A 55536-nucleotide genomic window follows, 5' to 3' on the forward strand; every position below is an offset into this window, starting at 1 on the left:
GCGCAGCGCGCGCCAGGCAATCGCCGCGTGCGGCTCAGAGATGTAGCCGATGGCCTTCAGCTCGCGCATTGCCGCTTTGGTGGTCTCATCATCGACCGCGGCATAGCCCAGCTCGCTGAGACGCCAGATTTTACGGCGGAACAGCTCTTCGACACGCGGCCAGTTGTTCGGCTGGCTGACGTCCATGGCGTTGGACAGCGTCGCCTGGGTGGCTTTTGGCGCCCACTCGCCGCCCTGCAGATAGCGCGGAACAGTGTCGTTGGCGTTGGTGGCAGCGATAAAGCGTTTGATCGGCAGACCCAGCGACTTCGCCAGCAGACCGGCGGTCAGATCGCCGAAGTTGCCGCTCGGCACAGAAATCACCAGCTGATTGCGGGCTTCCTGCGGCAGCTGCGCCGCCGCTTCGAAGTAGTAGCAGATCTGCGCCAGCAGGCGGCTGATGTTAATGGAGTTAGCCGAGTTCAGCCCCAGCGTCGCCTTCAGTTCTTCATCGTCAAACGCCTGCTTCACCAGCGCCTGGCAGGCGTCGAAGTCGCCGTCAATCGCCACGGTTTCAATGTTGCCGCCGAGAGTACAGAACAGCTTCTCCTGCAGCGGGCTGATCTTGCCGCGCGGATAGAGGATCACCACCTTAACGTTCGGCAGACCATAGAAAGCATGCGCCACCGCCGCCCCGGTATCGCCAGAGGTCGCCGTGAGGATGGTGACCGGCTTGTCGCCCGCAATGTGGGTCAGCATCTGCGCCATAAAGCGGCCGCCGAAATCCTTGAACGCCAGCGTGGGGCCATGGAACAGTTCCAGACAGCCGACATCCTCCTGAACCTTGCTCACCGGCGCCGGAAACGCAAACGCCGCGCGGACCCGCTGCTGCAGGACATCCTGCGGGATCTCATCGCCGATAAAGGCGGATAAAATTTTGGCGCTGCGGGTGACAAAGTCCTGCGCCAGCATATCGTCGATTTCAGTCAGGCTGAATTCCGGCAGATCGTGCGGAAAGAACAGGCCCTGATGCTTGCCAAGTCCCTGGGTAACGGCCTGCGCAAAGCTGACCTGCTCATTGTGATCTTTTAAGTTATACAGTTTCATTGGTTATCCCACTACGCGTGCGCCCGCCGTATCCAGCCGGCAAATATGAACAAAGCCTTCCTGATTCTGTAGATAGTGCGCGCCAAGCCAGTCGGCGACGCGCTGTGCGGTGTCCGGCTTATCGCACAACGCGAATAGCGTTGGGCCAGAGCCGGAGATGCCGCAAGCCTGGGCGCCCATCTCCATGGCCGCCTGACGCGCTTCGCTAAAGCCCGGCAGCAGTTTGGTTCGGTACGGTTCGGCAATCACATCTTTCATCAATTTTGCCGCCAGCTGCGGCTGGCGGGTGTAGCAGGCATGAATAAAGCCCGCGAGGTGGCGACCATGGGCGATACAATCCTGACGGCGGTACTGCGCCGGCAGAATCGCCCGCGCTTCAGCGGTGGAGACTTTAATCCCCGGATAGGCCAGCACCCACAGCCACTCATCAAACCCGGGCACCTGCTGGCTGATAATCCCATTCTCTTCGATCATCAACTGCATGCCGCCAAGATAGCACGGCGCCACGTTGTCGTAGTGAATGCTGCCGGAGATACGCCCTTCCATCTCCCCCATCAGCGCCAGCATGCGCGTCTCGTTCAGCGGCTTACCGCAAAACTCGTTCATCGCCACCAGCGCGGCGACCACCGAGCAGGCGCTGGAACCCAGCCCGGAACCAATCGGCATGTTTTTTTCCAGCGTCATCGCCACCGGCACCGTCTTACCGATCTCCCGGCAAAAGCTTTCCCAGCACTGGTAAACAATGTTCTCCTGCGGCGCCGTCGGCAGTTTGCTGGCGAAGCGTCCCAGATTCTGCAGGCTGAATTGCTCCGCCGCTTCGACAGTGACGTTGTCGCCAAGCAGCGTGCCATCGACCGGCGTGACCGCCGCGCCCAACACATCAAACCCGACGCTCATATTGGCACTGGAAGCCGGGGCATATACTTTGACCATCTTAAACTCCTAACTTCCAGGAAAGGGTGCGCAGCAGGTCGGCGAATACGCCGGCCGCCGTGACGTCGTTCCCGGCACCATAGCCGCGCAGCACCAGCGGCAATGGCTGATAATAGTGGCTGTAAAAGGCCAGCGCGTTCTCGCCATTTTTGACTTTGTACAGCGGATCGTTGCCGTCAACGGCGGCAATTTTCACCCGGCAGGTACCATCCTCTTCGATGTTACCGACATAGCGCAAGACTTTACCTTCATCGCGCGCCTTAGCAATCCGCGAGGCGAACTCATCATCCAGCGACGGCAGGCGAGCCATAAAGGTCTCGACATCACCGCTGGCGTCGAAGTCCGCCGGCAGCGCCGACTCGACGATAATGTCCGACAGCTCCAGTTCACGTCCGGTCTCACGGGCCAGAATCAGCAGCTTACGCGCGACGTCCACCCCGGATAAATCGTCGCGCGGATCCGGCTCGGTATACCCCATCTCACGGGCCATTGCCGTCGCCGCCGAGAAACTCACCCCCTCATCCAGCTTGCCGAAGATAAACGACAGGGAGCCGGAAAGGATCCCGGAGAAATGGCGCAGTTCATCGCCGGCGTTGAGCAGGTTCTGCAGGTTCTCAATCACCGGCAGGCCAGCGCCAACGTTCGTGTCATAGAGGAACTTGCGGCGCGAGCTGCTCGCCGCGTGGCGCAGCTGATGATAGTAATCCAGTGAAGAGGTATTGGCCTTTTTATTCGGCGTGACCACATGGAAACCTTCGCGCAGGAAGTCGGCGTACTGATCGGCGACCGCCTGGCTGGAGGTACAGTCGACGATCACCGGATTCAGCAGGTGGTACTCTTTTACCAGGCGGATCAGGCGACCGAGATTAAAGGGTTCTTTCGCCTCCGCCAGCGCTTCACTCCAGTTTTCCAGATTCAGACCATGCACGCTGGTCAGCAGCGCCTGAGAGTTGGCCACGCCGCAAACGCGCAGATCGATATGTTTGCTCTTCAGCCAACCCTGCTGGCGTTTGATCTGCTCCAGCAGCGCGCCGCCGACGCCGCCGACGCCGATGACGAACACTTCGATCACCTGATCGGTGTTGAACAGCATCTGATGGGTCACGCGCACGCCGGTGGTAGCATCGTCATTGCTAACCACCACCGAAATGGAGCGCTCGGAGGAGCCCTGAGCAATCGCCACGATATTGATATTGGCGCGAGCCAGCGCGGCAAAAAACTTTGCCGAGATACCGCGCAGGGTGCGCATCCCGTCGCCCACCACCGAGATAATAGCCAGACGCTCCATAATGGCCAGCGGCTCCAGCAGTCCCTCTTTCAGCTCGAGGTAAAACTCATCTTCCATCGCCCGTTTGGCTCGCGCGCAGTCGCTCTGCGGCACGCAGAAACTGATGCTGTACTCGGAGGAGGATTGGGTGATCAGCACTACCGAGATGCCGGCGCGGGACATGGTGGCGAAGACGCGGGCGGCCATGCCGACCATGCCTTTCATCCCCGGCCCGGAAACGTTGAACATCGCCATGTTGTTGAGGTTAGAGATGCCTTTAACCGGCAGATCGTCCTCGTCGCGGCTGGCGCCGATGAGCGTTCCCGGCGCCTGCGGGTTGCCAGTATTTTTAATCAGACATGGGATTTGGAATTGGGCGATAGGGGCGATGGTGCGCGGGTGCAGCACTTTCGCGCCAAAGTAGGAGAGCTCCATCGCCTCCTGATAAGACATCGATTTCAGCAGACGCGCATCCGGCACCTGGCGCGGGTCGCAAGTGTACACTCCGTCGACATCGGTCCAGATTTCGCAGCAATCGGCGCGCAGGCAGGCGGCCAGCACCGCAGCCGAATAGTCGGAGCCGTTGCGCCCCAGCACCACCAGCTCCCCCTTCTCATTGCCAGCGGTAAACCCGGCCATCAGGATCATATGGTCTGCCGGGATCTGGCTGGCGGCGATGCGGCGGGTGGATTCGGCGATATCGACCGTGGACTCCATGTAGTGACCAACGGCAAGCAGTTTTTCCACCGGGTTAATGACACTGACTTTATGACCACGGGCTTCCAGCAGACCCGCCATGATGGCGATGGAGAGCTTTTCGCCTCGGCAGATCAGCGCGGCATTGACGCTATCCGGGCACTGACCCAGCAGGCTAATACCGTGCAGGACATGCTTAATCTGAGCAAACTCCTGCTCAACAAAGGCTTTCAACTGGGCGAGCGGGAAAGCGGGCTGGGCGTCGGCAAGGCCCTGAAGAAGTTCGGCAAAAATGCGTTCAGCGTCGGCAATATTGGGGAGGGCATCCTGGCCGCCAATGGTCTTTTCAATCATCGCTACCAGATGGTTAGTGATCTTCGCCGGGGCAGACAGGACGGTCGCTACCTGCCCCTGCCTGGCATTACTCTCCAGAATATCGGCAACCCGCAGAAACCGTTCCGCATTTGCCACTGATGTACCGCCGAACTTCAACACTCGCATGGTTCTTACCCCTTGATCTCTTGTCAAAAAAAAAGCCCGCACTGTTCAGGTGCGGGCTTTTTTCTGTGTTTCCTGTACGCGTCAGCCCGCACCGTTACCTGTGGTAATGGTGGTGGTGATAATGGTGGTAATCATGCCGATGCGATTCATGGATGTTGTGTACTCTGTATTTTTATCTGTCTGTGTGTCCTGCCTATATTGGTTAAAGTATCTGCCGTCTTAAGTCAATGAATTTCTAAATTAACCCCATTTCAGCCGGCTTACGTATTGCGCCACCCCGACAAGAAAAAACACCCAGATTGGCGGAACACCTCCCGCAAAAACAGTACATGCAACCATAAATAAAAAATATGACAGAACTTTATTCTGGTAGGTTTTTTTCAATATCATGCAGCAAACGATGCAACATTGCCGTGTCTCGCTGCTGCAGCAGCCCCAATCGTTGCGACAGCCAGTCGGCCAGTTTGGCATCGTCCTCCACGCCCAGACGCGAAAGCAAGGCCATGGTGCGGAGGCGCAACGCCTGCAGCTGATGATGGTCTGCCGCGGCAGCGGCGGGAGCCGATTGTTGCATAAGCGATGCTAATTGATAGCAGTAAACCATCACCGACTGACCGAGGTTCAGCGACGGATAATCCGCGACCATCGGCACGCCGGTCAGCACATCGGCCAGGGCCAGCTCCTCATTGGTCAATCCGGCGTCTTCACGGCCAAATACCAGCGCGGTATGGGTCATCCAGTTCGCCTTCTCCTCCAGCAGCGGCAACAACTGCTGCGGCGTGGCGTAATAGTGAAACCGCGCGCGACTGCGGGCAGTGGTGGCGACGGTAAAATCGACGTCGTGCAGCGCCTCAGCAAGGGTGGAATAGGTGGTGATGCCATCGAGGATGTCGCCTGAGCCGTGCGCCACCCAGCGTGCCGCCGGCGCCAGATGGGCTTCACTGTCCACGATCCGCAGATCGTGAAATCCCATGGTTTTCATCGCCCTGGCGGCGGCACCGACGTTCTCGGCCCGGGCAGGACCGACCAAAATAATCGTTAAACGCATTGCGGTTTCATTCTCTCTCTCAGGCGTTGTCTGAGGCGCGGAGCCCCCCATTTTACGCGGTGAAAATTTACAAATTTGCAACAAAAATCACTAAAATTGCGTTTTCTTACCCATAAAAAAATCTAAACTGTTCTCAGGAGGCCATGACAAGGAGTATGTTAACAGAACCCATTTATCCATATGATGGGCAATGAAATTTCATCTGACGCATCGTTCCAGACATTGGATTCACTGTATTTATTAATTTATCCACGCAACTAGTTGAGCCGGGTAAAGATTGTGACTATAAAGAGCATGGCGATGCAATGATTTCACAAGACTGTTAACGTGCTACAATTGAACTTGATATATGTCAACGAAGCGTAGTTTTATTGGGTGTTCGGCCTCTCTTAGCCTGTTATGTTGCTGTTAAAATGGTTAGGATGTCAGCCGTTTTTGACACCGTCGGGTCCAGAGGGAAAGTACCCACGACCAAGCTAATGATGTTGTTGACGTTGATGGAAAGTGCATCAAGAACGCAATTACGTACTTTAGTCATGTTACGCCGCGCATGTTAATTTGCGACATGCACCAGGCAGGTCAGGGACTTTGGTACTTCCTGTTTCGATTTAGTTGGCAATTTAGGTAGCAAACATGCAGACCCCGCACATTCTTATCGTTGAAGACGAGTTGGTAACACGCAACACGTTAAAAAGTATTTTCGAAGCAGAAGGTTACGATGTATTCGAAGCGACCGATGGCGCGGAAATGCATCAGATCCTGTCTGAAAATGATATCAACCTGGTGATCATGGATATCAACCTGCCGGGTAAAAATGGTCTTCTGCTGGCGCGCGAGCTGCGCGAGCAGGCCGACGTCGCGCTGATGTTCTTAACCGGCCGCGACAACGAAGTGGATAAGATCCTTGGCCTCGAAATCGGCGCTGACGACTATATCACTAAACCGTTTAACCCGCGTGAACTGACTATCCGCGCGCGCAACCTGCTCTCCCGTACCATGAACCTCGGTACCGTGAGCGAAGAGCGTCGCAGCGTGGAAAGCTACAAGTTCAACGGCTGGGAACTCGATATCAACAGCCGTTCCCTGGTTAGCCCGAACGGCGAACAGTACAAGCTGCCGCGCAGTGAATTCCGCGCGATGCTGCACTTCTGCGAAAACCCGGGCAAAATTCAGTCTCGTGCCGAGCTGCTGAAGAAAATGACCGGTCGCGAGCTGAAGCCGCATGACCGTACCGTTGACGTGACCATTCGTCGGATTCGTAAACACTTCGAATCCACTCCGGATACTCCGGAAATCATCGCTACCATCCACGGTGAAGGTTACCGTTTCTGTGGCGATCTGCAGGAATAATGCGAGTTATTCCGCAGCTATGATGTGAAAACGGCGCCCCGAGGGCGCCGTTTTTTTATGCCGTCACTCTTTCCACAGGCGCAGTTTGTCGTCATCGGCAGACGGCGGCGCACTGCCTTTCGGTAACGATAACGCATACCAGTCCACTCGCCGGGTCAAAAACATCAGAATGCTCAGCGCCAGCGCCAGCACACCGGTCCCCAACAGCAGCGCGCTGTCCTCGGAGTGCAGCAGAAACCACATCACCCCATCCAGCAGCAGCAGCGCGGCGACAAACAGCAGGCTGTTGCGCCATCCCCTGAGCACCGCCTGGAGGTAGATCCCATTCATCACCGCGCCGCACAGACTGGCGGCCAGCCAGGCGGCGGTAAAGCCAATGTGCTCCGAAAGCGCCAGCAGCACCAGGTAAAACAGCACCAGCGATAAGCCCACCAGCAAATATTGCATCGGATGCAGGGGTCGATGGGTCAGGCTCTCGAAAGCGAAAAAGGCCATAAACGTCAGCCCGATTAACAGGATGGCATATTTTGTCGCCCGATCGGTTAGCTGGTACTGGTCGGCAAGCGACATGACATCGGCACTGAACGCCGGTAAGCGCGACCACGGGATCTCCATATCATCCTTGAAATAGCTGCCCATATCATTGGCGAACCAGCTGCTTTGCCAGTGGGCGCGATAGCCGGCAGCATTCACTTCGCGTTTCGTTGGCAGGAAGCTGCCGAGAAAGCCGGGATGCGGCCAGTTACTGGTCAGCTGCAGCTCGCTGTTGCGCCCGAGCGGCGCCAGTGAAAATGCGCCCGTCCCGTTCAGATCGAGCGAAAAAGCAATCTCAAGCGGCTTGTTGTCCTCCGCCAGCGCAGGCATCCGCATATGGATGCCCGCCCCATCGCCGCTGATCCCCAGCCCTGGTTCCACGCTTAATACGCTGCCGTTAACCTTCGGGGCGTGGATGGCGCCAATGCCGCGGGCATCGCCGACGCTCACCACCAGCCGCGGCAGGCCCAGGGTGATATGCGTTTTTCGCAGCGACGCCAGACGCAGCGGATCGAAGGTGGCCTTAATCTGCAGGGCGTTATGCCATACCTGCCCGCTGTAGATGCCCACCCTTCTCGACTCCACGGTCTGTTTGCCGGTGACCGCCAGCGACTCCGGCAGCCAGTAGTACACCCAGCTACGCTGATAGGCGACCTCTTTTTGGTTTTCCCTGCGGGTCAGCGTCTCGGTTACCGGAATAGCGATCAGCGGCCCGGCGAGTTTTTGCGAACCGCTGGTGCTCTGCTCAATGGCGTCCACTACCTCGCTGCGATAATCAGCCCGCTCATTGATGAGCTCCCTGACCATCATTAAAGGTAGAGATAACAGCACAATACAGCCTATTAGCGTGGTGATTTTCCAGAATAACGGTGATTTCAACATAGCTTTCTCCCTATCGTGATGGCCTCACCATAGGGCGGCTGTGTGGGGAGAATTTGAAGCTATGTGAAGGGACGGTGAAGTCTCAGCGTAGCGACCACGCCGCCTTCGGGCCGATTGCGCAGACGGATATCGCCATGATGCAGGCGCGCCACTTCACGAACGAAGGCCAGCCCAAGGCCGCTGCTCTTGTGGCCGTCTTCACGCGGTAGCGAGTAGAACCGCTCAAAGATCCGCGTCAGGGCATAGTCCGGAATACCGCATCCGTTATCCGTTACGCTCAGTTGCACCTCTGCATTTCGTTTCTCTACCCCCAGGGCGATCTCGCCGCCCTGGGGGGTAAAATCAATCGCGTTGTCGAGCAGATTACCCAGCGCCTGGGCCAGCAGTTCGCCATCGCCATTGACCAGCATCCCACTCGCCTGCCAGCGCAGAGTAATGGCTTTCGCCGCCAGGGCGATGTCGCGCTCCTCCGCCAGGCGTTGGTATAGCGCATCTATCGACACCGGCTGTAGCTTTATCTCCAGCCGGCTTTCCAGTCGCGCCTGCTGGAGTAACCGCTCCACCAGCAGCTGCATGCGGGTGTTCTGCGCAAGGATATTCTCAGTAAACCGCGCCGCCACCGCAGGCGGCGGCCCTTCGCGCAGAATCTCCGCCGCACCGCGAATAGCCGCCAGCGGACTTTTCAGCTCGTGCGTCAGGTCATAGACATAGTTTTCGATGGCGTTTTTGCCTTCGAGCTTCACCCGCATGCTCTCCAGCGCCTGGGCCAGCTTACGCAGTTCGCTGCTGCCGACCTCCGGCAACGGCAGCGGGCGGTCAGCGGTCACGGAGTCCGCATAGCGCACCAGCTTACCGATAGAGAAATTGATCCACCAGACGACGCCGCAGCCGATCAACAGCGCAATGCCCAGCAGGGCACCGCCGGCCCAGAGGATCCGCCGCTCGCTGCGCTTAATGACCGGCGTCATCGCCAGGTTGGGTTTACCGACGCTCAGCACGCCGATAATCCGCCCCTGATCCATCACCGGCGCGGCGATATACATCACCGAGCTGGCTTCATCATGTGGATCGCTGCGCGAACTGCGCGCGCCGTACTGCCCGCGCAGGGTGAGCAAGACGTCGTTCCAGCGTGAATAGTCCTGCCCTGTCGCCTCTCCACTGGAGTCAAACACGACCTTGCCCCGGGCATCGGTCAGATAGACGCGGTACTCATTACGCACCTTTTTAATTCCGCCAATGTTGGCGTTTAGCCGCTGCTGGTGGAGCTGTTGAAAGGCCTGCGCCAGCCTGCCCTGCTGCGGGTTTGCCGCCAGCAGGTCCTCACGCGCCAGCGCCGCCAGCAGGGTGGCGGTATCGTTGAGGGTCCCCTCCGTCGCCCGGCGCACGCCCGGCTTCACTTCCTGGACAAAGATCGACAGTACAAACCACGCGGCGATCGCGACGATAAGAAAATAGCCCAGCAGCAGGCGCATGCCGATGCGCATCAGCTGCGCCCCAGGCTGTAGCCCATCCCGCGATGGGTATTGATTGGCGACAAATCAGGATTCACGGCCCGCAGTTTAGCGCGCAGGGTTTTGATGTGGGTGTCGACGGTGCGGTCGAGGCTTTCCCAGGCATCGCTCCATACCCGCTCCATCAGCTGCTGACGGGAGAAAACGCGACCGGGCGCGTGAAGCAAAGTTTTCAACAGCAGAAATTCATAGCGCGTCAGGTTCAGGGGCTGGCCGAACCAGCTTATCGACGCCGCCTGCTCGTCAAGCACAAACTCGCCGACGCGAACTACCGACGAAGGCGCGGCAAATTTTTGCAGCCGTCGCAGCACGCTGCGCACCCGCGCGCAAACTTCGCGCGGCGAAAACGGCTTGGCGATGTAATCGTCAGCGCCGATTTCCAGCCCCAGCAGCTTATCGACCTCATCGCTCCGCGCCGTGAGAAACAGCACCGGCAGCGCCGGAAAGCGCGTCAGCAGGCGCCGACAGAGCTCGAAGCCGCTGATATCCGGCAAGCCAACGTCGAGGATGGCGACATCGGGTGCCTGATACGCCGCAGCCTCCAGCGCGGGCAACCCGCGGTCGAAGACGGTGACCTGGAAGCCCTCCTGCTGGAGCATATAAACCAGGGTATCGGCGATACTCTGTTCATCCTCAACTAACCAAATCCATGGCTGCTGCATGCGCGCTCCCGTTTATTTATTCCAGGGCATAATCGGCACGGCGCTGATGGCGTTCTTCGGCGAACCATCAACTACTTTATCCGAATAGGTCAGGTAGACCAGCGCATTGCGCTTCGCATCATAGAAGCGAACGACCTGTAGCTTTTTAAATACTAACGAGGTGCGCTTCTGGAACACCACGTCGCCCTGGCTTTTGCCATTTTTGATTTTGTCCGTCAGCTCAATCGGCCCGACCTGCTGGCAGGAGATGGCCGCGTCGGAGGTATCCTCCGCCAGCCCCAGGCCGCCTTTGATCCCGCCGGTTTTCGCCCGGCTGATGTAGCAGGTCACGTTCTGTACATCCGGATCGTCAAAGGCTTCGACGACAATTTTGTGATCTGGTCCTAACCATTTGAAGACCGTATCCACGGAACCAATCTGCTCCGCCTGAGCAATCTGACAGCCGGCCATCAACAGCAGGCCCATCGCAAACTTCTTGTATTTCATATTGTTACCATTATTAAAAAATATAGCCAAGTGATTATCACGGACTTAGCAGAAAAGGTTTATAGATCACAGCTTTACAAAATTATCGTTCAGATCCACTGACCTACCGCATTTAAAAGCAAAAAAAACACTGAATGCTAAAACATCAAAAAATGCTATTATCCGCTACTTTAATATCAGGCACCTGTGTTTAAGGATGGGGACATTTTATGGATCAAGCAGGGATTATTCGCGATCTCCTTAGCTGGCTGGAAGGTCACCTGGATCAGCCGCTTTCTCTGGACAATGTGGCGGCGAAGGCAGGTTATTCCAAGTGGCATCTGCAGCGAATGTTTAAGGATGTCACCGGCCACGCTATTGGTGCCTATATTCGCGCGCGCCGGTTGTCGAAATCAGCTGTCGCATTACGCCTTACCGCCCGTCCAATCCTTGATATTGCGCTGCAGTACCGTTTCGACTCCCAGCAGACCTTCACCCGGGCGTTCAAGAAGCAATTCTCGCTGACGCCGGCTCTCTACCGCCGCTCGCCGGACTGGAGCTCGTTCGGTATGCGTCCGCCGCTACGTCTTGGCGAGTTTACCCTGCCGAAACATGAATTTGTCGCCCTACCCACGACTCAACTGCTCGGTGTGACTCAGAGCTATACCTGTAAGCTGGAGGAAATCTCCGACTTCCGCAACCAGATGCGGGTCCAGTTCTGGCGAGATTTCCTCGGCAACTCGCCGTCGATCCCCCCGGTGCTCTACGGGCTGCATGAACCGCGTCCGAGCCTGGAGAAAGACGATGAGCAGGAAGTGTTCTATACCACCGCGCTGACGCCGGAGATGGCTAACGGCCACCTGCAGAACGCCCATCCGGTGACGCTGGAGGGCGGCGAGTATGTCATGTTTACGTATGAAGGGCTGGGTACCGGCCTGCAGGAATTCATCCTGACGGTCTACGGCACCTGCATGCCGATGCTGAACCTGACGCGCCGCAAGGGGCTGGATATTGAACGCTTCTATCCTGAAGATGAAAGCCGGGATCAGACCACGCCGATTCAGTTGCGCTGCGAGTATCTGATCCCGATCCGCCGTTAACGCTGCAGCTCGTCCATCGCGGGGGCGTCAAGATGCGAGACGTCGCCCGCCGTTTCCACCACCCAGCCGGAAGCCAGCCACGGGCTTTGCTGATAATCGACGCGCGAGATCGAGCAGTTGCGCAGGCGCAGACGACGCTCTGCGTATGCCGGCAGCCCTAAAATCGTACTCACCAGGCAGCCCAGCGCGATACCATGACTCACCAGCAGCGGTCGACTACCGGCCGGTAATTCCAGACAGGCGGCCAGCGCCGCATGCATACGTTCGCTAAGCTCCTGCATCGATTCGCCCTGCGGAATGCGACCATCCGGCGTGCCGTTGACCAACTGGCGGCGCCAGCCCTCTTCTTCTTCGCTGAGCGAGTCAATATGGCGCTTCTCCAGCACTCCCATATCCAGCTCGCGCAGGCGCGCATCAGCGATCACGCTGCAGCCGCAGGCTTCGGCGATAATCTCTGCTGTGCGACGGGTTCGCCCCAGATCGCTGGTAATGATATGGGTGATCCCCAGCGTTCTGGCGCGCTCGCCAACCTGCCAGGCCTGGCGCTCACCGTGTGCGGTCAGCGGGCTGTCGGACTGACCCTGAATACGTCGCTCGGCGTTCCACTGCGTTTCACCGTGGCGAACAAGGTATACCTGTAACATGCTTTTTTTCCGTTCTGAACTCGTTATCGACCGCTTGCGGGCATTACCGACTGCCCTGGGGGTGATTTAGAGTATACTGCGATGACGTTAGTTTATTCTGAGTTGTTTTGATTATGCACCATGTTGTCTCAGCGACCACTAATCCCGCCAAAATTCAGGCAATTCTGCAGGCTTTTGACGAGATTTTCGGCGAAGGATCCTGCCACATTGAGTCCGTCTCCGTCGAGAGCGGCGTGCCGGAACAGCCCTTCGGCAGCGAGGAAACGCGCGCTGGCGCACGAAATCGCGTCGCCAATGCGCGCCTCGCCCAGCCCCATGCCGATTTCTGGGTCGCCATCGAAGCCGGAATTGACGATGACAGTACCTTTAGCTGGGTGGTCATCGAAAGCGCCAGCCAGCGCGGAGAAGCGCGCTCAGCCACGCTGCCGTTGCCTGACGTTATTCTTGAGCAGGTTCGCGCTGGCGAAGCCCTCGGGCCGGTCATGTCGCAGTATACCGGCATCGATCAGATCGGTCGTAAAGAGGGAGCGATTGGGGTTTTCACCGGCGGCAAATTAACCCGCAGCAGCGTTTACCATCAGGCGGTCGTGCTGGCGTTAAGCCCGTTCCACAACGCTATTTATCGCTAGCCAACAGCGTCTGCTCCAGCCACTGGCGCAGCTCAACCGGCGCCGACTTCAGGCTGTTGGACCCGCGGGTAATGGTCGCAATGCCGGCACCGAGCTCATTTTTCAGCTCGCGCTGGCTCATCTCACCGCGCAGCAGCTCTTCGATAATGCGCACCCGAGTCCCCAGCGCTTCACGCTCATCAGGGGTCAGCATGAGCTGCAGCAACGGTAGATGCAGATCCTGCGCATAGGCCTGCTGTAGCAGCGCCACAAAGCGCAGCCACTCCTGATGACGTTGTTCGGCAACGGCCGCGGAATAGGGAGATTGTTGGGTCATATCGCGCCACCATATTGAGACGGGCAGCTTACGCTGCCCGTCGAATGTACTCTTCAACGAGTACAAAGCATAACATACTTCCCGGCGATCAGTAACGCTGCCGCCACTCCGCATCGCTGAAGAGCTTATCCTGCTGACCCATAAAGTAGCGATAGTAGGCGTCATAGGAGAGGACATTCTTCACGTAGCCGCGTGTTTCCGAGAACGGAATACTCTCGACAAACGCCACGGCGTCGATCCGTCCGGCGCTGTTCCCCTGCCAGGTGCGTACCCGACCCGGCCCGGCGTTATAGGCCGCCGAGGCGTAGATGCGGTTATTACCGAACTGCTGGTAAACGTACTGCAGATAGCTGGTGCCGATGTTGATGTTGGTTTCCGGATCCAACAGCTGCGACGGGCCGCTGTAGCCGGGAATGCTGAACATGCTGACGGTATGCGTCGCGGTGCCCGGCATAATCTGCATCAGCCCGCTGGCGCCGACCGGCGAGCGCACTTTCGGGTTCCAGGCGCTCTCCTGGCGGGCAATCGCCATCGCGTAGCTCTGCGGAATATCTTTACCGCTGATATAGCGGGCAAACAGATCGTTATAGGCCAGCGGGAAGCGCTCCTCCAGCTGATCCCACAGTTTTCCGGCGATCGTCGCCTGCACGCTCAGATCCCACCAGTGTTGATCAAAAGCGTAACGCGCGAGCTGCGCCTGCTGGGATTTACTACGGCTGGTGACCAGGTTCGCCCATTCAGTGCGCGCGGTGTTATCCATATTCCAGTACATCAGCTCGCGCACCCGGGCCATCTCCGGACCGGAGGCCAGCGCCGGATCGAGCGTGCCAATCGCTTTATCAATGCGGAAGGTATACTCCTCGCCGAGACGCTGCGCAGCGACCATCGGGTAGAAACCCCGCTGCTGCATCAACGACCGGAGGATCGCCTGCGCTTCCTCGTCCCTGCCGCGCTCCAGCAACAGATCCGCCTGCCAGTAGCGCCATTCGTCTTTCTCTTTCGCCTCCATCGGCAGGCGCGCCAGCCAGGTATTCAGACCATAGCGATCGCCCGTCCCCAGCGCCATCCGTACCCGCCGCTCCACCAGCAGCGTGGACTGCGAGCGCATAATCGCATCGTCGCGCCAGATGGCCTGCTCTTCGGTCACATCGTTCCCCATCAGGCGCCAGGCGACAATATCGCGTAGTTCCTGGGTCTGATCCTCATTGAGCTGCTGGGCCTGCACCAGCGAAGGGATCATCAAACGGGCATTTTCCACATCCTGACGGGCGACGCTGGCGAAAGCGACGGCGGCCATCTGGCGGGTAAAGTCCGTCGCCCCGGTGGTGCGGGCAAAGGTCAGAACGCTGTTAGGATCGTTAGCCAGGGCGACCACGGCGCTGGCGATGCTCTGGTAGTTGGCAGGCATCTGCTGGGCCAGCGATTTCACCAACCCAATATTGCCGGCCTTCATCGCCAGGCGGATCCGTTCGAGATAGGCCAGCGGATCCTGTTGGCCGGAGTCGCGCCAGGCGCTGAACAGCGGTTCACAGGCGCCGGGCTGGTTCTTGCCCGTCAGCCAGAGCGCTTTCGCTCCGCTCCAGGCCTCCTGCGACTGACCCACGCTCAGTTTGGCGTAGTAGTAGTTGCACTGCGCCTCGGTGCTGGTCGGCTTATCGGGGCTAAACGCCAGCAAGCCGCGCCAGTCGCTGCGCCGGGCCAGTTCATTCACGAAACGCGAACGTAATGAACGCGCCGGGGGCAGCGTCGGGTTGGCGTCAATAAAGTTTTTCACCACCAGCGCCGGCTGGTTCATCAGATCGTCGGTAATCTGCCGGTACTGCAAATAGGGATACAGGGGATAGGTGCTTAACGTGGGCATCAGCTGGTCAACCACATCCATCTGCCGGTTATCCCACGCCTGCTTAATTTGTGCGTAGCGGCTGCGCTGTTCATCCAGTGAATCCGCATGCGCCAGCTGACTCAACGCCAACAGACCAACGCTGGCAGCCAAAAGATGCAACGCCATTTTTTTGGCTTTTTCCACAAGCTCTTCCTCTTTCAGGTGCATTTTCGCAGCATCGTGCCGCTTAAAAGCCCCTGCCGGTTCGGCAGGCGGCTTTACTTATGCTAATCAGACAACGCTAAACGCGCCATGTCCTGAACATTTTTTTACGCTTCTGTGAATCCTGTCGCCTCGCTGGGATTAGCGCGCGAAAAAGGCTACACTTCGGCTTTGAACTATCTATCAAAATAGAAAGAGGCGAAGTCCACCGTGGCTCAATTCGTTTATACCATGCATCGTGTCGGCAAAGTGGTTCCGCCGAAACGTCATATTTTGAAAAATATCTCCCTCAGCTTTTTCCCTGGCGCGAAAATCGGTGTGCTCGGTCTGAACGGCGCCGGTAAATCTACCCTGCTGCGCATCATGGCCGGTATCGACACCGAGATCGAAGGTGAAGCGCGTCCGCAGCCCGGCATTAAAATCGGCTACCTGCCGCAGGAGCCGCAGCTCAACCCGGAGCACACCGTGCGCGAGTCCGTTGAAGAAGCGGTCGCCGAAGTGGTTAACGCGCTGAAGGGTCTGGACGAAGTCTATGCCAAATACGCCGAGCCGGATGCGGACTTCGATAAGCTTGCCGCACAGCAAGGCAAGTTCGAAGAGATTATCCAGGCGCACGACGGCCACAACCTGAACGTGCAACTGGAGCGCGCGGCCGACGCCCTGCGCCTGCCGGACTGGGATGCGAAAATCGCTAATCTTTCCGGTGGTGAACGCCGCCGCGTCGCGCTGTGCCGCCTGCTGCTGGAAAAACCGGATATGCTGCTGCTCGACGAACCGACTAACCACCTCGACGCCGAGTCCGTCGCCTGGCTGGAACGCTTCCTGCACGACTTCGAAGGCACCGTGGTGGCGATTACCCACGACCGTTACTTCCTCGATAACGTCGCCGGCTGGATCCTGGAACTTGACCGCGGCGAAGGTATTCCGTGGGAAGGCAACTACTCCTCCTGGCTGGAGCAGAAAGATCAGCGTCTGGCGCAGGAAGCTTCTCAGGAAGCCGCACGTCGCAAATCCATCGAGAAAGAGCTTGAGTGGGTACGCCAGGGCGCAAAAGGCCGTCAGTCTAAGGGCAAAGCCCGTCTGGCGCGCTTTGAAGAGCTTAACAACGTTGAATACCAGAAACGTAACGAGACCAACGAACTGTTCATTCCGCCAGGCCCGCGTCTGGGCGATAAAGTTCTGGAAGTCAGCCATCTGCGCAAATCCTACGGCGACCGCGTGCTGATCGACGATCTGAGCTTCTCGGTACCGAAAGGCGCTATCGTCGGCATCATCGGTCCGAACGGCGCGGGTAAATCCACCCTCTTCCGCATGATGTCTGGCCAGGAACAGCCAGATTCCGGCACCATCACCCTGGGTGAAACCGTTAAGCTGGCTTCCGTCGATCAGTTCCGCGACGCGATGGACAACAGCAAAACCGTGTGGGAAGAAGTGTCCGGCGGCCTGGATATCATGAAGATCGGCAACACCGAAATGCCGAGCCGCGCCTACGTGGGCCGCTTTAACTTCAAAGGCGTCGACCAGGGCAAACGCGTTGGCGAGCTGTCCGGCGGTGAACGCGGTCGTCTGCACCTGGCGAAGCTGCTGCAGGTCGGCGGTAACGTCCTGCTGCTCGATGAACCGACCAACGACCTGGATATCGAAACCCTGCGCGCGCTGGAAAACGCCCTGCTGGAGTTCCCGGGCTGCGCGATGGTTATCTCGCACGACCGCTGGTTCCTTGACCGTATTGCCACCCACATTCTGGATTACCAGGATGAAGGTAAGGTGGAGTTCTTCGAAGGTAACTTTACCGAGTACGAAGAGTACAAGAAACGCACTCTCGGCGCCGACGCGCTGGAGCCGAAGCGAATCAAGTACAAACGTATCTCAAAATAAAATGCATAAAGGCAACGCAAGTTGCCTTTTTTAATGTTTGCTCCCTCTCCCTGTGGGAGAGGGCCGGGGTGAGGGCAAGGTAAAAGTAAAAAGGCAACGCAAGTTGCCTTTTTTAGGGTTTGCTCCCTCTCCCACCGGGAGAGGGCCGGGGTGAGGGCAAGGTAAAAGTAAAAAGGCAACGCAAGTTGCCTTTTTTAGGGTTTGCTCCCTCTCCCACCGGGAGAGGGCCGGGGTGAGGGCAACAGCCCGCAGAGGATCTACCCCTGCTCCCCCATCAGCTGCTTCACCAGCTCGACGCAGCGCAGGAAGCGCGTATCGTAGTCCGACTCCTTCACATGGACGAACTCGATCTCGTTCTCTTTCAGCAGCGACACCAGCAGCGACTGAAACTCTTTACGATCCACCGAACTCCCAAGACTGCGTAACCCATCAGCCACCCACGGGGTGTTGTTCTCCAGCAGGATCACCAGGTCAAAGCGGTATTCATCAATCAGCGCCTGCACGAACGGGTGCTCACGCCCCTCGTACTTCAGACAGAACGCCTGAGTACTGACGAAGTCGGTATCGATAAATGCCACCTTGTTGGCATATTTCACTGCGAAATCAATATACTGGGCATGCCCGAGGGCAATTTTATCGTAATCAGAATACTGGAGCGCCATCTCATCGCCGCCGAGATGCGAAAAGACATAATCCCGGCCATATTCCCAGGCGCTGGTAGTATTGAAGATATTGGCGAGCTTATTGACCAGCGTTGATTTACCGCTCGACTCGCCGCCGAGGATCGCCACCGTCCGCACAAAGAACGGTTTCACTTCCGTCGGAATATATTCCCAGTAGCGGAACGGGTTCTCGCGGATCTGGCCGCCGCTAATATTCATAAAGGTCCGCTTAGGATCGATAAGCACCGTCTCGATCCCCAGATGCTCAAGGTACTGCGGCGCATCGGCCTCTTCCGAGGTATAGATCCGGTTCGGCTCGATCCCTTTTTCGCTCATAAAAGCGCGGATCCCATGACTCCACACATCCCAGCCGTGCGGATAGGGCTCCATCCCCTCTTCATTGAACGCATGGATGCGAATATTCTTCTGATATTTAAAGGTCTGCAGCAGCCAGCGCAGGCGGTCAGGCACCGTTGGCTGCTGCGACATGGCGCTCTCTTCAAACAGCTCGCGGTCGCGGGTATCGTCATAACCCATGATGATATGCAGCTCATCGACCTGGCTACAGGCGCGTTGAATCAAATAGATGTGCCCGGTATGCAGCGGGTAAAATTTACCAAACACCACGCCGACGCTTTTCTGTCGGCGGGGAAACTCCAGCCCGAGGAAGCGATGCAGCGCTTCAAGCTTCTGCGCGCTCGGGCTTTTGATTTTGGCGTTCAACAGCTGGCTGAGATACCCCTTGGTCATCCCGCTGGCTTCCGCCACCTGCTGCAGGGTACAGCCTTTCTGCTTTATGGCGCTTTTTAAATAGTCAAATGACGACATCGCTAATCTCCTTTTAACTTATTATAAGTCGTCAAAAACGCTTAGCGCGTCTGAAAGCTTTTTCACACCAAAGATTTGCATGCCTTCCGGCACTTTTTTCGGCACATTGGCCGCCGGGACGATGGCGCGGCGGAAGCCATGCTTCGCCGCTTCGGAGATACGCTCCTGACCGCTCGGCACCGGGCGAATTTCGCCGGCCAGCCCCACTTCGCCAAAGACCACCAGATCCTGCGGCAGCGGGCGATCGCGCAGGCTGGAGACCATCGCCAGCAGCAGCGCCAGATCGGCGCTGGTTTCCGTGACCTTCACCCCGCCGACCACGTTGACGAAGACATCCTGATCGGCCATCTGCAGGCCGCCGTGGCGATGCAGCACCGCCAGCAGGATCGCCAGACGGTTCTGTTCCAGCCCCACCGCCACACGGCGCGGGTTGGACATCATCGAGTGATCCACCAGCGCCTGGATCTCCACCAGCAGCGGGCGGGTCCCTTCCCAGACCACCATCACCGAGCTGCCGGAGGTGATTTCATCTCCCCGGCTGAGGAAGATAGCGGACGGGTTGCTGACTTCGCGCAGCCCCTGCTCGGTCATGGCGAAAACGCCCAGCTCATTCACCGCGCCAAAGCGGTTTTTGTGGCTGCGCAGAGTGCGGAAACGGGAGTCGGCATCACCGTCCAGCAGCACCGAGCAGTCAATACAGTGCTCCAGCACCTTCGGGCCGGCCAGCGAACCGTCTTTGGTGACGTGGCCGACCATAACGATCGCCACGCCGCGAGTTTTGGCAAAGCGCGTCAGATAGGCCGCCGTTTCACGTACCTGGGCGACGCTGCCCGGCGACGACTGAACGTCGGCCATATGCATCACCTGGATTGAGTCGATCACCATCAGCTGCGGTTTTTCTTCATCGGCAATCTGACAGATCTGCTCAATGCTGGTTTCCGAGAGCATGTTCAGGTTCGCCGTCGGCAGCCCAAGGCGATGGGCGCGCATCGCCACCTGCTGAAGGGACTCCTCCCCGGTGACGTACAGCGTTTTCATCCCTTCCGCCAGCTTGCACAAAGTCTGCAGCAGCAGGGTCGATTTCCCCGCGCCGGGGTTGCCGCCAATCAGGATCGCGCTGCCCGGCACCACGCCGCCGCCGAGTACGCGATCGAACTCTTTAAACCCGGTGGAGAAACGCGGCAGCGCTTCCAGGCTGATGTCTGACAGCTTCTGCACCTTCGAGACGCCGGCGTTACCGGCGTAGCCTGACAAACGCTCGTTTCTCGCCACCTGCGGCGACGCGGCGATGCGCATCTCGGTGATGGTATTCCAGGCATGGCAGGCGCTGCATTGCCCCTGCCACCGCGGATAATCCGCACCACATTCATTACAGACAAATGCGCGTTTTGGAGCTTTCGCCACGTTTACCTCTTACTTTTGGTTCATGCTGCCCGAGAGAATACAGAATACCCCCATCAGGTCAGCGTGGCGGATAGTCACTTCCGCCTGTTCATTCACTTTAGGCTTCGCATGATATGCGATGCCAAGCCCGGCAGCTTTAATCATCGGCAGGTCGTTGGCGCCATCGCCGATGGCCACGGTCTGCGCCGTTGGGATCTCATACTTTTCCGCCAGCTTGCGCAGCGTATTGGCTTTGTATTTGGCATCGACGATATCGCCGAGCACGTTGCCGGTAAGCTTACCGTCGCGGATCTCCAGTTCGTTGGCGAACACCGCGTCGAGATGCAGTTTGTCGCGCAGATACTCCGCAAAGAAGGTAAAGCCGCCGGAGGCGATCGCCACCTTCCAGCCCAGCGTTTCCAGCTTGAGCACCAGCTGCGCCAGGCCCGGCATCAGCGGCAGCGCGTCGCGAACCTGCAGCAGAATGTTGGCATCGGCGTCTTTTAGCGTCGCCACGCGCTGGCGCAGGCTGGCGGTGAAGTCCAGCTCGCCACGCATCGCCCGCTCGGTCACTTCCGACACCAGCTCGCCGGTGCCGGCCAGTTTCGCGATCTCATCGATGCATTCAATTTGGATCGCCGTGGAGTCCATATCCATCACCAGCAGCCCTGGGGTGCGCAGATGGGGAATTTTACCCAATGGCGCGACGTCCAGCCCCGCCTCATGCGCCAGTCGCGTCGCTCGCGGGGTAAGCGAGCCCGCCAGGCGGATCACCTGGTAATCCTCGACCACCCAGGAGGCGACGATCACTAACGCGGCGCCCAGCTCGCGCTGCCACGCCGTCAGACGGCGTTTATCCAGCCCACGTCCGTACAGCAGCCAACCGCTGCGCCCGGCGTGATAATCCAGCGGCATGACCTCGTCACCGCTCAGGGAAAGCGGCAACCCAGGCCACAGGGAAACGTCTTCAGGCAGGTCGCACCAGGTCAAACTGTTAGGCATTACGGCTCCACATCTCTTCATTCAGGCGAGGAAAATAACGCATGAGGCTACCTTGTAACCAGCGCTTCTGGCAACATTAAGCTGCAAATTTTCAAAGGTGGAATATGGTTCGCGCAAAACTGAAATTCCGGCTGCATCGTGCGGTCATTGTCCTTATCTGTCTCGCCCTGCTCGTCGCGCTGATGCAGGGCGCCTCGTGGTTCAGTCAGAACAGTCAGAAACAACGCAATCCGCAGCTGGAAGAGCTGGCCCGCACGCTGGCGCAGCAGGTGGTGCTGAATCTCGCGCCGCTGATGCGCAGCGAGACGCCGGACGAGAAGCGCATCCATCAGCTGTTGACGCAGCTCACCCACAACAGCCGCGTACTTGACGCCGGGGTATATGACGAACAGGGCGACCTGGTGGCGCGCTCTGGCGAAAGCGTCGAGGTTCGCGACCGGCTGGCGCTGGATGGTAAGAAAGCCGGCGGCTACTTCAACCAGCAGATTGTCGAACCGGTGCCGGGAAAAAATGGCCCGCTGGGCTATCTGCGTCTGACCCTCGATACCCATACTCTGGCGACCGAGGCGAAGCAGGTGGATAATACCACCAATATCTTACGCCTGATGCTGTTGCTGTCCCTGGCCATCGGCGTGGTACTGACCCGCACGCTGCTGCAGGGCAAACGCACCCGCTGGCAGCAATCGCCCTTCCTGCTCACCGCCAACAAGCCGGTTGAGGATGAAGACGATGAAAAGAAAGGAAATCTATAATGTCCACACTGCGCCTCCTGCTTTCTGACTCTTACGACCCGTGGTTCAACCTGGCGGTCGAGGAGTGCATTTTCCGCCAGATGCCCGCCACCCAGCGGGTGCTGTTCCTGTGGCGCAATGCCGATACCGTGGTCATCGGCCGCGCGCAGAACCCGTGGAAGGAGTGTAATACCCGCCGAATGGAAGAAGATCATGTGCGGCTGGCCCGTCGCAGCAGCGGCGGCGGCGCGGTGTTCCACGACCTCGGCAATACCTGCTTTACCTTTATGGCTGGCAAACCGGAGTACGACAAAACCGTCTCCACCGCTATTGTGCTGGCGGCGCTCAATTCACTCGGCGTAACCGCCGAAGCCTCCGGGCGCAACGATCTGGTGGTCAAAACCGACAGCGGCGACCGCAAAGTCTCCGGCTCCGCCTATCGTGAAACCATGGACCGCGGTTTTCACCACGGCACCCTGCTGCTCAACGCCGATTTAAGCCGTCTCGCCAACTACCTCAACCCGGACCAGAAAAAGCTGCAGGCTAAAGGCATTACCTCGGTGCGCGGGCGAGTGGCGAATCTGGTTGAGCTACTGCCGGGCATTACCCATCAGCAAGTTTGCGAGGCGATCCAGGAGGCGTTCTTCAGCCATTACGGCGAACGGGTAGACGCCGAGGTGATCTCCCCGGACAACACGCCGGACCTGCCGAACTTTGCCGACACTTTCGCTCGCCAGAGCAGCTGGGAGTGGAACTTCGGCCAGGCGCCCGCCTTTTCCCACCTGCTGGACGAGCGCTTCCCCTGGGGCGGCGTCGAGCTGCATTTTGACGTTGAGAAAGGCCATATCACCCGCGCGCAGGCCTTTACCGATAGCCTGAATCCGGCGCCGCTGGAGGCGCTGGCGGCACGCTTAGTCGGCTGTCAGTATCGGGCTGAGGTTTTGCAGCAGCAGTGTGAGGCGCTGGTCGGCGATTTCCCGGAGCAGAAAGCGGAACTGAAAGAACTGTCGGCATGGATTGCCGGCGCGGTGCGCTGATAAAAAAAGCCGGATGGCGGCTACGCCTTATCCGGCCTACAGATTTGACTCAAGCCCGGTAAACAAAGCGCTACGGGGCTATACCACGCTTACTCCTGGTCGCCCAGCAGTACCGATTCCAGCGCGATTTTAATCATGTCGTTGAACGTGGTCTGACGCTCCGCGGCAGTGGTCTGCTCGTGGGTACGAATATGGTCAGACACGGTGCAGATGGTCAGCGCTTTCGCCCCGAACTCCGCCGCCACGCCGTAGATACCCGCCGCTTCCATTTCCACGCCCAGGATGCCGTATTTTTCCATCACGTCGAACATGGACGGGTCCGGGGTATAGAACAGGTCTGCGGAGAAGATGTTGCCGACGCGCGCGTCAACGCCCAACGCTTTCGCCGCGTCTACCGCGTTACGCACCATGCCGAAATCGGCAATCGCCGCGAAGTCATGGTCTTTAAAACGCAGACGGTTCACTTTGGAGTCGGTGCAAGCGCCCATGCCGATCACCACGTCGCGCAGTTTGACGTCTTCGCGCACTGCGCCGCAGGAGCCAACGCGGATGATTTTCTTAACGCCGAAATCGGTGATCAGCTCTTTGGTGTAGATAGAGCAGGACGGGATACCCATCCCGTGGCCCATTACGGAGATTTTGCGGCCTTTATAGGTGCCGGTGAAGCCCAGCATGCCGCGCACGTTATTCACTTCACGCACGTCTTCGAGGAAGGTTTCGGCAATGTGCTTGGCGCGCAGCGGGTCGCCCGGCATCAAAACTACGTCAGCGAAATCGCCCATTTCTGCGTTAATGTGAGGAGTTGCCATCTTCAGTTCCTTTTATATTGTTGTTTTTGCCGGGTGGCGGCTACGCCTTACCCGGCCTACAAAATAGTAGGCCCGGATCGCTGTGCGCCACCGGGCAATGACCTCAGAACATGGCTTTGCCATATTCCATGTCAGACGTACCAAAGTATTTCGCGATAGTCTGGCCGATATCCGCGAAGGTTTCACGGTGACCGAGCGAACCTGGTTTCACTTTCGGGCCGTACACCAGCACCGGAATATGCTCGCGGGTGTGGTCGGTACCGGTCCAGGTCGGGTCGCAGCCGTGGTCGGCGGTGAGGATCAGAATGTCGTCTTCCCCTACCAGCTCCATCAGCTCCGGCAGACGACGGTCGAACAGTTCCAGACCCGCCGCGTAGCCGGCGACATCGCGACGGTGGCCCCAGGAGGAGTCAAAGTCGACGAAGTTGGTGAAGACGATAGTCTCGTCGCCAGCTTCCTTCATCTCTTTAATGGTTGCGTCGAACAGCGCGTCCAGCCCGGTGGCTTTCACTTTTTTGGTGATGCCGCAGTTGGCGTAGATATCCGCTATCTTACCGACAGACACCACGTGGCCGTTCTTCTCGTCAACCAGCTTCTGCAGCACGGTCGGCGCCGGCGGTTCGACCGCCAGATCGTGACGGTTGCCAGTACGCTGGAAGTTGCCGGCTTTATCGCCGATAAACGGACGGGCGATGACGCGGCCAATGTTGTAGCCGCCTTCGGTCAGCTCTTCACGAGCGATTTCGCACAGCTCATACAGTTTGTCGAGGCCAAAGGTCTCTTCATGACAGGCGATCTGGAATACGGAGTCAGCGGAGGTATAGAAAATCGGTTTCCCGGTTTTCATATGCTCTTCGCCGAGCTGATCGAGGATCACCGTCCCCGAAGAGTGGCAATTGCCGAGGTAGCCCGGCAGGTTGGCGCGTTTCACCAGCTTATCCAGCAGCTCCTGCGGGAAGCTGTTTTCGTGATCGCTGAAGTAGCCCCAGTCAAACAGTACCGGCACGCCAGCGATTTCCCAGTGGCCGGACGGCGTATCTTTACCAGAAGAGAGTTCATGCGCCCAGGCATAGGCGCCAATCACTTCGGCATTGCCATCCATTCCGGCGGCAATTTTACCGGTGGAGCCTTCATGCGCTTTCACCAGCCCCAGACGGGTCAGGTTCGGTAAATTCAGCGGGCCTTTGCGGCCGTGGTCAGCTTCGCCTTTGGCGCAGGCTTCCGCAATGTGGCCCAGCGTATCGGCGCCGACGTCGCCAAAGCGGTCTGCGTCTTCCGTTGCGCCAATCCCAAAGGAGTCCAGCACCATGATAAATGCACGTTTCATCTTGTTCTCCATACATCTTGCGCTGCAAAAAAGCGATCAGATCAGTATATCGCTATTCAGTGATACGGCGATAGACTGTCGGTGTAATTTCCGGAGCTTTATCGTCCAGTTTAATGGCCGCTTTGACCGCTTTCGCGGCCTCCTGCCAGCTGTTCTCGTCTTTGGCATGGATCACCGCCAGCGGACGCTGTCCGTCCACGCGGTCACCCAGACGCGCCATCTCGGTAAAGCCAACGCTATAGTCAATGGTGTCTGATGCCTGACGGCGGCCGCCGCCCATAGAAACCACTGCCATGCCCAGCGCGCGAGTGTCCATCGCGCTGATAAAACCTTCGGTATCAGCATAGACTGCTTTGCTCAGCATCGCCGTCGGCAGATAATGATCATAATTCTCGACAAAGTCGCTCGGTCCTTTCTGCGCCGCGACCATGCGACCAAAGACTTCCGCTGCTTTACCGTTATCCAGCACCGCCTGCAGTTTCGCCCGGGCTTCGGCGTCATCTTTCGCCAGATTGCCGGAAATCAGCATCTCCACACACAGCGCCATCGTCACGTCGAACAGGCGTGGGTTGCGGTATTCGCCGGTCAGGAACTGAACCGCTTCGCGAACTTCAACGGCGTTCCCGGCGCTGGAGGCCAGCACCTGGTTCATATCGGTCAGCAGCGCGGTGGTGCGCACGCCGGCGCCGTTGGCGACCCCGACGATCGCTTCCGCCAGCGCGGCGGAAAGCTCATAAGTCGGCATAAACGCGCCGCTGCCGACTTTAACGTCCATCACCAGCGCATCCAGCCCTTCCGCCAGCTTTTTGGCAAGGATCGAGGCGGTGATCAGCGGGATGGAGTCCACCGTCGCGGTAATATCGCGGGTGGCATAGAAACGTTTGTCCGCCGGAGCGAGGGAGCTGGTCTGCCCGATAATCGCCACGCCGACATCTTTAATAATCTCGCGGAAGCGGTTGTCGTCCGGGAAGATATCGAAGCCCGGGATGGCTTCCAGTTTATCCAGGGTACCGCCGGTATGGCCGAGGCCGCGGCCGGAAATCATCGGCACATAGCCGCCGCAGGCGGCCACCATCGGCCCCAGCATCAGCGAAGTGACATCCCCGACGCCGCCGGTGGAGTGTTTATCGACGATGGGGCCGTTAAGGTTGAGGCTTTTCCAGTCCAGAACGGTACCGGAATCCCGCATCGCCATGGTCAGCGAAACGCGCTCCGGCATAGACATATCATGGAAGAAGATGGTCATCGCCAGCGCGGCGATCTGCCCTTCTGAGATAGTATTGTCGCGGATGCCGTTGATGAAAAAGCGGATCTCTTCATCGCTTAATGCCTGACCATCACGTTTTTTACGAATAATTTCTTGTGCGAGAAACACGGTAACCCCCATGAGGAATCGGGTGAATGGTGGCGGGTGGCGCTACGCTTACCCGCCCTACGATCCTGTAGGCCGGATAAGTGAAGCCTCATCCGGCAATGTCTGACAATCAGTAGCTGCTGGCGCTCTTGCCGTCGCCGTGACCCAGGGCTTTCAACAGGCTGGCCAGCAGGCTGGAGGCGCCAAAGCGGTAGTGACGAGCATCGGCCCAGTCGGCGCCAAACAGCTCATCGGCGATCGCCAGGAACTGCTGCGCATCTTCCGCGCTGCGCACGCCGCCCGCCGGTTTGAAGCCAACGGTTTTCTCAACGCCCATATCACGAATGACTTCCATCATGATGCGCGCGCTTTCCGGCGTGGCATTCACCGGCACTTTACCGGTCGAGGTTTTGATGAAATCGGCCCCGGCTTTGATAGAGATTTCAGACGCTTTACGGATCAGCGCTTCTTCTTTCAGCTCACCGGTTTCGATGATCACTTTCAGCAGCACGTTGGCCGCCGCGCAGGCCTCTTTACAGGCTTTCACCAGCTCGAAGCCGACCTGTTCGTTACCGGCAATCAGCGCGCGGTACGGGAAAACCACGTCCACTTCATCAGCACCGTAAGCGATCGCCGCGCGGGTTTCCGCCAGAGCAATGTCGATATCGTCATTACCGTGCGGGAAGTTGGTGACCGTGGCGATGCGGATATCCGGCGTTCCCTGCTCGTTCAGCGTCTTACGGGCAATCGGGATGAAGCGCGGATAGATACAGACCGCCGCGGTGTTACCCACCGGGGTTTTCGCCTGATGACACAGGGCAATCACCTTCTCATTGGTGTCGTCGTCGTTCAGGGTGGTCAGGTCCATCAGTTTTAACGCGCGCAGGCTGCTTGCTTTTAAATCAGTCATTTCATACTCCGCCGGCGCAGTGCCGGTTCAATAGTTTGTTCACCTTGCGAGTCTGTTACTATTGTAACATTCACTCGCTGTTACACTTCGACATTCATCACAGTTAATGAAAACTACTTACTAATTTGCATTACTGTAATGTGATTTTAATCACGAAACATCGGTGCATACCGCGACAATTATCATCACGCCCCTCTTAAGCATAATCAAAACTCTGCAACCAATGGGGATGTGACAATTCTAACACATAATAACAGCGCCACTCGACAACGTGGCGCACATTTTGTCCGCACTGCCGGTAATAAAATGATTATCATTTGAAATGTAAATGGTTTTTCTGAAAACCAGAAATGATGGAATTTTCACAAACTCAATAAAACCAGCGACGCGACGGCCGCTGGTTCAGGTAACAGGTTTAGAGGGCGAGGAAAACCCCGGCGATGGTGGCGCTCATCAGGTTAGACAGCGTCCCCGCCGCCACCGCACGCAGCCCAAGCTGGGCGATATCCTGACGCCGGTTGGGTGCCATCCCCCCGAGGCCGCCAATCAGGATGGCGATCGATGACAGATTGGCGAATCCGCATAGCGCGAAAGAGATAATGGCTTTGGTGTGATCTGAAATGACCTGCAGCCCGGCCGCCGCCACCTCAGCGTCCGCCTTCAGATACTCGCCAAAGTTCATATAGGCCACGAACTCGTTAATGATCAGCTTCTGGCCGATAAACGACCCCGCTACCGTCGCTTCGTGCCACGGCACGCCGATCACCCACGCCAGCGGTGAGAAGACCCAGCCGAGGATCATCTGCAGCGACAGCTCCGGATGGTTAAACCAGCCGCCGACGCCGGACAGAATGCCGTTCAGCAGAGCGATCAGCGCAATAAACGCCAGCAGCATTGCGCCGACGTTGAGCGCCAGCTGCATACCAGACGCGGCGCCGGAGGCGGCGGCGTCCAGCACGTTGGCCGGTTTATCCGCATCCGCGCTCTGGCGGTCATGAGCTGGGTTATCGTCCGGTTTCTCCGTTTCCGGTACGATAATTTTGGCAAACAGCAGTCCACCCGGCGCCGCCATAAACGACGCGGCAATCAGGTACTCCAGCGGAACGCCCATCTGCGCATAGCCCGCCAGCACGGAACCCGCCACCGAGGCCAGGCCGCCGCACATGACCGCAAACAGCTCCGAGCGGGTCATGGTGGCGATATAAGGACGCACCACCAGCGGCGCTTCGGTCTGACCAACGAAGATGTTCGCCGTGGCCGACAGCGACTCGGTACGCGAGGTCTTCAGAACCGCCCGCAGCGCGCCGCCGAGAATGCGAATGACCAGCTGCATAATGCCCAGGTAGTAAAGCACGGCAATCAGCGACGAGAAGAAAACGATCACCGGCAGCACGCGCAGGGCAAAGACGAAGCCGCCGCCGCCAAATACCTCGAACATTTTATCGGAAACCAGCCCGCCGAAGATGAAACTAATCCCTTCATTGCCGTAGGCAATAACGCTGGCGACGCCGTTCGACATCGCTAACAGCGCCGAGCGCCCGGCCGGTACATACAATATTAACGCGCCGATACCCACCTGGATTATCCAGGCGCCGAGCACGGTACGCAGGTTAATGGCTTTTCGATTATTGGAGAGCAGCACAGCAATGGCCAACAGCGCCACCATGCCGATAAGTCCCATGAGGATTTGCATACAGATTCCCTGTGTTTTGATAGTCCAGCACTAACGGCGTGATTATATCGGCCCGAAACTATCCTGCCCGCCTGGCTTCACACATTTTAAGCAAATCAATGATATGGATGGACAATTATGAGAATTCGATCACCATACAGTGGCTGAGGGTAAGGAAAACAAGGCGAGTGTGTTGCGCATTATCCCTTCGGCTATAGCTGCCGGAGGCTCAGGGCGCAGTTCGCACAGGGCCTCAAATACCCGCGCAGCTTGCTCCGGGCGATTGGGCAGTCCCTGAAAGCCATTGAGCGGCATATCCGGGGCATCGGTCTCCAGCAGCAGGGCTGAAAGCGGCAGACGCGCCATCACCTCGCGGGTTTTGCTGGCGCGGGGATAGGTAATGGTGCCGCCAACGCCGATCTTATAGCCAAGCTGCACAAAGCGCTCGGCCTGCTGCAGACTGCCGGCGAAGCCATGTACCACCCCGGTACGCGGCAGGGCATGTTTTTTCAGCAGCATCGCCAGCTTATCGTGGGTGCGTCGGGAGTGGAGAATCACCGGCAGATCGTAACGCTTCGCCAGACGCAGCTGCGCTTCCAGCAGCGCCTGCTGACGATCGAACTGCGGCTCGTCGCGATAGAGATCGAGACCAATCTCCCCCACCGCCACCAGTTTTGGCGGGCGCTGCGCCAGCGACGCCTCCAGTTGCGCCAGCCCCTCATCGGTATGCTGCTCAATGACAATCGGATGCAGGCCCAGCGCGGCATACAGCGCCTCGTGCTGCGCCGCCAGCGCCAGCACGCGGCTAAAACGCTCAGCGGAGATGGCCGGAACGATAATTCGCCCGACGCCGGCCTGCGCCGCACGCGCCAGGCTGGCGACCTCATCTTCCGCGAAGGGGGGAAAATCGAAGTGGCAGTGGGTATCGATAAAACGGTGCGTCACGCCAGATCCTCATGATTAAAGCTTGCGTCATTGGCCTGCGGCGCAGCGATGATGGTCGCCTGCGGCGCTTCATTGGCCACCGGCACCGGCGGCACCACCACCGGCGAGGGCCGGGCAACACGCGGCGCGTGGCGCAACAGCGGCGGCCGGTCGGCCAGCAGTTTACCCACGGTGGCCAGGAAATAACGGCCGCACTGGCGTCCGGTTTTGTAGTCCTCCAGCAGCGCCGGCAGTCGGCTGCCAAGCGCCATGCTGCGCAGCGGCCGCTGGGGATAGATTTCGAAGATCCGCAGCTTACCGGGCGGTTTCTCGATGAACTGCTGGATGGCGCGATAGGTGGTTTCGTGGTGATGCACCAGATTGACCAGCGGCTGCAGGCTGCTCTCCCCCAGCCAGCGCTCCATCCGCTTAAACCACTCCGGGGTATAAAACATCTGCGAGGGGACGGTGCGGATCACCACGATGGTCTGAGCGCCGCGGCGGGCCGCCTCCTGAACCGGGATCGCATCGCTGACGCCGCCGTCAAGGTAGCTGACGCCGTCAAGCAATACGCCGCTGCGATAAAATCCAGGGATGGCGCTGGAGGCGCGGATCAGATCCAGCCAGGTTTGCGGCGTTGGTGAAAAATAGCTGGCGGAGTAATCGTCGCCGCGACAGGCGCACATCCACAGCTCTTTTCCCTGCGCGAACTGCGTTTCAGCATAGTTCATGGCCAGCGGCATCTGCTGCGAGGTGGCCTCGACCAGCCAGTCGAGATCGATAAGGTTGCCGCCGCGCACAAAGCGCATCGGATCGAAAAACTGGCGTGAGGTGGTGTAGCGGGTGATGACTTTGCGGGCATAGCCTTGCTGATTACACATGTAGGCGGAGAGGTTTTGCGCCCCCGCGGAAGTCCCCAGCATCAGGTCAAAGGGGTTAAATCCGGCGCGCATGAATTCGTCCAGAACCCCGGCGGTGAAAATCCCTCGCTGTCCCCCGCCTTCACACACCAGCGCCAGCTTGCCTGGTCGGAAGGGTTTAACCGCCAGCGGGGCGATATTGCCCAGCGTGACGGGAATGCGTTGCCCCACCCTGCTTTCCTGTTCGATTGGTCTTCTCCTGACAAGGTAACGCAATTTGCCCGCCGCTTAAACCGCGAAAGCCAGTCCGCAGGACTGGCTTTGTGTAAGACGACGTGTCAGTAAAAATGCTCAGGCTTCAGCATCGCCCGCATCGCGGGCCACCTAAGGACGTCTGCGTCCAGTAAACAGGCTCACCAGGAACAGGATAATCCCGACGACAAAGACGATTTTCGCGGCGCCAGCGGCAGTACCCGCCAGACCACCGAAGCCCAGGGCCGCAGCAATTAATGCAATGACCAGAAAAATAATTCCCCATCGAAACATACTTTTCTCCTTACCATAATGGACGGTGAACAGCGGTTTGCGCACCCTTTCTGTCTAGCTCATCGCTCAGTGGATGCTGCTATTCGTTCGGCAACCTTGGCCAGACAACACTTTTGTTAATAACTCGATTTACTTCACGCTAAGATCGTTGCGGACGCTTTTCACACCGGAGACCGCTTTCGCAATCTCTGCGGCGCGCTCAGCCTGCGCAGCGGAAGTCACCGTACCGGTCAGATGCACGGCGCCGGCGTTAGTTTCTACTTTCACATTGCGCGAAGGGACAATGTCATCCGCCAGCAGCTTGGCTTTCACTTCGCTGGTAATAGCGGTATCCCCGGCATAGCCTTTCAGCGTCGCCGTCTCGCTCGACGATTTGTGCTGCACCGTCAGTTTGTCGTTAACCTGAGAGACGCCTTCGACCGCTTTTGCCACGCTCAGCGCCTGACTTTTCTGTTCAGCACTGGTGACGTCGCCGCTGAGGGTGACCACTTTGTTTTCCGTTTTCACCGAAATATCGCCGGAGTTAATATCCTTATGGTCGATCAGCGCCGCCTTTACCCGCGCGGTAATGGTGCTGTCGTCCATAAAATCGCCGACTTTATTAATCGAATTGTCTACCGCCTCTCCCGCATTGCTGGCAGCTGACTTCGCACTGTCTACCGTTGTTTTTTCCGTCTCTGCCGAGGCGTTCAACGCGGCTAAGCCTAAGAAGAGCGCCAGCAACATATTGGCATTCTTTAGTCTGGTCATCGTGATGTCCTCGTTTTTTCACCAGCGCTGGCGTCTTATCGCAGTGAATTACGCCAGCATTTTTAAAAACACGAATTAAATATAGTAGACAGGCGAAGGGGTTGCGGAGGATATGGATAAAAAACAGACGAATTAGCGGCGTTTTAAGAACTTTCCAGAAGGAAGGAAGCGCGGGCAGAAGAAGAAAAAAGCGCGGCCTGCGCCGCGCTTCGTCAGGGATTAGTGCTCGCGCGTTTTGCGGAACACCACGTCAGGATAACGCTCCTGCGTCAGGTTCAGGTTGACCATCGTCGGAGCGATGTAAGTCAGGTTATCGCCGCCATCCAGTGCCAGCTGAACTTCGTTTTTGCGCTTGAACTCTTCGAATTTCTTCACGTCAGTGGATTCAACCCAGCGCGCGGTGGCCACGTTGACCGATTCGTAAATCGCTTCCACGTTGTATTCGCTTTTCAGGCGCGCCACGACGACGTCAAACTGCAGCACCCCCACGGCGCCGACGATCAGATCGTTATTGGCGATCGGACGGAAGACCTGCACCGCGCCCTCTTCAGAGAGCTGAACCAGCCCTTTCAGCAGCTGTTTCTGCTTCAGCGGATCCTTCAGGCGAATACGACGGAACAGTTCCGGTGCGAAGTTCGGAATACCGGTGAACTTCATCATCTCGCCCTGGGTGAAGGTATCGCCAATCTGAATGGTGCCGTGGTTATGCAGGCCGATAATATCCCCAGGATAGGCTTCCTCGACGTGTGAACGGTCGCCGGCCATAAAGGTCAGCGCGTCGGAGATCACCACGTCTTTACCGATGCGCACCTGACGCAGCTTCATGCCTTTCTCATATTTACCGGACACCACGCGCATGAAAGCCACGCGGTCGCGGTGTTTCGGGTCCATATTGGCCTGAATTTTAAACACAAAGCCAGTGAACTTCTCTTCCGTGGCGTTGACTTCACGGGTGTCGGTGTTACGCGGCATCGGCGCCGGCGCCCACTCCACCAGGCCATCCAGCATATGGTCAACGCCGAAGTTACCTAATGCGGTCCCGAAGAACACTGGGGTGATTTCCCCGGCCAGGAACAGATCTTTATCGAACTCGTTCGACGCGCCCTGCACCAGCTCCAGCTCGTCACGCAGCTGCTGCGCGAGATCTTCCCCCACCGCCGCGTCAAGATCCGGGTTGTTGAGCCCCTTCACGATGCGCACTTCCTGGATGGTATGGCCTTTACCGGTCTGATACAGGTAGGTTTCATCTTTGTAGAGATGATAGACGCCCTTGAACAACTTACCGCAGCCGATAGGCCAGGTAATCGGCGCGCAGCCAATTTTCAGCTCGTTCTCGACTTCATCCAGCAGCTCCATCGGATCGCGGATATCACGGTCGAGTTTGTTCATAAAAGTGAGGATCGGCGTATCGCGCAGACGGGTGACTTCCATCAGCTTACGGGTCCGATCTTCGACGCCTTTTGCCGCGTCAATCACCATCAGGCAGCAGTCCACCGCCGTCAGGGTACGGTAGGTATCTTCGGAGAAGTCTTCGTGCCCCGGGGTATCCAGCAGGTTCACCAGACAGTCATGATACGGGAACTGCATTACCGAGGTGGTGATCGAGATACCACGCTGCTTTTCCATCTCCATCCAGTCGGATTTCGCGTGCTGGCTGGAGCCACGGCCTTTTACGGTACCGGCGGTCTGAATCGCCTGTCCGAACAGCAGCACCTTTTCGGTGATGGTGGTCTTACCGGCATCCGGGTGAGAGATAATGGCAAAAGTGCGGCGTTTGGCCACCTCTTGCAGATAAGGAGACAACGTCATAATTAATCTTCTAAGTAAACGCGGCCATGGGCCACGCATGTGGAATACGAAAAATTGCGGCTATTTTACCCATCAACGGGGGGGAGGCAATCAGTGTTTACACAGGAGCTGCTCCAGTTCGCTTAACGAGGTCACCGTCCAGTCCGGCTCGAGGTCCGCCGGCAGCTCGCGCTGATGCGCATTGAGCCAGCAGGTCGCCAGTCCGGCGTTCACGCCGCCGCGAATATCCGACTCGGCGGTATCGCCGACCATCAGCACCCGCGAGCGCGGTGGGTTACCCGCCTTCGCCAGCGCGTAATCGAAAATGCGCGCGTCCGGTTTAGCGACGCCCACTTCTTCAGAAATAATTAGCAAATCAAAGTGATCGCGTAAACCGGTCCGCTCCAGACGAGTCTGCTGCAGCGAGGTAAAGCCGTTGGTGATGATGCCCATTTTGACCTTGCCCTGCAGCGCGTTGAGCAGAGAGACCGCACCCGGCAGCGGCGCACAGATTTCCGCCATCGCATTCATAAACGCGTCGTTGAGCTCCCCCGGCGGCACATTCAAACGTTGCGCCCAGTTGTCAAAACGCTGGTGCTGCAGCTGCAGCGAGGTGATGGCGCCGTTTTGGTAATCCACCCATAGCGGCTTATTCACGGCCTGATAGTCCTGAAAATCTTCGGCGGTAAAGGTCACGCTGTAGTCGAGAAACATCCGCTGTAAGCCGCTGAAAGAATCAAACGTAAACAGCGTTTCATCGGCATCAAAGAAAATCCAGTCCCATTTCATCGTATCACCTTGTCTTACATACTGATTGGCAGAGCCATAACAATGGCGTCTTCGCGCCCGTCGGCCGTCGGGTAGTAGTTGCGGCGAATCGTCGCTTCATTGAAGCCTAAGCTTTCATACAGCGCGAGGGCGGCAACGTTGGAGGCGCGCACCTCCAGCCATAGCGTGACGACGCCGAGCTTTTCGACTTCATCAATGACATGTTCCAGCAGCGCTCGCCCCAGGCCACGGCGCTGGTAAGCGGGATCGACAGCGATATTGAACAGCGTCGCCTCATCCAGCACCACTTGCGTAATGGCGAAAGCCGCCATTTCGCCATCCACCGACAGCTGATAGTTGCGATAGCGTTCCCCCTGGTTACTGGCCAGGGTCTGTTCGCTCCACGGGAAAGCGTGGGCGCGGGTTTCGATTTGCCAGGCTCGGGTTAAATCAGCCGTGCTGAGGGTAGAAATCGTGTTCATGTGCGCAGATTTGTTGCCAGAGCGCCCTGCGAGCCGGCGCGCTGGTCTGGAGTTCATCAAAAGCGGGGGTGGACACCTGGGCGCCCGCCAGCGGCAGCGACGCCTCTGTGCCCAACCGCCAGCTGTTACAGCGGCTGTCCTGCGGCAGCATCGCCACCCGCTCCGGGGTCAGCTGCAGGACCTGATCTGGCGTTACGGCCAGCGCGCGCAATACGTCGCCAATCAGCGGCTCTGTCAGCGACGGCGGGGTTTCCGCCACCATCACCAAACGAATATGTTCAGGAAGCGAGATAGCGATTTCGCCCTGTAACGCCCCCGGTCGGCGCAGCGACCACTGGGTAATGCCCAGCTGCTGTAGTTGCCAGTCTCGTCGGGATGTCATAGCGAAACACTCCTGTTAAACAAGCGCGCAATATAGCAAATCCGTCGTATCTGCGCCAACAAACTACTATAATCGGCGCCAGTCTTAATGAAGGAGTGTTTCATGTCCGCTTTTACCCCGGCAAGTGAAGTCTTGCTGCGCCACAGTGATGATTTCGAGTCCGCCCGCGTTCTGTTTGCCGGTGACCTGCAGGATGACCTGCCTGCTCGTCTGGATACCGCGGCCAGCCGCGCCCACACCCAGCAGTTCCACCACTGGCAGGTCCTCAGCCGCCAGATGGGTGACACCGTCCGTTTTAGCTTAGTGGCTGAGGCGGCTGACGTCGCCGAGTGCGACACCCTGATCTACTACTGGCCAAAGAACAAACCAGAGGCGCAGTTCCAGCTGATGAACCTGCTCTCTCTGCTGCCGGTGGGAAGCGACATTTTCGTCGTCGGTGAAAACCGCAGCGGCGTCCGCAGCGCGGAGCAGATGCTGGCTGAATACGCGCCATTAAACAAAGTGGATAGCGCTCGCCGCTGTGGCCTCTATCATGGCCGTCTGGAAAAGCAGCCCGCCTTCGACGCCGAAGCTTTCTGGGGCGAATACACACTGGATAATCTGACGATTAAAACCCTACCGGGCGTCTTCAGCCGCGACGGTCTGGACGTCGGCAGCCAGCTGCTGCTCTCCACCCTCGAGCCGCATACCAAAGGGAAAGTGCTGGACGTCGGCTGCGGCGCGGGTGTGCTGGCCGCCGCGCTGGCCAGCCATTCGCCGAAAGTGCGCCTCACCCTGTGCGACGTCAGCGCCCCGGCGGTTGAAGCCAGCCGCGCGACGCTTGCCGCTAACGGCCTGGCTGGCGATGTGTTTGCCAGCAACGTCTTCTCCGAGGTCAATGGTCGCTTCGACATGATCATCTCCAACCCGCCATTCCATGACGGCCTGCAGACCAGCCTCGAAGCCGCCCAGGCGCTGATCCGCGGCGCGGTTCGCCATCTCAACAGCGGCGGCGAGCTGCGCATTGTCGCCAACGCCTTCCTGCCGTATCCGCAGGTGCTGGATGAGACGTTCGGCTTCCATGAGGTGATCGCCCAGACCGGACGTTTTAAGGTCTATCGCACCATCATGACCCGTCAGGCGAAAAAATAATCGTCTTTTCACGCCGGCGGCCCGCTCCTGGTGCCGCTGGCGCTTCCCGAGGGCAAATCCGCCCATTTTTGCAGCAATCGATACAACCTGCATAATTAACTATTGACGTGTCGCCGAAAACCACTAGAATGCGCCTCCGTGGTAACGATACTTTCATAGTGTCGATGGTATGCGAAGGTGGCGGAATTGGTAGACGCGCTAGCTTCAGGTGTTAGTGTCCTTACGGACGTGGGGGTTCAAGTCCCCCCCCTCGCACCATAATCCACGAAGATATTGCTCGCACTGGGCGAAGGTGGCGGAATTGGTAGACGCGCTAGCTTCAGGTGTTAGTGTCCTTACGGACGTGGGGGTTCAAGTCCCCCCCCTCGCACCAACGAGGCAATATCCAAAGAAAGAATACTGTGCGAAGGTGGCGGAATTGGTAGACGCGCTAGCTTCAGGTGTTAGTGTCCTTACGGACGTGGGGGTTCAAGTCCCCCCCCTCGCACCAATATTCTTCCCTCTCCCGACGTTATCCTCTCAGTTTGATATCCACCATCATCAGCATTATCCCACCAATCAATGCAACGCACGATGGCAGCAGGATAAAATGGCGCAGTTGACGATGCCATATCATCACCGCGGACATCAGCATGCCCACCGCGACCAGCGTCCGCCATACGTCAGCCGACACCCCGGCATACCCGAGAGCGACAATCAGCGCGCCGGGAACGACGACTGCCCAACCGCTTCCTAATGCTCGCTGCAGCATGGTTTTACCTCTCACAACGATAATGATAACCAATATCATATGATAATTTTTATCATTTATCATTTGTAAAGTGCTCTGTGCCTTATTCTTTACGTTCGCGGTAATGACATACATTCATGAAGGTGATAAATTAAGCGGATTATCGATATATATTAAATATTTTTCTTATTTTGCAAATAACCTTTTTTTGCACATTGTTATCAGACTCTTCATTTTTGGCTTTCATCATTTTGAAATTTAACGACTAATAATGATTCTTCCGATATGACTGCACAAACCTGGCGAGCACACTACGCACAAAAATATCAATATTCCTTACGGCTTTTTTTACTGCTTAATTTCATTTCTTCCTCTCTGTCGCTGGTCACCCCCCTATTTACGGTAGTTCGTTTCACGCTGCCCTGCGCCCTGATCGTGGCCTGCAGCGGGTTGCTGCTACTCTGGCACTGGAAATGGCCGCAATCGAAAATAAATATTTCCGCTATCTCATTGTTATTTGGCATGCTATGGGCATGGCACGTAGTGACAAAGGCGATGCTATTGACACCGCCGCATTTTAACTATCTGGTGATCGCCCTATTAAGCATTCTGTTTATCGGCACCATCGCTTTTTCCAATAATATCACTGCCTTTACCCTCCACTCTTTACCGACTTTCCTTGCCTGCCTGATAATGGCGGAGGGAGAACAATGGTTGCGCATGACTTACTGTTTTATGCTGCCTATTGCCGGTATTACCCTGCAAAATATTATCCAGAAGCGCAGCGATGCCTTTACACAAGGATTAATGGATAAACTGATGCAGGAACGCAACACCCTCAACGATCTCAGTATGCTGGATCCCCTGACCGGTTTGTATAATCGCCGCGGACTGCAGAATCGCCTCGATACCCTGCTGGCGCTGGACGGCGATAACCACTTCGTGCTGCTCCTCGATATCGATCATTTCAAAGCCTATAACGATCACTACGGTCATATGATGGGCGATCAGGCGCTCATTCGCGTCTCTGCTGCCATTCGTAACGCCGTACGCTCGCGCGATATTGTCGCCCGCTTTGGTGGAGAGGAGTTTATGGTGCTGCTGACCAATAGCAGCGAAGAAACGGCCTGGCAGGCTGCCGAACGAATTCGACAGCGGGTCTATGACCTGAAAATCCCGCATATGTTTAATGAGAGCGTCGCCACCAACGTGACCATCAGTATTGGTCTGACGCCGCTCATTGATGACAATATTGAGCAAGCGCTGGCGCGAGCCGATGGCGCACTCTATGAAGCTAAAAATAAAGGCCGCAACATTATTTTGGCCAGTTAACCCGCGCGCGCTGCGGCATCGTGGCGCCGACAAAATTCTTGCCATGCCGCCTGCAAACAACTAATATCAGGAATCATTATCATTTAGATTTGTATCTGGAAATCGAATGGCCTGGCGTTCCCTTCCTCTCAGCGATGAACTTATCTGGCGGGCCCCTTTGCCGACGGCTGAGCGCGCCCTGGCGGAGAGTATTCGGGAAAAAATCGCCACCCTGCGCCCCCATCTGCTCGATTTCCTGCGCCTGGATGAATCCGCTCCCGGTCACGCGTTGACGCTCGCCGAGTGGTCGCAACCCACCGCCTTACGCTCCCTGTTGGCCACTTATTCCGATCATATCTATCGTCATCAGCCAACGCTGACACGGGAACAGAAACCTCTGCTCTCGCTCTGGGCGCAATGGTATATCGGTCTGCTGGTGCCGCCGCTGATGCTGGCGTTGCTCAATGAACCACAGGGTCTCAGCCTGGCGCCGGAACATTTCCACGTCGAATTTCACGAAAGCGGCCGGGCGGCCTGTTTCTGGATTGATGTCCATAGTGATGCAGGCATCGAGAGACTGTCACCGCTGTCGCGGATGGATGCCCTGGTGACGCGCACCCTGCAGCCGGTTATTGAGGCGCTGGAAGCGACGGGCGAAATCAATGGCAAGCTTATCTGGAGCAATACAGGCTATCTGATTAACTGGTATCTTGGGGAAATGCGCGCGCTGCTGGGGGATGAGCAGCTTGCCGCCCTGCGCCAGCACTGTTTCTTTGAAAAACAACTCGCCGATGGTCAGGATAACCCACTATGGCGAACGGTCGTGCTGCGTGAAGGGCAGTTAGTCCGACGCACCTGCTGTCAGCGCTATCGCCTGCCGGACGTCCAACAGTGCGGCGACTGCACGTTAAAATAACGCCCTGTTCCCAATAAGCTACGGGCAGCCTGTGGCCGCCCGGTCAATATTTATGCGGTCTGCTGACTCTCCTGTTCCGCCCGTTCGGCCTCTTCCGCTTCCTGAGCAAGCAGCTGTTTCTCATACACCTTAAAGAACGGGAAGTAGATAATCGCCGACACGCAGGCCAGAACGATGACCAGAATTGCCGCCCGGAAATCCCAGCCCAGCGCCCAGGCACCGCCAATCGGCGCCGGCGCCGTCCACGGCACCACGGAGATGACGCGGCCGATCAGATCCAGCTTCATTGCCGCCCAGGCCAGTACCGCATTCACCATCGGCGCCAGCAGGAACGGAATAAAGAACACCGGATTCATGACAATAGGCGTCCCAAAGATGACCGGCTCGTTAATGTTAAACAGGCTTGGCACCACGCTCAAACGACCAATGGAGCGCAAATGCGCTGAACGACTGCGCAGATAGCAGAACACCAGCCCCATGGTGGCACCAGAACCTCCGACCACGATAAAGAAGGTCCAGAACGCCTCCATAAAGATATGCGGCAGAGGTGCGCCCTGGGCCAGCGCCTGCTGGTTCATACCGAGGTTGGTCAGCCAGAACATCTGCAGCATCCCGGAAACGATCGCCGCACCGTGGATCCCGGCAAACCACAGCAGGTGGCCGATGAGAACCGCCAACAGGATCGCCGGCAGGGAATCGGCCGCCGAAACCAGCGGTTTGAAAATCGCCATAATGGCCTGCGGGATCAGCATGTCAAAATGGTGTTGAATAAACAGGCTCAGCGGATAGAGCGTTAGCACAACCACCAGCACCGGGATCAACAGATCAAAGGAATTTTTGATCATCGGAGGGACCTGATCCGGCAGACGGATACCGATGTTATGTGCCTTGAGAAAACGCATCATCTCCACACAGTAGATCGCCACCAGAATGGCGGTAAAGATCCCTGTTCCGCCGAGGCTATCCACCGGCAGCGTGCCATTCGTCTTCGGGGCGGCAATCAGTAAAAAGGCCATGATCGACAGCATCGCGCACATAAAGGGATCGAGCTGATTGGATTTCTCGTAGTGCTTACCGAGGTTGTAAGAGATTGCCGCGCAGATGTAGATCGACATGATCCCCATTGTCATATCAAAGGGGGTCAGAATGCGCCCCTCGAACTCTTTTGCCAGATCCAGCCAGGCGCGGGCGAAACCCCAGGTGGTATCCGGGGAAAAAGGAGGATAAGCAAACACCAGCAGAAACGATCCGACGATCATAAACGGCATGGCGGAGATAAAACCGTCACGGATAGCCATGACGTGACGCTGCGATGAGATCCGCCCTGCTATGGGGCTTATGTAATTTTCTACAAAGCGAAATATCAAATTAAACGCAGCATGGTTAGCAGACATAGTAGCCCTCCTGACAGGCTATTGATACTGGCCCAACAACGATTACCCTGCCGTTACGATGACCGCTTTTTGATGCAGCAGGCCGCGGGTGGATCACCGGCTATACTGCTCATAACACAACGATTCATACACGGCTCTTTTGTTATAAATAAAAGGAGAAGTGACTGTTCCAGTATTCATCTCAATGCAGATAACCGCAACCGGTTACAGTAACCGGTTACGGTGAATGTGAAGGAGATCGACAAAATAGAAAGAATCTGGATTGTCCGCGCCGATATTTACACTCCGCCAGGCTTGTGACAGATTTAACCAGGCTTAAATCAGGAGAATCCAATGAGTCTGCAGTCTGTACGGCAGTTCTTTGCCGAACACGCCCCCGATATCGAAATTATTGAGTTAAACCAGAGTACCGCCACCGTGGCGCTCGCCGCTGCCGCGCACAACGTTGAGCCGGGACAAATAGCCAAAACGCTGTCGCTCAAGATCAAAGATAAAATTGTACTGATCGTCGCCAGGGGCGATGCGCGGCTGGATAATAAAAAGCTGAAAGAAACCTTTGGCGCAAAAGCGCGTATGTTGAGCAGCGATGAGGTGGTGACCTGGACCGGCCATCCGGTCGGCGGCGTGTGCCCGTTTGGTCTGGAAAATCCGCTGGACGTCTTCTGTGACGTCTCGCTCAGGCACTATCAGGAGGTACTACCCGCAGCGGGGGCTATTCACAGCGCCGTTCGCATCGAACCAGAACGAATGGCGCAGCTCACCGACGCAACATGGGTAGACGTATGCATATAGCCGCGTTATGCCACCTGTTTAACGGCGCTGGTCGGGCCGTTTATCGGTAAATGCAGCAAGATATCCGCCGCGTTTAATAAACCAATGTCAGAGCGAACCCCGAGCTTGGTCATGGCGTTGAACTTATGCGCGCGGATGGTTTTAATGTTCCGGTTCAGCTGCACCGCAATTTCCGAAAGCGAATATCCCCACGACATATACCGAAGAATAGCGTGCTCCGTCGGACTTAGCGGATCGTTGCATGCCTCTCTGCCGCAAAAATGCTCTTTGCCGGCGAGGGAATGATTATCCAGCAGCTGTAATAAATGCTCCTGCAACCCGCGTCGCGGCGCAGATTTATTTAATATACCGTGCAGGCAGGACGGCATTAAATGGCCGATCAGGCGCATTTCGCTTTCATTATTAGCCAGAATAATCGTTTGGACTTCCGGTCGGATCCTCGCCATCTCGTGAAGAAAAAGCAGGCTCTCGGCTCTGGACGAACGACTCCCTGAAAGTGAAAAGATCATTGCTGACCATGGGAACGACGCTTCCACCGCCCTGAGCAAATTGATATTTTTAAAAAAATGAATGCGGTATTGGCTGTTATCTTCACGGCTAAAGATATAGCGCCAGGCCATTTCCGTCATCACACATTTTTCTACGATGGCGACATGACGGGTTGTGCTATTTTTTTCCATTCCATTTGCTCCCCGTAAGCTGAATTGATATTCAGCTCTTGCATTCCCTGCGCGCTGTTGATCCAGGCATACATTTCAGCGTTGCTGCGTAGCGATAAGCGACGCATTGCGCTATTTTTCTGCGCGCTGATCGTCTTATTGCTCTTTTTCAACAGCGCGGCGATCTGGTTAATTCCCCATCCCTTCGCCAGAAGGCGCAGAACTTTTCGCTCTGACAGGGTCAGCATCGCCGCAGAGTGGTAGCTTGCGAAATCGCTGTCCTCATTCCCGGTAAACAGCGTACGGCTAATCTGCTCAGCCGCACGGCTACCAGCACAAATCACCTCAATCAGCCGGTTTACCGGCTCGCTCTCGGAGATGAGCGAGCTTTCGGGACGAATTAATAGCTCAACGGCTAATGGATAGAGGCTGTCGCTGACCATAAAAACCCAGTGAATATCACGATACTGGGTCATGAGGGAGTAATAACGCTCGCAGACGGCCCGGGGTTGCGCAATCTCGCCGGAGATATCCGCGACAACCAGCACCGCCCGCCGCAGTTGTAAAAGGGTGAGCTCATCATGAGAGCGACAAAAACTGAGTTCGTAATCCGGGAGGTTCTCATTGAAGATCACCTTTAACCCTGACTGCATGACGGGGATTTTACTAATAACGACGCCAAACTTACCTTGTCCTGGTAACATAACACCTCCGCTTCCTGTCGAAGTTCCTTCGCTTGCCCGTAAACGTTCGGCGAGTGACTCGATCGCCATACCATTTACTGGATGAATATTAAAAGCATATTCATGGCCCGCGTACACGATATACTGAATGACCGAACCGTGGTCATACCGCGTAAATATTATTCCTGTGTATACTTGCGATGAATATTAGCACAGACGCCTCTGCGCTAATAAATTAGAAAAGATAAAACTATTATTTAGCAAAAATAATTTCAGGCTTGAAAATTATGAAGCATTCTCTTTAATTGCTTCTCTAAATGCTTTAGGCGACATACCACTGTAGCGGCGGAAAAAGCGAGAAAAATAGGCGGCGTCGCTAAAACCCAAATAATCAGACAGTTGCGTTACCGTCATGCGAGTGTACTGCAGGTTACGCCGCGCCTCAAGCATCAGTCGCTGATGCAGTACCCCGAGAGCGCTACAGCCATAGAACTCGCGACATAAATAGTTTAAATGCGTGACCGACAGCCCAATCAACTTCGCATACTCCGCCAGCGGGAGATGCTGCCGGTAGTGGCTCTCAATAAGCCGGGAAAAATGACGCATCATACTGCGCTTTCGCTCCGCTTTGTCTTCCGCGGGCGGTGCGGGGCGGCACTGCCGGTTCAGCCAGACCAGCAGCGTTCCCAGCAGCGAATAAAGCATCATTTCCCGTGCGTCATGATCGGCACTGTACTCCTCGCGAAGCGCTGAAAACAGCGTATGCATACGCCCCCGGGAACGCCCCACCGGCAGACACTGCGCTACGCTAAGCACATCCAGCGGCCGGCCGAACTGATTTTCAAAGCGGCTCAGCAGCGGCAGCGCCAGGGAGAGCACAAATCCGTTCGTCCCGGGTGAAAAATGAAAGCCATGAATGCAGAGGGCGGGCACCACCTGGATGCAGGATTCCGTCATCACCGCGGTGGTACCTTCAATTTCGATCTCCGCCCGACCTTTGTGCAGATAGAGGAGCTGGACCATTTCGGCGTGCTGGTGGACGCGAATATGCCACTGATACAGGCTGCTGCGCTGCAAAATCGATTCGCAGTGCAGCAGGTCCGGCGTCGGCCAGCCGCGCTCCTCGCCATAGAGCTTAAATACCGGAACAGTTTGGACGGGCGACATAGTTACTCCTGTTCAGTCAGACGACGCGCTCCATGGGCAGGCCCACGTAGTTTTCCGCGATGGTGGTCAGCCCGGCGCGCGAGCCCAGATAGTAGCGGCGATCGGCCGCCTGCATTTTGGCGTCGAATTCGCTCTGCTGCGGGAAATCGTGCAGCAGGCGGGTCATGAACCAGCTAAAGCGTTCCCCTTTCCAGACCCGATCCAGCGCTAGTCGCGAATAGGTCGCGAGCAGATCGCTCCGGCCATGATGGTAGTATTCGCGAAGGATCCGCCACAGATAGTTCACGTCCGATGCCGCCAGGTTCAACCCTTTAGCGCCGGTCGGCGGTACGATATGCGCGGCATCCCCCACCAGAAACAATCGCCCATATTGCATCGGCTCTACGACGAAGCTGCGCAAGGGAGCGATGCTTTTCTCAAGTGAGTGACCAGTCACTAACTTTGATGACAGATCCGCCGGCAATCGGCATTTCAACTCCTGCCAGAAGCGTTCGTCCGACCAGTCTTCCACTTTATCGCTCAGCGGAACCTGCAAATAGTAGCGGCTGCGAGTAAGTGAGCGCTGACTACATAAAACGAATCCCCGCTGATGATGCGCATAGATCAGCTCCGGATTGACCGGCGGCGTATCCGCCAACAGGCCTAACCAGCCGAACGGCCAGACGCTCTCGTAAGTTTTGAGGATGTCAGCGGGAATACTTTGCCGCGACACGCCATGGAACCCGTCACAACCGGCGATAAAGTCACACTCCAGGCGGCAGAATTCACCTTCGCTAAGATAGGTGATCGTCGGCCGGTCGCTTTTCGCGTCATGGATAGTCACTTCGCTCACGCCGTACACGATCGGCGCGTCGCTGGCGGCCCGGGCAGCCATCAGATCGCGGGTCACTTCAGTCTGGCCGTAAACCATCACGCTCTTGCCGTCGGTCAGCTCGCTCAGTGAGACGGGCACCCGCTGGCCGTCAAAGAGAAACTCCACCCCATGATGCACCAGGCCTTCGACGTCCATTCGCTGCGCCACGCCCGCTTCGCGAAGCAGATCGACGGTACCGCTTTCCAGAATTCCCGCGCGGATGCGCCCCAGCACATACTGCGGCGTTTGACGCTCAAGAATGACCGTGTGGATGCCGGCGTTGTGCAGGAGCTGCCCCAGCAGCAGCCCGGAAGGGCCAGCGCCAATAATCGCGACCTGTGTTTTCATAGGATTGTCTCACTTTTGCAGGGTTAATTATTTGTATATTTTTGTTTAATAAAAGTGCTTTCCTGCATTTTTGATAAGTCAGACGGGAAAAAGAAGGGATGAATGGCGACAAAAATTGCACTTTTCACCAAACTGGCAAAAGTGTGGGAAGCTTCAAATTCTGCCCCTCCGGCGGGCGGGAAATTTTTGCACATTATTTGATCCCACCCCCCTCAGCCGCCCAGGCGCTTCAGGTTAAAGTATCGGCAGATACCAGGCGTCGCGGACAGCAGAGGAAATATGCAGGTTGATCGGGCACAGCAGCGGGCAATCACACGATTATGCATCCAGTGTGGTCTTTTTTTGTTACAGCACGGCGCCGAAAGCGCGTTGGTGGAAGAGCTTTCAACGCGTCTCGGGCTGGCGCTGGGGATGGACAGCGTCGAAAGCGCCATCTCCTCCAACGCTATCGTCCTGACCACCATTAAGAATGGCGAATGTCTTACCTCCACGCGTAAAAATGTCGACCGCGGCATTAATATGCATGTGGTGACGGAAGTGCAGCATATCGTGATCCTCGCCGAGCATAAGCTGCTGGACTATCGCGACGTCGAGAAGCGCTTCGCGCAGATTAGGCCCCTGCGCTATCCCCGCTGGTTGCTGGTGATCATGGTGGGCCTCTCCTGCGCTTGTTTCTGTAAACTGAATAACGGCGGCTGGGATGGAGCGCTGGTCAGCTTCTGCGCCAGCACGGTGGCCATGTACATTCGCCAGGTGCTGACCCACCGTTCCATGCATCCGCAGATCAACTTCTGCATCACCGCCTTTGTGGCCACCACGATCTCCGGGCTGCTGCTGCGCCTCCCTACCTTTGCCAGCACCCCGACCATTGCCATGGCCGCCAGCGTCCTGCTGCTGGTCCCGGGCTTTCCGCTGATCAACGCCGTCGCCGATATGTTTAAAGGGCATATTAATACCGGCCTCGCCCGCTGGGCGATCGCCAGCCTGTTAACCCTTGCCACCTGCATTGGCGTAGTGATGGCAATGACCGTATGGGGGCTGCGGGGATGGGCATAATTTCGTTTATTTTCGCGCTGGCGGAAGACATGCTGCTGGCGGCGATCCCTGCCGTCGGGTTTGCGATGGTCTTTAATGTCCCGCGGCGCGCCCTGCGCTGGTGCGCGCTGCTGGGGGCCATCGGCCACGGTTCGCGCATGGTCATGATGAGCGCCGGTTTTAACATTGAATGGGCCACGTTCCTCGCCGCCCTGCTGGTGGGCTGCATCGGTATCCAGTGGTCGCGCTGGTATCTGGCGCATCCGAAGATTTTTACCGTTGCCGCCGTGATCCCGATGTTTCCCGGTATTTCCGCTTACACTGCGATGATCTCCGCGGTAAAAATCAGTCATTTTGGCTATTCTGAAGAGATGATGATTTTGCTGCTGAGCAATTTTTTAAAGGCCTCTTCAATCGTGGGCGCCCTCTCCATCGGCCTGTCGATACCCGGTCTGTGGCTGTATCGTAAGCGCCCTCGCGTCTAACCCCGGCGTCGCGGTAAAGCCGCGACGCTCCTTCCGCGACGGGCTCTGTGCTACTATGTGCAGATCACCCCACTCTTTGCAGTTCAGAGTTGAGATAGAGTTATGTCTTCGCGAATTTTAACCTCCCATTTTAGCGGCCTGGAAGAGTTCCTCCAGCAGCACGCGGCGCTGCTGGCGAAATCGACTGACGGCACTGTCGCCGTTTTTGCCAACAACGCCCCGGCGTTCTATGCGCTGACCCCAGACCGGCTGGCGCAGCTGCTGGAACTGGAAGCCAGGCTGGCGCGCCCCGGCAGCGACATCGCGCTTGACCCGCAGTTTTTCGACGAGCCCGCGGCGGCGCCCGTTGCGGTGCCGATGGGCAAATTTGCCATGTATGCGGCCTGGCAGCCGGACGCCGACTTTCAGCGTCTGGCCGCGCTGTGGGGCATCGCCCTGAGCCAGCCGGTCACCCCGGAAGAGCTGGCCGCTTTCGTCGCTTACTGGCAGGCGGAAGGTAAAGTGTTTCACCACGTGCAATGGCAGCAGAAACTGGCTCGCAGCGTGCAAATCAGCCGCGCCAGCAACGGCGGGCAGCCGAAGCGCGATGTGAACAGCGTGAGCGAACCCGACAGTCATATTCCGCGAGGTTTCCGAGGATGAGCATGAAAAACGTTGGCGATCTGATGAAGCGCCTGCAGAAAATGATGCCGGCTCATATCGAACCGGCGTTTAAAACCGGCGAAGAGCTGCTGGCCTGGCAAAAAGAGCAAGGCAAGCTGCGTTCCGAAGCGCTGGAGCGGGAGAACCGCGCGATGAAAATGCAGCGCACCTTTAACCGCTCGGGGATCCGCCCGCTGCATCAGAACTGCTCCTTTGATAACTATCGCGTCGAGTGCGAGGGGCAGATGAACGCCCTCGCCCGGGCGCGTCAGTACGTGGAGGAGTTTGATGGCAATATCGCCAGCTTTATCTTCTCCGGCAAACCGGGCACCGGTAAAAACCACCTCGCGGCTGCTATCTGCAACGAACTGCTGCTGCGCGGGAAATCGGTCTTAATTATCACCGTGGCTGATATTATGTCAGCCATGAAAGATACCTTCGGCAATCGGGAGACGAGCGAAGAGCAATTACTGAGCGATCTCAGCAAGGTCGATCTTCTGGTGATTGATGAAATTGGTATGCAGACGGAGTCTCGCTATGAAAAGGTCATTATCAATCAGATAGTTGACCGCCGCTCTTCCTCCAAACGGCCTACCGGTATGCTAACCAACAGTAATATGGAAGAGATGAATAAGCTGCTCGGCGAACGGGTGATGGACCGTATGCGCCTGGGCAACAGCCTGTGGGTTATCTTCAACTGGGAAAGTTACCGGCACCGCGTCACCGGCAAGGAGTATTAAGAGATTTCCGGACAACGGCGGCGTTATACTAAAGTGATTCTTCAGTCACGCTTATGAGTCCGTCTATGAAATCGTTAAAAAATGGCTTACTTGCCGCGCTTACCCTCAGCGCATTTACCCTCTCCGGGGCCCACGCTGCCTCCTGGCAGGATTCTCTCAACAGCGCCGCCAGCCAGCTCAGCGGCGGCAGCACCCAGGCTGGCAGCGGCGGCATGTCCGTCTCCTCGCTAACCAGCCTGCTCAGTGGCAGCAGCCAGTCGCTGACCGCCAGCAGCATGAATAATGCGGCCGGGATCTTGTCATATTGCGCGCAACAGAAGCTGGCCTCCGTGACCAGCGCCGATAACGTCAAAAACCAGGTGCTGGATAAACTAGGACTCAGCACGCCGGAAAAACAGAAACAAGACATCAACTATCTCGATGGCCTGCAGGGGTTGCTCAACAGTAATAACGGCCAGCAGCTGGACCTGAATACGCTTGGCAACAGCTCGTTGGCGAAACAGGTGAAAACCAAAGCCTGCGATCTGGTCTTAAAACAGGGCGTTAACTTCCTCTCCTGATACGTACTGCTAATGCCGCGTTTGTCGCCTTCGCGACGGCAGCGCGGCCTGAAACGGCTTTTTTCTCCTTTTTCTCCTTGCGCTTCCCCGCCACGCCGGCTGCGACGCCGATCAAAAAAGGCAACTTCTAAACCAATTCTGAATAACTGCACACTTTCATGACGCTAGAATTGCAGCAAGATGGCGCTGCAATTACAGTGTGGCTTGAAAAGTAATCTGTTCTGCCAGCCGATAACTGGCGTTAATGAGGATGAGCTGTGTCAGAGTTGTTATCCATCGCCTTATTTTTAGCTTCGGTGGTGCTTTATGCCTGGAAAGCGGGTCGTAACACCTGGTGGTTTGCCGCCACGCTCACGGTGTTAGGCCTGTTCGTGGTGCTGAATATCACCCTCTACGCCAGCGACTACTTTACCGGCGACGGCATCAACGACGCGGTACTCTACACTCTGACCAACAGCCTGACCGGCGCCGGGATCGGCAAATACATTCTGCCGGGCGTCGGCGTGGCCGTCGCGCTGGTTGCCGTTTTTGGCGCCCTGGGGTGGGTGCTGCGCCGCCGTCGGCATCATCCTCATCACGTCGGCTACAGCCTGGCGGCGCTGCTGCTGGCGCTGGCCTCGGTCGACGCCAGCCCGGCCTTCCATCAAATCAGCGAGCTGGTGAAATCGCAATCACGGGAAGGAGACCCGGACTTTGCCGCGTACTACAAAGAACCGTCGAAGCGTATCGACAATCCGCAGCTGAATCTGGTCTATATCTATGGCGAAAGCCTTGAGCGCACCTATTTTGATAACGATGCGTTCCCCAACCTCACCCCTGAGCTTGGCAGAATTAAAGATGAGGGCATTGATTTCAGCAATACCATGCAGCTGCCGGGGACCGATTACACCATCGCCGGCATGGTCGCGTCACAGTGCGGCATTCCGCTGTTTGCACCGTTTGAAGGCAACGCTTCGGCCTCCGTATCCAGCTTCTTTCCGCAGAATATCTGCCTTGGCGATATCCTGAAAAACTCCGGTTACGAAAACTATTTTGTGCAGGGAGCTAACCTGCGCTTTGCCGGCAAAGACGTCTTTCTCAAGTCCCACGGCTTCGATCACCTGTTCGGGGCGGAAGAGCTCAAAACCACGGTAGCGGATCCCGCCTACCGCAACGACTGGGGCTTCTATGACGACACGGTACTTGAGGAGACGTGGAAAAAATTCGAAGAGCTGTCGCAGTCCGGAAAACGCTTTTCGCTGTTCGCCCTGACGGTGGACACCCACCATCCCGACGGCTTTATTTCGCGCACCTGCGAGCGTAAACGCTATGACGTGGACGGTAAGAAAAACCTCTCCTTTAGCGCCGTTAGCTGCAGCCAGGAACATATCGCCGCGCTAATCGAGAAGATCAAAGCCTCTCCCTATTTCAAAAACACGGTCATCGTGGTCTCTTCCGACCACCTGGCCATGAAGAACAGCGCCTGGGATTACCTCAACAAGCACGATCGCAGCAATTTGTTCTTTGTCCTGCGCGGCGATCGGCCGCAGCAGGAGACCCTGGCAGTGAAACGCAACACCATGGATAACGGTGCGACGGTGCTGGATATTCTCGGTGGCGATAACTATATCGGCCTCGGGCGCAGCAGTCTCTCTGGCCAGTCGCTCTCCGGTATTTTCATCAATATGAAAGAGAAGATCCTGGCCTGGAAACCCGACGTGATCCGCCTGTGGAACTTCCCGAAAGAGATTAAAAACTTCACCATCGACTCGCAGAAGAACATGATCGCCTTCTCCGGCAGCCATTTCCGTCTGCCGCTGCTGCTCCGGGTGTCGGATCAGCGCGTTGAACCGCTGCCGGAGAGCGAATACTCGGCGCCGCTGCGCTTCCAGCTGGCCGATTTCGCACCGCGGGATAATTTCGTGTGGGTCGATCGCTGCTATAAAATGGGCCAGCTGTGGTCTCCTGAGCTGGCGCTCTCCACCGACTGGTGCGTCTCGCAGGGCCAGCTCGGGGGTGAGCAGAAGGTTCAGCACGTTGATAAGCCACAGTGGAAAGGCAAGACCGCCTTCAGGGACACCCTTATCGATATGGAGCGCTATAAGGGCAACGTCGATACGCTGAAAGTTGTCGACAACGATATTCGCTATAAGGCCGACAGCTTCGTGTTTAACGTTGCCGGCGCGCCGGAAGAGGTGAAACAGTTTAGCGGCATTTCGCGCCCCGAGTCCTGGGGTCGGTGGTCCAATGCCCAGCTGGGCAGCGACGTGAAGATTGAATATAAAGAGCCGCTGCCGGAGAAATTTGATCTGGTGATCACCGCCAAAGCCTACGGTCCCAATGCCAATAAGCCGATCCCGGTGCGGGTTGGTCAAAGTGAGCAAGTGCTTACTCTGGTCAATGATGTGACCACCACGACGCTGCATTTCGACAACCCGACGCGCAGCAACACGCTGACCATCACTCCGCCGGACCCGCAGTCCACCAACGAGGGCAATATCCTCGGCCACTCCCCGCGTCAGCTGGGGATCGGTATGGTGGAGATCAAAGTGGTGAAAAGCGAAGGTTAAAGCCACCTTGCCCGGCGGGTTTTGGCGCCGGGCAACGGTTTGGGTGGCGGGGTGTTAGCAATACAGCGGCTTGAGCTCGTCAGCCGACAGTCCGGTAATCTTCTGTACCGTCTCTTTGTCGAGGCCATTCTGTAACATGCTGCCGGCAATGCGCAGCGCCTCACGCCGGCTCCCTTCCTGTAAGCCCTCAAGGCGCCCTTCCTGTAAGCCCTCAAGGCGCCCTTCCTGTCGGCCCTCATGCCGACCTTCCTGTCGACCTTCCTGCTTAAGCTTTTGCGCGATAGACATCAATGTCTCCTCATACTGTGGCAGACGGCGGGCCAGCCGGCGGAGAAACACGCCCGGCTCGGCCGTGTTACCGTACTGCAGCATATAGTGAAACAGCATTCTCAACTGCCGGGGGCTAGTGTATCCCAGCATCACCACGGCCGCCAACGACTCCGTTATGTCGCTGAGATCGCGCTGGCGAATATGCTTTTGCATCAGCTCCAGCAGGGCGACCCGCCGATGCTGCACGATTTCATCGTCCGGCATGACCGTGACGTCGATCAATGGAAACTGACTGCCGTACAGCCTCTTCGCCAGCTGCGGGTCGGCAAATTCATCCAGCCAGTTGAGGGAAAAAGGATACGGACTGGTTGCGCCGTGATAAAACAGCATCGGCACCACCAGCGGCAGCGTTTTGTGCCCAGCGTCGAGGTGTCGCTGCATCGCGGCAATCGCATAGCGCATCAGACGAAAAGCCATATGGTTGTCCGGCGAGCTCTGATGCTCTATCACCACGTAAATATATCCCGCCCCGCAGGTGGTCCGCACCGACCACAGCACGTCCGAATACCAGGCGCGCAGATCCTCATCGATAAAACTCGCCGATTGCAGCCTCAGGGTAGCGAAATCGCACCGCTGGCGGATCGCTTCGGGAAGATAGAGCATGAGGAAATCATTCGCCGTCTCCGGGTGGCGAAGAAATCGTTTAAAGACCGCATCATGCGGCGTTGAGGTCATCCGTTTTTTCATGGCCATCCGCTTGCCTGAAAGAGAAGGAAAGCCGGACTCTACCACCGGTTTTTACCCGGCTGGATTTGACGATGATTTTCTGGGAAGCGCCTCGGAGAATAGCGGAGCGGCCAGTCTGACTGGCCGCCATGGGCAAGATTTAGTAATCAAACTGCCGGTAATAACGGCGGATATTCAGGTCGTGGCCGGTATGGTGCTCAAAGTGGGCCGCCAGCCGGTCCACCAGCAGAGTGGACACCACGCACGGCGCCATAATCCAGCGGAACGCATCATCAATGCCGTTCAGCGGATAGTCGCGTGGGTCGATCACCACCAGATGGTCAGTTATCTTTTCGGCAAAGCGTTCGACGCGCTCGTCCAGCGCCCGGCATTTCCCCTCGCCCTTCACCAGAAACAACGGGACCTCTTTTTCCAGCAGCTCCAGGGTGCCGTGGAAAAATTCAGCCGAGCTTACCGACTTCGTCCGCTTCCACTGCATCTCTTCGAGAATACACATCGAGAACAGGTAGACCTCACCCCACATTTCCGCGCCGCCAATCCACATCATATAGTCGCTGTCATGGTATTGCGCGGCAATGCTGTCCGCCTGAGGATCGAACTGGCGCTTGGCCTCTAGCAGATTTTCCGGCAGCAATTCCAGCTGGCTGGCAAAACGCGCATATTCAGCAAACTCACCATGACGATAAATGACGCGGAAGAATAACCAGTACAGCAGCATATATTCATATTCCACGCCGTTCTTGTGGCACATCGGAATATGCCAGCTGGCGGCGGCAGCCAATGGCGAATCGGCATGACGGGTAATGGCTACCACGCGTATCCCCTGCGCCTTGCACCATTCAGCAATGGCCACCGACTCTTTGGTATCGCCGGATTTAGAGAGCGTGACAACAACCGCCTCTTTATTTAATTTTTTATGCCCGCGATGAATTAATTCCGCCGCCTGCTCAAGATAAACCGGCACGCTGGTTAATTCTTTGGCAAACTCATTAATAGCCATCATCGGGGCCAGGGAACCGCCAACCGAGGCAAAAAATAATGCGCTGCAGCCGCTGTCATAAATAGCGTCGGCCACGGTTTCAGCCTGTTTACGCGCAGCGATGATCTCGCGAGCACTGGTCAGGTACTCGTCCTGATTAAAACCCAACATAGTTTTCTCCTGAATAATCAGATTTTACTTTTTAAGACGCGGTCAAAATCGTCGAAAATACGTTTAGCCAGATCGATGCCTTTCAGTCCTGCGGTATGCCAGGCGAGCATCTGCACTGGGACAATCAGCAACAGCGGTGCCAGGTGATGCTCGCACGGGCAGTTAAGCGCCAGCGTTTGTTCATCCTCTTCGTCGCCCAGCGTCAGGGTAAAGGCCCGGGCAATGGACGGCGCCATATAGTCGCGCAGCGCCCGGGTTCGCCCGTCCGGCGTATCTTCAATAAACAGCATCACATGGCGGGCATTGGCTTCCAGATAGGGGCCGTGCATATAGGCTTCCAGCTCAAAGCCGCTGGAAGGCACGCGCACCGTCTCGGTAAATTTGGTTTCGAACTCTTTCGCCACGCCAACCAGCGCGCCGTAGCCGGTAGCGACAAAGCGCTCACCTCCCCGCAGCGCTTCGCTATGCTTGTCGATAAAACATGCGGTGCGGGCGGTAACTTCCGGGATCGCCGCCGCCAGCCGCTGGAATTCGGCAAGATAGTGCTGCTCCTCGACTTCGCTGGCCTTCCCCTGGCTGCGGGCAATCATCAGCGCCATCAGCAGCAGATTCAGCACTGTCGCGCTAAAGCCGCGGGTGACAAACCCTACGCTCTCGATCCCGGTATTGATATCGAGAACGCCATCGCAAGCGCGGGCTATCGGGCTTTGCGGGTCGGAGGTCAGGGAAAATACCGGCAGTCCTGAGGCCTGTACCTTACGCATCGCCTCCAGCGTCGACGCGCTTTTTCCGCTCTGTGAAATCGCCACCACCAGATCGGTATGCGGGTCGATAGCTTCGTAATGGGTAAAGTTGTACGGCTCTTTAATGTCAACCAGCACGCCGAAGCGTTGTTCAAAGAAATAGCGCGCGCACAGCGCGGCGTTCAGCGACGATCCGGTCGCCAGCAGCAAAATACGGCGTACCGGGTGCTGGCGGGCAAAGGTCTCAATCGCCGCCAGCTTTTGCCGGTAGTCGCGCAGGATCTGCGCCAGACAGGCCGGCTCTTCGCTGATATAGGTCATCATTGTTGGTTGCATAGCTCACTCCCGTTAAAACAATCCGATCCACGAACCCAGAATGCCCACCAGCGCCATTCCGCCGATAATAGAGAGCGGTTTAACCTTGCGCCCAAGCAGCCAGTAGACGATGCCGAAACTCACCAGCGGCAGCATGCAGGGCAGAATGTCGTTGATGATGTCCTGCACCTGGGTTTTGGCTTCCCCGGCCCCGAAGGAGACAGGGATGGTGATATCGATCATTGAGGCGGTCATCGCCCCGACCACCATCAGGCCGATAATCGATGCCCCGTAGGTCAGGCTCTCCATCATTCCGCTCTTCTGGATCCGCTGCAGGACGCCGGTGCCCAGCACGTAGCCCCAGCGGGTAAAACACCAGCGCGCCAGAATGTGCGGCACGTTAAATACCAGCAGAAACAGGATTGGCCCGAGAATATTGCCCTTCAGCGCCAGGCTGGTGCCGATACCGGTGGCGATCAGGCGCAGCGTCCCCCAGAAAAAGGAATCTCCCAGCCCGGCCAGCGGCCCCATCAGCGAAGCTTTGACGTTATCAAT

Annotated in this window: 56 protein-coding genes, 3 tRNA genes and 1 other annotated feature (2 of these 60 cut by a window edge); of the genes, 20 read left to right on the forward strand and 39 right to left on the reverse strand. The window is 57.1% G+C overall.

Features of this window, described 5'->3' with window-relative positions; genetic code table 11:
• The 6 genes from thrC to yjjY all read right to left on the reverse strand — a co-directional run.
• On the reverse strand, nt 1-1086 hold the 5' portion of the coding sequence (thrC, locus tag ACQUTI_RS16550) for a threonine synthase (protein WP_002887863.1). The gene continues 195 nt to the left of window position 1, outside the view; the window shows 1086 of its 1281 coding nt (coding positions 1-1086); its start codon is at nt 1084-1086; the stop codon falls past the left edge of the window.
• Nucleotides 1087-1089: 3 nt separating this feature from the next.
• Nucleotides 1090-2019 (reverse strand): homoserine kinase, encoded by a 930-nt coding sequence (gene thrB / locus ACQUTI_RS16555; protein WP_002887853.1) that lies wholly within the window; start codon nt 2017-2019, stop codon nt 1090-1092.
• A 1-nt stretch (nt 2020) separates the two neighbouring features.
• Nucleotides 2021-4483 (reverse strand): bifunctional aspartate kinase/homoserine dehydrogenase I, encoded by a 2463-nt coding sequence (gene thrA / locus ACQUTI_RS16560; protein WP_009309175.1) that lies wholly within the window; start codon nt 4481-4483, stop codon nt 2021-2023.
• Between the two features lie 25 nt (nt 4484-4508).
• Nucleotides 4509-4626: a sequence feature (Thr leader region), on the reverse strand.
• Nucleotides 4565-4633: a thr operon leader peptide gene (thrL, locus tag ACQUTI_RS16565; protein ID WP_004222578.1), complete on the reverse strand. Its 69-nt coding sequence runs from the start codon at nt 4631-4633 to the stop codon at nt 4565-4567. (Overlaps the previous feature by 62 nt.)
• A gap of 211 nt (nt 4634-4844) precedes the next feature.
• Complete coding sequence (locus ACQUTI_RS16570) at nt 4845-5531, reverse strand: tRNA/rRNA methyltransferase (RefSeq protein WP_049004267.1); 687 nt, start codon at nt 5529-5531, stop codon at nt 4845-4847.
• Nucleotides 5532-5928: 397 nt separating this feature from the next.
• Entirely contained in the window at nt 5929-6069 is a 141-nt protein-coding gene (gene yjjY / locus ACQUTI_RS16575) for a protein YjjY (protein ID WP_004146984.1), read from the reverse strand.
• 95 nt (nt 6070-6164) lie between these two features.
• Here yjjY and arcA point away from each other — a divergent pair, with 95 nt between their 5' ends.
• The gene (gene arcA, locus ACQUTI_RS16580) at nt 6165-6881 is read left to right on the forward strand and encodes a two-component system response regulator ArcA (protein WP_002887843.1); all 717 of its coding nucleotides are present in this window, start codon (nt 6165-6167) and stop codon (nt 6879-6881) included.
• 63 nt (nt 6882-6944) lie between these two features.
• Here arcA and creD read toward each other — a convergent pair whose 3' ends face one another.
• The 4 genes from creD to creA are packed head-to-tail and all read right to left on the reverse strand — an operon-like array spanning nt 6945 to nt 10956.
• Entirely contained in the window at nt 6945-8297 is a 1353-nt protein-coding gene (creD, locus tag ACQUTI_RS16585; protein ID WP_009309173.1) for a cell envelope integrity protein CreD, read from the reverse strand.
• A 59-nt stretch (nt 8298-8356) separates the two neighbouring features.
• Nucleotides 8357-9781: a two-component system sensor histidine kinase CreC gene (gene creC / locus ACQUTI_RS16590; protein ID WP_062914358.1), complete on the reverse strand. Its 1425-nt coding sequence runs from the start codon at nt 9779-9781 to the stop codon at nt 8357-8359.
• Nucleotides 9781-10470: a two-component system response regulator CreB gene (gene creB / locus ACQUTI_RS16595; RefSeq protein ID WP_231792687.1), complete on the reverse strand. Its 690-nt coding sequence runs from the start codon at nt 10468-10470 to the stop codon at nt 9781-9783. The genes creC and creB overlap by 1 nt, the downstream gene beginning before the upstream one ends.
• A 12-nt stretch (nt 10471-10482) precedes the next feature.
• On the reverse strand, nt 10483-10956 hold the full coding sequence (creA, locus tag ACQUTI_RS16600) for a protein CreA (protein WP_122542473.1): 474 nt from the start codon (nt 10954-10956) through the stop codon (nt 10483-10485).
• A 209-nt stretch (nt 10957-11165) separates the two neighbouring features.
• Between creA and robA the strand changes: the two genes are divergently transcribed.
• Nucleotides 11166-12035, forward strand: coding sequence for an MDR efflux pump AcrAB transcriptional activator RobA (robA, locus tag ACQUTI_RS16605; RefSeq protein WP_122542475.1), 870 nt, complete (start codon nt 11166-11168; stop codon nt 12033-12035).
• On the opposite strand, the gene gpmB is transcribed toward robA, so the two are convergent.
• Nucleotides 12032-12679, reverse strand: a complete 648-nt coding sequence (gene gpmB, locus ACQUTI_RS16610; RefSeq protein WP_004204216.1) for a 2,3-diphosphoglycerate-dependent phosphoglycerate mutase GpmB — start codon at nt 12677-12679, stop codon at nt 12032-12034. The genes robA and gpmB overlap by 4 nt on opposite strands.
• Before the next feature lie 113 nt (nt 12680-12792).
• Between gpmB and yjjX the strand changes: the two genes are divergently transcribed.
• The gene (yjjX, locus tag ACQUTI_RS16615; RefSeq protein WP_004204215.1) at nt 12793-13308 is read left to right on the forward strand and encodes an inosine/xanthosine triphosphatase; all 516 of its coding nucleotides are present in this window, start codon (nt 12793-12795) and stop codon (nt 13306-13308) included.
• On the opposite strand, the gene trpR is transcribed toward yjjX, so the two are convergent.
• Nucleotides 13295-13624 (reverse strand): trp operon repressor, encoded by a 330-nt coding sequence (trpR, locus tag ACQUTI_RS16620; RefSeq protein WP_004204213.1) that lies wholly within the window; start codon nt 13622-13624, stop codon nt 13295-13297. The genes yjjX and trpR overlap by 14 nt on opposite strands.
• A gap of 88 nt (nt 13625-13712) precedes the next feature.
• A complete protein-coding gene (sltY, locus tag ACQUTI_RS16625; RefSeq protein ID WP_428923322.1) occupies nt 13713-15650 on the reverse strand; it encodes a murein transglycosylase in 1938 nt (645 codons plus the stop codon).
• 228 nt (nt 15651-15878) lie between these two features.
• Between sltY and ettA the strand changes: the two genes are divergently transcribed.
• Nucleotides 15879-17546, forward strand: a complete 1668-nt coding sequence (ettA, locus tag ACQUTI_RS16630; protein ID WP_004204211.1) for an energy-dependent translational throttle protein EttA — start codon at nt 15879-15881, stop codon at nt 17544-17546.
• Between the two features lie 257 nt (nt 17547-17803).
• Here the strand turns inward: ettA and nadR are convergent, their stop codons facing one another.
• Genes nadR through serB form a run of 3 tightly spaced genes read right to left on the reverse strand, consistent with a single transcriptional unit; the run spans nt 17804 to nt 21421 of the window.
• Entirely contained in the window at nt 17804-19036 is a 1233-nt protein-coding gene (gene nadR / locus ACQUTI_RS16635) for a multifunctional transcriptional regulator/nicotinamide-nucleotide adenylyltransferase/ribosylnicotinamide kinase NadR (RefSeq protein WP_004886547.1), read from the reverse strand.
• A 21-nt stretch (nt 19037-19057) separates the two neighbouring features.
• The gene (gene radA / locus ACQUTI_RS16640; RefSeq protein ID WP_002887800.1) at nt 19058-20440 is read right to left on the reverse strand and encodes a DNA repair protein RadA; all 1383 of its coding nucleotides are present in this window, start codon (nt 20438-20440) and stop codon (nt 19058-19060) included.
• A gap of 9 nt (nt 20441-20449) precedes the next feature.
• Nucleotides 20450-21421: a phosphoserine phosphatase gene (gene serB, locus ACQUTI_RS16645; RefSeq protein ID WP_004886545.1), complete on the reverse strand. Its 972-nt coding sequence runs from the start codon at nt 21419-21421 to the stop codon at nt 20450-20452.
• Between the two features lie 104 nt (nt 21422-21525).
• Here serB and ACQUTI_RS16650 point away from each other — a divergent pair, with 104 nt between their 5' ends.
• Both ACQUTI_RS16650 and lplA read left to right on the forward strand, forming a co-directional pair.
• Nucleotides 21526-22173: a YtjB family periplasmic protein gene (locus tag ACQUTI_RS16650; protein WP_017901229.1), complete on the forward strand. Its 648-nt coding sequence runs from the start codon at nt 21526-21528 to the stop codon at nt 22171-22173.
• Entirely contained in the window at nt 22173-23189 is a 1017-nt protein-coding gene (gene lplA / locus ACQUTI_RS16655; RefSeq protein ID WP_004886541.1) for a lipoate--protein ligase LplA, read from the forward strand. Before ACQUTI_RS16650 ends, lplA begins: the two co-directional genes overlap by 1 nt.
• An 89-nt stretch (nt 23190-23278) precedes the next feature.
• On the opposite strand, the gene deoD is transcribed toward lplA, so the two are convergent.
• The 13 genes from deoD to ACQUTI_RS16720 form a co-directional block, all read right to left on the reverse strand.
• Nucleotides 23279-23998: a purine-nucleoside phosphorylase gene (gene deoD, locus ACQUTI_RS16660; protein WP_004886539.1), complete on the reverse strand. Its 720-nt coding sequence runs from the start codon at nt 23996-23998 to the stop codon at nt 23279-23281.
• Nucleotides 23999-24101: 103 nt separating this feature from the next.
• Nucleotides 24102-25325, reverse strand: a complete 1224-nt coding sequence (gene deoB, locus ACQUTI_RS16665) for a phosphopentomutase (protein WP_004886536.1) — start codon at nt 25323-25325, stop codon at nt 24102-24104.
• 52 nt (nt 25326-25377) lie between these two features.
• Complete coding sequence (deoA, locus tag ACQUTI_RS16670) at nt 25378-26700, reverse strand: thymidine phosphorylase (protein ID WP_004886532.1); 1323 nt, start codon at nt 26698-26700, stop codon at nt 25378-25380.
• A gap of 109 nt (nt 26701-26809) precedes the next feature.
• Nucleotides 26810-27589, reverse strand: coding sequence for a deoxyribose-phosphate aldolase (deoC, locus tag ACQUTI_RS16675; RefSeq protein ID WP_004886530.1), 780 nt, complete (start codon nt 27587-27589; stop codon nt 26810-26812).
• 415 nt (nt 27590-28004) lie between these two features.
• Nucleotides 28005-29282, reverse strand: coding sequence for a NupC/NupG family nucleoside CNT transporter (locus ACQUTI_RS16680; protein ID WP_017901232.1), 1278 nt, complete (start codon nt 29280-29282; stop codon nt 28005-28007).
• Nucleotides 29283-29411: 129 nt separating this feature from the next.
• Complete coding sequence (locus ACQUTI_RS16685) at nt 29412-30206, reverse strand: metal-dependent hydrolase (RefSeq protein ID WP_017901233.1); 795 nt, start codon at nt 30204-30206, stop codon at nt 29412-29414.
• Nucleotides 30203-31276 carry a patatin-like phospholipase family protein gene (locus ACQUTI_RS16690; protein WP_004886521.1) on the reverse strand — a complete coding sequence of 358 codons (1074 nt, stop codon included), beginning with the start codon at nt 31274-31276 and terminating at the stop codon, nt 30203-30205. The genes ACQUTI_RS16685 and ACQUTI_RS16690 overlap by 4 nt, the downstream gene beginning before the upstream one ends.
• Before the next feature lie 153 nt (nt 31277-31429).
• Complete coding sequence (locus ACQUTI_RS16695) at nt 31430-31591, reverse strand: DUF1328 domain-containing protein (RefSeq protein WP_002887716.1); 162 nt, start codon at nt 31589-31591, stop codon at nt 31430-31432.
• Nucleotides 31592-31720: 129 nt separating this feature from the next.
• The gene (osmY, locus tag ACQUTI_RS16700) at nt 31721-32341 is read right to left on the reverse strand and encodes a molecular chaperone OsmY (protein ID WP_043522300.1); all 621 of its coding nucleotides are present in this window, start codon (nt 32339-32341) and stop codon (nt 31721-31723) included.
• Nucleotides 32342-32560: 219 nt separating this feature from the next.
• Entirely contained in the window at nt 32561-34150 is a 1590-nt protein-coding gene (gene prfC, locus ACQUTI_RS16705) for a peptide chain release factor 3 (protein ID WP_004886513.1), read from the reverse strand.
• 90 nt (nt 34151-34240) lie between these two features.
• Entirely contained in the window at nt 34241-34918 is a 678-nt protein-coding gene (gene yjjG, locus ACQUTI_RS16710; protein ID WP_004886511.1) for a pyrimidine 5'-nucleotidase, read from the reverse strand.
• Between the two features lie 14 nt (nt 34919-34932).
• Nucleotides 34933-35379 carry a ribosomal protein S18-alanine N-acetyltransferase gene (rimI, locus tag ACQUTI_RS16715; protein ID WP_004886508.1) on the reverse strand — a complete coding sequence of 149 codons (447 nt, stop codon included), beginning with the start codon at nt 35377-35379 and terminating at the stop codon, nt 34933-34935.
• Complete coding sequence (locus ACQUTI_RS16720; protein WP_004886506.1) at nt 35348-35761, reverse strand: DNA polymerase III subunit psi; 414 nt, start codon at nt 35759-35761, stop codon at nt 35348-35350. The genes rimI and ACQUTI_RS16720 overlap by 32 nt, the downstream gene beginning before the upstream one ends.
• 102 nt (nt 35762-35863) lie before the next feature.
• Between ACQUTI_RS16720 and rsmC the strand changes: the two genes are divergently transcribed.
• The 4 genes from rsmC (at nt 35864) to ACQUTI_RS16740 (ending at nt 37382) form a co-directional block, all read left to right on the forward strand.
• Nucleotides 35864-36892: a 16S rRNA (guanine(1207)-N(2))-methyltransferase RsmC gene (gene rsmC / locus ACQUTI_RS16725; RefSeq protein WP_032455519.1), complete on the forward strand. Its 1029-nt coding sequence runs from the start codon at nt 35864-35866 to the stop codon at nt 36890-36892.
• A gap of 171 nt (nt 36893-37063) precedes the next feature.
• Nucleotides 37064-37150: transfer RNA gene (locus tag ACQUTI_RS16730), tRNA-Leu, on the forward strand.
• A gap of 28 nt (nt 37151-37178) precedes the next feature.
• Nucleotides 37179-37265, forward strand: a tRNA-Leu gene (locus ACQUTI_RS16735).
• A 30-nt stretch (nt 37266-37295) separates the two neighbouring features.
• Nucleotides 37296-37382 (forward strand) — tRNA-Leu (locus ACQUTI_RS16740).
• A 21-nt stretch (nt 37383-37403) separates the two neighbouring features.
• Here the strand turns inward: ACQUTI_RS16740 and ACQUTI_RS16745 are convergent.
• A complete protein-coding gene (locus tag ACQUTI_RS16745; protein WP_025999141.1) occupies nt 37404-37643 on the reverse strand; it encodes a DUF1435 domain-containing protein in 240 nt (79 codons plus the stop codon).
• A gap of 70 nt (nt 37644-37713) precedes the next feature.
• Here ACQUTI_RS16745 and ACQUTI_RS16750 point away from each other — a divergent pair, with 70 nt between their 5' ends.
• The 3 genes from ACQUTI_RS16750 (at nt 37714) to fhuF (ending at nt 39849) form a co-directional block, all read left to right on the forward strand.
• Nucleotides 37714-37884 carry a hypothetical protein gene (locus ACQUTI_RS16750; protein ID WP_072096669.1) on the forward strand — a complete coding sequence of 57 codons (171 nt, stop codon included), beginning with the start codon at nt 37714-37716 and terminating at the stop codon, nt 37882-37884.
• Between the two features lie 23 nt (nt 37885-37907).
• Complete coding sequence (locus tag ACQUTI_RS16755; RefSeq protein WP_004886496.1) at nt 37908-38954, forward strand: GGDEF domain-containing protein; 1047 nt, start codon at nt 37908-37910, stop codon at nt 38952-38954.
• 106 nt (nt 38955-39060) lie between these two features.
• Entirely contained in the window at nt 39061-39849 is a 789-nt protein-coding gene (fhuF, locus tag ACQUTI_RS16760) for a siderophore-iron reductase FhuF (RefSeq protein ID WP_023319688.1), read from the forward strand.
• Nucleotides 39850-39899: 50 nt separating this feature from the next.
• Here the strand turns inward: fhuF and ACQUTI_RS16765 are convergent, their stop codons facing one another.
• On the reverse strand, nt 39900-41243 hold the full coding sequence (locus ACQUTI_RS16765; RefSeq protein ID WP_002887650.1) for a PTS cellobiose transporter subunit IIC: 1344 nt from the start codon (nt 41241-41243) through the stop codon (nt 39900-39902).
• A 333-nt stretch (nt 41244-41576) separates the two neighbouring features.
• Here ACQUTI_RS16765 and ACQUTI_RS16770 point away from each other — a divergent pair, with 333 nt between their 5' ends.
• Complete coding sequence (locus ACQUTI_RS16770) at nt 41577-42035, forward strand: YbaK/EbsC family protein (RefSeq protein WP_004886490.1); 459 nt, start codon at nt 41577-41579, stop codon at nt 42033-42035.
• 5 nt (nt 42036-42040) lie between these two features.
• Here ACQUTI_RS16770 and bglJ read toward each other — a convergent pair whose 3' ends face one another.
• The 4 genes from bglJ to pobA all read right to left on the reverse strand — a co-directional run bounded on the left by bglJ (nt 42041) and on the right by pobA (nt 45745).
• Nucleotides 42041-42715: a DNA-binding transcriptional activator BglJ gene (bglJ, locus tag ACQUTI_RS16775; RefSeq protein ID WP_023319687.1), complete on the reverse strand. Its 675-nt coding sequence runs from the start codon at nt 42713-42715 to the stop codon at nt 42041-42043.
• Complete coding sequence (locus ACQUTI_RS16780) at nt 42676-43398, reverse strand: helix-turn-helix transcriptional regulator (RefSeq protein WP_004886484.1); 723 nt, start codon at nt 43396-43398, stop codon at nt 42676-42678. Before ACQUTI_RS16780 ends, bglJ begins: the two co-directional genes overlap by 40 nt.
• 264 nt (nt 43399-43662) lie before the next feature.
• Nucleotides 43663-44544: a helix-turn-helix domain-containing protein gene (locus ACQUTI_RS16785; protein ID WP_048322929.1), complete on the reverse strand. Its 882-nt coding sequence runs from the start codon at nt 44542-44544 to the stop codon at nt 43663-43665.
• A 16-nt stretch (nt 44545-44560) separates the two neighbouring features.
• On the reverse strand, nt 44561-45745 hold the full coding sequence (gene pobA / locus ACQUTI_RS16790) for a 4-hydroxybenzoate 3-monooxygenase (protein ID WP_004886477.1): 1185 nt from the start codon (nt 45743-45745) through the stop codon (nt 44561-44563).
• A 279-nt stretch (nt 45746-46024) separates the two neighbouring features.
• Here pobA and ACQUTI_RS16795 point away from each other — a divergent pair, with 279 nt between their 5' ends.
• The 6 genes from ACQUTI_RS16795 (at nt 46025) to opgB (ending at nt 51756) form a co-directional block, all read left to right on the forward strand.
• On the forward strand, nt 46025-46801 hold the full coding sequence (locus ACQUTI_RS16795; protein ID WP_017899102.1) for a threonine/serine ThrE exporter family protein: 777 nt from the start codon (nt 46025-46027) through the stop codon (nt 46799-46801).
• Entirely contained in the window at nt 46792-47265 is a 474-nt protein-coding gene (locus ACQUTI_RS16800; protein WP_032455516.1) for a threonine/serine exporter, read from the forward strand. Before ACQUTI_RS16795 ends, ACQUTI_RS16800 begins: the two co-directional genes overlap by 10 nt.
• A 102-nt stretch (nt 47266-47367) precedes the next feature.
• The gene (gene dnaT, locus ACQUTI_RS16805; protein WP_017899103.1) at nt 47368-47907 is read left to right on the forward strand and encodes a primosomal protein DnaT; all 540 of its coding nucleotides are present in this window, start codon (nt 47368-47370) and stop codon (nt 47905-47907) included.
• A gap of 2 nt (nt 47908-47909) precedes the next feature.
• On the forward strand, nt 47910-48647 hold the full coding sequence (gene dnaC / locus ACQUTI_RS16810; RefSeq protein WP_025999144.1) for a DNA replication protein DnaC: 738 nt from the start codon (nt 47910-47912) through the stop codon (nt 48645-48647).
• A 65-nt stretch (nt 48648-48712) separates the two neighbouring features.
• On the forward strand, nt 48713-49207 hold the full coding sequence (locus ACQUTI_RS16815) for a DUF2501 domain-containing protein (protein WP_428923323.1): 495 nt from the start codon (nt 48713-48715) through the stop codon (nt 49205-49207).
• Between the two features lie 257 nt (nt 49208-49464).
• Nucleotides 49465-51756, forward strand: a complete 2292-nt coding sequence (opgB, locus tag ACQUTI_RS16820; RefSeq protein WP_004886458.1) for a phosphatidylglycerol--membrane-oligosaccharide glycerophosphotransferase — start codon at nt 49465-49467, stop codon at nt 51754-51756.
• Nucleotides 51757-51810: 54 nt separating this feature from the next.
• Here the strand turns inward: opgB and ACQUTI_RS16825 are convergent, their stop codons facing one another.
• From ACQUTI_RS16825 to ACQUTI_RS16840, 4 genes are all read right to left on the reverse strand, one after another.
• Nucleotides 51811-52779: an Rpn family recombination-promoting nuclease/putative transposase gene (locus tag ACQUTI_RS16825; RefSeq protein ID WP_162994611.1), complete on the reverse strand. Its 969-nt coding sequence runs from the start codon at nt 52777-52779 to the stop codon at nt 51811-51813.
• A gap of 133 nt (nt 52780-52912) precedes the next feature.
• Entirely contained in the window at nt 52913-53923 is a 1011-nt protein-coding gene (locus ACQUTI_RS16830) for an SIS domain-containing protein (protein WP_004886453.1), read from the reverse strand.
• Nucleotides 53924-53940: 17 nt separating this feature from the next.
• Nucleotides 53941-55002 (reverse strand): SIS domain-containing protein, encoded by a 1062-nt coding sequence (locus tag ACQUTI_RS16835; protein WP_094311800.1) that lies wholly within the window; start codon nt 55000-55002, stop codon nt 53941-53943.
• Between the two features lie 12 nt (nt 55003-55014).
• A protein-coding gene (locus ACQUTI_RS16840) for a PTS system mannose/fructose/sorbose family transporter subunit IID (RefSeq protein ID WP_023319679.1) crosses the window boundary here: on the reverse strand, nt 55015-55536 show its 3' portion. Its footprint extends 330 nt past the window's final position; the window shows 522 of its 852 coding nt (coding positions 331-852); its start codon lies beyond the right edge, outside the window — the gene reads right to left on this strand; the stop codon is at nt 55015-55017.

Source organism: Klebsiella sp. 7-CIP_Kleb., assembly GCF_050378655.1.
GTDB classification, from domain to species: Bacteria; Pseudomonadota; Gammaproteobacteria; order Enterobacterales; family Enterobacteriaceae; genus Klebsiella; species Klebsiella quasipneumoniae.

What these genes read in the sequence shown, in the direction of transcription:
- yjjX (WP_004204215.1), top strand. Translation starts at nt 12,793, where the DNA reads ATGCACCATGTTGTCTCAGCGACCACTAATCCCGCCAAAATTCAGGCA.
- rsmC (WP_032455519.1), top strand. Translation starts at nt 35,864, where the DNA reads ATGTCCGCTTTTACCCCGGCAAGTGAAGTCTTGCTGCGCCACAGTGAT.
- ACQUTI_RS16780 (WP_004886484.1), bottom strand. Translation starts at nt 43,398, where the DNA reads ATGTTACCAGGACAAGGTAAGTTTGGCGTCGTTATTAGTAAAATCCCC.
- bglJ (WP_023319687.1), bottom strand. Translation starts at nt 42,715, where the DNA reads ATGGAAAAAAATAGCACAACCCGTCATGTCGCCATCGTAGAAAAATGT.
- ACQUTI_RS16745 (WP_025999141.1), bottom strand. Translation starts at nt 37,643, where the DNA reads ATGCTGCAGCGAGCATTAGGAAGCGGTTGGGCAGTCGTCGTTCCCGGC.
- prfC (WP_004886513.1), bottom strand. Translation starts at nt 34,150, where the DNA reads ATGACGTTGTCTCCTTATCTGCAAGAGGTGGCCAAACGCCGCACTTTT.
- ACQUTI_RS16815 (WP_428923323.1), top strand. Translation starts at nt 48,713, where the DNA reads ATGAAATCGTTAAAAAATGGCTTACTTGCCGCGCTTACCCTCAGCGCA.
- ACQUTI_RS16795 (WP_017899102.1), top strand. Translation starts at nt 46,025, where the DNA reads ATGCAGGTTGATCGGGCACAGCAGCGGGCAATCACACGATTATGCATC.
- ACQUTI_RS16680 (WP_017901232.1), bottom strand. Translation starts at nt 29,282, where the DNA reads ATGCAAATCCTCATGGGACTTATCGGCATGGTGGCGCTGTTGGCCATT.
- serB (WP_004886545.1), bottom strand. Translation starts at nt 21,421, where the DNA reads ATGCCTAACAGTTTGACCTGGTGCGACCTGCCTGAAGACGTTTCCCTG.
- yjjY (WP_004146984.1), bottom strand. Translation starts at nt 6,069, where the DNA reads ATGACTAAAGTACGTAATTGCGTTCTTGATGCACTTTCCATCAACGTC.
- creC (WP_062914358.1), bottom strand. Translation starts at nt 9,781, where the DNA reads ATGCGCATCGGCATGCGCCTGCTGCTGGGCTATTTTCTTATCGTCGCG.
- ACQUTI_RS16830 (WP_004886453.1), bottom strand. Translation starts at nt 53,923, where the DNA reads ATGTTGGGTTTTAATCAGGACGAGTACCTGACCAGTGCTCGCGAGATC.
- deoC (WP_004886530.1), bottom strand. Translation starts at nt 27,589, where the DNA reads ATGACTGATTTAAAAGCAAGCAGCCTGCGCGCGTTAAAACTGATGGAC.
- lplA (WP_004886541.1), top strand. Translation starts at nt 22,173, where the DNA reads ATGTCCACACTGCGCCTCCTGCTTTCTGACTCTTACGACCCGTGGTTC.
- ACQUTI_RS16765 (WP_002887650.1), bottom strand. Translation starts at nt 41,243, where the DNA reads ATGTCTGCTAACCATGCTGCGTTTAATTTGATATTTCGCTTTGTAGAA.
- trpR (WP_004204213.1), bottom strand. Translation starts at nt 13,624, where the DNA reads ATGACCCAACAATCTCCCTATTCCGCGGCCGTTGCCGAACAACGTCAT.
- thrA (WP_009309175.1), bottom strand. Translation starts at nt 4,483, where the DNA reads ATGCGAGTGTTGAAGTTCGGCGGTACATCAGTGGCAAATGCGGAACGG.
- creD (WP_009309173.1), bottom strand. Translation starts at nt 8,297, where the DNA reads ATGTTGAAATCACCGTTATTCTGGAAAATCACCACGCTAATAGGCTGT.
- creB (WP_231792687.1), bottom strand. Translation starts at nt 10,470, where the DNA reads ATGCAGCAGCCATGGATTTGGTTAGTTGAGGATGAACAGAGTATCGCC.
- robA (WP_122542475.1), top strand. Translation starts at nt 11,166, where the DNA reads ATGGATCAAGCAGGGATTATTCGCGATCTCCTTAGCTGGCTGGAAGGT.
- dnaC (WP_025999144.1), top strand. Translation starts at nt 47,910, where the DNA reads ATGAAAAACGTTGGCGATCTGATGAAGCGCCTGCAGAAAATGATGCCG.
- ACQUTI_RS16835 (WP_094311800.1), bottom strand. Translation starts at nt 55,002, where the DNA reads ATGCAACCAACAATGATGACCTATATCAGCGAAGAGCCGGCCTGTCTG.
- nadR (WP_004886547.1), bottom strand. Translation starts at nt 19,036, where the DNA reads ATGTCGTCATTTGACTATTTAAAAAGCGCCATAAAGCAGAAAGGCTGT.
- ACQUTI_RS16650 (WP_017901229.1), top strand. Translation starts at nt 21,526, where the DNA reads ATGGTTCGCGCAAAACTGAAATTCCGGCTGCATCGTGCGGTCATTGTC.
- ACQUTI_RS16825 (WP_162994611.1), bottom strand. Translation starts at nt 52,779, where the DNA reads ATGGCCATGAAAAAACGGATGACCTCAACGCCGCATGATGCGGTCTTT.
- ACQUTI_RS16770 (WP_004886490.1), top strand. Translation starts at nt 41,577, where the DNA reads ATGAGTCTGCAGTCTGTACGGCAGTTCTTTGCCGAACACGCCCCCGAT.
- ACQUTI_RS16695 (WP_002887716.1), bottom strand. Translation starts at nt 31,591, where the DNA reads ATGTTTCGATGGGGAATTATTTTTCTGGTCATTGCATTAATTGCTGCG.
- ACQUTI_RS16570 (WP_049004267.1), bottom strand. Translation starts at nt 5,531, where the DNA reads ATGCGTTTAACGATTATTTTGGTCGGTCCTGCCCGGGCCGAGAACGTC.
- ACQUTI_RS16720 (WP_004886506.1), bottom strand. Translation starts at nt 35,761, where the DNA reads ATGACATCCCGACGAGACTGGCAACTACAGCAGCTGGGCATTACCCAG.
- ACQUTI_RS16785 (WP_048322929.1), bottom strand. Translation starts at nt 44,544, where the DNA reads ATGTCGCCCGTCCAAACTGTTCCGGTATTTAAGCTCTATGGCGAGGAG.
- thrB (WP_002887853.1), bottom strand. Translation starts at nt 2,019, where the DNA reads ATGGTCAAAGTATATGCCCCGGCTTCCAGTGCCAATATGAGCGTCGGG.
- rimI (WP_004886508.1), bottom strand. Translation starts at nt 35,379, where the DNA reads ATGAACACGATTTCTACCCTCAGCACGGCTGATTTAACCCGAGCCTGG.
- gpmB (WP_004204216.1), bottom strand. Translation starts at nt 12,679, where the DNA reads ATGTTACAGGTATACCTTGTTCGCCACGGTGAAACGCAGTGGAACGCC.
- dnaT (WP_017899103.1), top strand. Translation starts at nt 47,368, where the DNA reads ATGTCTTCGCGAATTTTAACCTCCCATTTTAGCGGCCTGGAAGAGTTC.
- pobA (WP_004886477.1), bottom strand. Translation starts at nt 45,745, where the DNA reads ATGAAAACACAGGTCGCGATTATTGGCGCTGGCCCTTCCGGGCTGCTG.
- osmY (WP_043522300.1), bottom strand. Translation starts at nt 32,341, where the DNA reads ATGACCAGACTAAAGAATGCCAATATGTTGCTGGCGCTCTTCTTAGGC.
- ACQUTI_RS16755 (WP_004886496.1), top strand. Translation starts at nt 37,908, where the DNA reads ATGACTGCACAAACCTGGCGAGCACACTACGCACAAAAATATCAATAT.
- yjjG (WP_004886511.1), bottom strand. Translation starts at nt 34,918, where the DNA reads ATGAAATGGGACTGGATTTTCTTTGATGCCGATGAAACGCTGTTTACG.
- deoD (WP_004886539.1), bottom strand. Translation starts at nt 23,998, where the DNA reads ATGGCAACTCCTCACATTAACGCAGAAATGGGCGATTTCGCTGACGTA.
- deoB (WP_004886536.1), bottom strand. Translation starts at nt 25,325, where the DNA reads ATGAAACGTGCATTTATCATGGTGCTGGACTCCTTTGGGATTGGCGCA.
- arcA (WP_002887843.1), top strand. Translation starts at nt 6,165, where the DNA reads ATGCAGACCCCGCACATTCTTATCGTTGAAGACGAGTTGGTAACACGC.
- fhuF (WP_023319688.1), top strand. Translation starts at nt 39,061, where the DNA reads ATGGCCTGGCGTTCCCTTCCTCTCAGCGATGAACTTATCTGGCGGGCC.
- ACQUTI_RS16800 (WP_032455516.1), top strand. Translation starts at nt 46,792, where the DNA reads ATGGGCATAATTTCGTTTATTTTCGCGCTGGCGGAAGACATGCTGCTG.
- creA (WP_122542473.1), bottom strand. Translation starts at nt 10,956, where the DNA reads ATGAAATACAAGAAGTTTGCGATGGGCCTGCTGTTGATGGCCGGCTGT.